The following is a 55,664-nucleotide window of genomic DNA, read 5'->3' as shown; positions in this document are numbered from 1 at the left end:
TCCAGTGCTGCAAACAGCAGACGGCCTGTCTGACCTTCGCCGACCGCGCCGCCAACACGGTCCACCTGTCCGCGTGCGGTGACGGGCATGCCCTGCGCATCCAGCGTCACCTGCACGGGCAAACCCGTCACGCGACCGGTTTCGTCCAGCAGGCGCGCGTATTGATCGGTCGACACGCGAAAGGACACATCCAGCAAATCAGGATCCAGCAACGTCGCCACCTGTTCGTTCGCCGTCGCCCGCGCGCCCGGCGTGATCGTCACATCCGCCAGAACACCAGCAAAGGGTGCAGTCACCGTCGTATCCACCAGCGTCCGTTCGGCCTCGGCAAGGTCGATCTCGGCCCGATCCAGCGCGGTCCGAGAGGCATCGATGCGCGCTTCGGCATTGGCCAGCGCCTGCCTGCGGGTCAAAACCGTGCTTTGTGCGCTGGATAATGCGAGGTCGCCCTCTTCGACAGCTTGCTGTGTGCCGATCCCCCGCGTGGCCAGATCGCGCGCGCGGTCCAGCGCCGTCTGGCGCAAAGCAGCCTGACGCTCGGCTGCGACCAATTCATCCTGTGCCAATGTCAGGCCCCGATCCGCGTCGCGCACCTCGGCCTCGGCGTCGCGCAATCCGGCGGCAACCCGGTCGCGGGCCGCCTGTGCCGTCGCCGGGTCGATCCGCAGCAAAACGTCGCCGGCGGCAACCCGGCCCCCATCGACCAGAGCATCGGAAACCTCCAGCACGGTTCCGCCGGCGGCGGCCCGCACCTGCAGGCTGCGCCGGCTGCGCAATTCGCCAAAGGTCCGCAGTTCCGGCGCGATGGTGCCTGCGGTCACCTGCGTGACGTTCACGGCAAAGACACGTTCGCGCTGAGGGAAACTGCGCGGCTCTTCGTTCATGCGTGCAACGATGGCGCCCCGCACCGTGTTGCCGGCCACCACGAGCAGGGCGAGGGTTGCCGCCAGCAGGAACAGACCCGTCAGACTCCGCCTCAGAAAACGCATGCACTATCCCTTTGCTTCAGTGTCCAAACTTAGACCAGTTTGGCCCCAAGGCCAGCGACATGACGTCACAAGGCCGTGCTGATCACTTGCGCCGTTGATGTTCGTCCAACCGAGGCATGATTTCCACGAAATTGCAGGGCCGGTGACGGTAATCCAGCTGTTTGCACAGAATTTCATCCCAGGCATCGCGGCACGCACCGGGCGAGCCGGGCAAGGCGAACAGATAGGTGCCCTGCGCCACGCCCCCAGTGGCGCGCGACTGCACGGCCGATGTTCCGATCTTGGCCATGCTGACATGGGTGAACACCGTGCCAAAGGCGTCGATTTCCTTTTCATAGACGTCGCGATGTGCCTCGACCGTGACATCGCGCCCGGTCAGTCCGGTCCCCCCGGTGGAAATGATGACATCAATACCCGCATCGGCGCACCAGTCGCGCAACTGATCTGCAATCGCGGCCCGGTCATCCCGCAGAATGGTTCGTGCAACCAACATGTGCCCCGCTTGGGTCAGTCTCTCCACCAATGTATCCCCGGACCGATCATCCTGCGGTCGGCGCGTGTCGCTGACGGTCAGCACGGCAATCCGAACGGGAATGAAATCGCGGGTTTCGTCGATGCGGCTCATGCAGGGTCCTTCAGTCTGGATTTCAGCGCAAGCAGATCGGCCCATGCCTCACGCTTGGCGATCGTGTTGCGCAACAGATAGGCGGGGTGGAACATGGGCAAGGCCGGACGACCCAGCACCTCGGCCCAGGCCCCACGCAAACGTGTGATCCCCTGCCGCCCCAGCAAGGCACCGCAGGGCGTATTGCCCATCAGCACAATCAGGTCAGGGTTCGCCAGCGCGATATGCCGTTCCAGGAACGGCACCATCATCGCGACATCTTCAGCCCCCGGCGTGGCATTGCCCGGCGGCCGCCACGGCAGCACGTTGGTGATATAGACAGCGCGGTCTGCATCCGTGGCCCCGCGATCCAGTCCAATCGCCGCCAGCATCCGGTCCAACAGCTGGCCCGCCTCACCGACAAAGGGCCGCCCCTCGCGGTCCTCGTGCCGTCCCGGTGCCTCGCCGACAATCATCACCCGTGCACCCGCATGTCCGTCCGCAAAGACAAAATTGCGCGCGCCCCGCTTCAGCTCGCACAACTCGAACGCCTGTTGCGCTGCGGCCAGTGCCGGCAGATCCGCCGCGGCCTCTGCCGCATCTCGCGCCAGCGCGACGGGGTCCAGATCCGCGACCCTTGCCACCGGTGGTGGCCCCTTGGGTGCCGGTGCGGGCTGGCGCTTGGGTGGTTTCACCTCCAGCGCATAGCGGTCGACCGGCACGTCGCCGACGGCATCCACAGCCCCCAGCTCGACCTGCCAATCCAGCAGCGCCAGATCCGACCAATATGTATCCACCGATTCCATCTGCGCGATCATAGGCCGCCTGCCGACGAATGGGCAGACCCCCAGCCGCGCAATCGCTGTTTTCGAAATATCCCGGGGGAGTCCGGCACGGACGGGGGCTGGCCCCCCTGCCCGGCCCGCACTATAACGCCGCCATCACACCCGGAGGATCCCGATGACATTCCGCGCCCGTCACCTGCTTGGCATCGAACACCTTCACCCGACCGAGATCACGACGCTACTCGACCTTGCCGACACCTACGCCGAGGCGAACCGCGCCGGCACCGCGCCGCGCGACAGACTGGCGGGTCTGACCCAGATCAACATGTTCTTTGAAAACTCGACCCGCACGCAGGCCAGTTTCGAGATGGCCGGGAAAAAGCTGGGCGCCGACGTGATGAACATGTCGATGCAGACCTCCAGCGTCAAAAAGGGTGAAACCCTGATCGACACGGCCCTGACCCTGAACGCCATGCATCCCGACCTGCTGGTGGTGCGCCACCCGTCTTCGGGGGCGGTGGACCTGCTGGCGCAAAAGGTGAACTGCGCCGTTCTGAACGCAGGTGACGGACGGCACGAACATCCCACCCAGGCGCTGCTGGACGCGTTGACGATCCGCAGGGCCAAGGGACGGCTGCACCGTTTGTCCATCGCGATTTGCGGCGATATCGCGCACAGCCGCGTCGCCCGGTCCAACATCATGCTGCTGGGCAAGATGGAAAACCGAATCCGCCTGATTGCCCCGCCCACGCTGATGCCCACGGGCATAGCTGATTTCGGGGCCGAGGTGTTCACCGACATGCGCAAGGGCCTGGAGGGGGTCGACGTGGTGATGATGCTCCGCCTGCAAAAGGAACGGATGGACGGTGGCTTTATTCCGTCCGAACGCGAATATTTCCACCGCTACGGGCTGGATGCGGAAAAACTGAGCCACGCCAAGCCCGATGCCATCGTCATGCACCCCGGCCCGATGAACCGTGGTGTGGAAATCGACGGCACGATTGCCGACGACATCAACCGCAGCGTGATCCAGACGCAGGTGGAAATGGGCGTCGCCGTGCGCATGGCCGCGATGGACCTGCTGGCGCAGAACCTGCGCGCCGCACGGGCTGCCTGACGCACAGGGCTGGCCACCGGGGGCCCAAGCGTCTAGCCTACCCCCATGAAACATGTGCCAAAACAAACCACCGATGATGCTTTGATCCAGGAATTCTTGAACAAGGGCGGCAAGGTCAGCAAGGGTAAAACCAAACCGCTGCCAGCCGAACTGGGCCTGAGCAACAACACCTGGAACAACAAACCCACGCGCGAGGAACGCGCGGCCCGCGACAAAAAATAATGTCGCGCCACGCCAAAGGCGGAACCGGGGCCGCCCCCTGCGGTTAGCCCTCGACCACCGCAACACGCAGGCAGCCATGACACTGACAATTCCCGACGACGACCACGGCCAGATTCGCATTTTCGCGGTCACTCCGCCTGCCGACCCCGCCCTGCTCGAGGCGGACCCCGCCGCCATTGCAAAGGCACTTGGAACGGATGCGCTGAACCTCGATTTCGTGGACGTCGTCGATACCCGCAACCTGGCCGGGCTGTCGCTGCTGGACTACCTGCATCAGGGCTATGACGTGCCGTCCGATCTGGCCGATGACGCGGCGCTGCGCGATATATCGGGTCCGGTCATTCTGGTGATGTCACGCGCATCATGGGGACAAAAGGTCACACTCGTTCCTGCACCCGGCGTCCGCCATGTCACGACCTTGGGTGAACCCGCGCGCTTGCGCCCGCCCGTATCGCCGATTGCCAGCGCCGGTGCCACGGGTGCGATCCCACCGGGCAAGGGTCCGCCGTCCAACGCCGCGATGTCAGGCCGTGTTGCGACGCTGGCGCTGCTGGTGCTGTTCGCGCTGGTGGCGGTGATGATCTGGGTCGCCAGCTGACGGACGGACCTATCTGCGGACACCAGCAAAGATTGACCCTATCCATCCCGGTCCCTAAACCTGCGGCGAACAGACAGGACCGGCCCGCATGACCCTGACCCATTTCACCAACGCAACGCTGATCGATCCTGTCGCCCTGACAGAGGAAACCGGCAGCCTGACAATTCGTGACGGGCTGATCATCGCCATCGACGGTGCCGCCCCCAAGGACGCGCAGGTCATCGACGCAGGCGGTGCCTGCCTTGCCCCCGGCATCATCGACATCGGGGTCAAGGTTTCGGAACCGGGCGAACGTCACAAGGAATCCTTTCGCTCTGCCGGACGGGCGGCTGCGGCTGGTGGTGTCACCACGATCGTCACCCGCCCCGACACCCTGCCCGCCATCGACACGCCGGAAACACTGGAATTCGTCGCACGTCGTGCTGCCGCTGACGCGCAGGTCCACGTCCTGCCCATGGCCGCCCTCACCAAGGGCCGCATGGGCCAGGAAATGACCGAAATCGGCCTGCTGCTGGACGGTGGTGCGGTCGCGTTTTCCGACTGCGACCGTGTCGTCACGAATACCAAGGTCTATGCCCGTGCCCTGACCTATGCGGCCAGCCTCGATGCGCTTGTCGTCGGTCACGTGCAGGATCCGGTGCTGTCGGACGGGGCCTCTGTTACCGCGGGCAAATTCGCCTCGCTGCGGGGATTGTCAGGCGTGTCGCCCATGGCCGAACGCATGGCGCTGGACCGCGATATCGCATTGCTGGAAATGACCGGCGCGAAATACCACGCCGACCAGATCACCACCGCCCGCGCCCTGCCCGCGCTGGAACGGGCCAAACGCAACGGTCTGGACATCACGGCAGGCGTCAGCATCCACCACCTGACGCTGAACGAACTCGACGTGGCCGACTATCGGACGTTCTTCAAACTCAAACCACCCCTACGGTCCGAGGACGATCGCCGCGCCGTGATCGCCGCAGTGGCCGAGGGGCTGATCGACATCATCAGTTCCATGCACACCCCGCAGGACGAGGAATCCAAACGCCTGCCGTTCGAGGACGCCGCATCCGGTGCCGTTGGTCTGGAAACCCTGCTGCCCGCAGCCCTACGCCTGGTGCACGAGGATCAGATCAGCCTGCCGCGCCTGTTCCGCGCCATGTCGTTGAACCCTGCGCGCCGTCTGGGACTGGCCGCAGGCCGTCTGCGCATCGGCGCACCCGCTGACCTGATCCTGTTCGACCCACATATGCCGTTCCAGCTGGACCGCAGCACGCTGCTGTCGAAATCGAAAAACACACCTTTTGACGGCGCGCGCCTGCAGGGCCGCGTGCTGGGCACATGGGTCGACGGCACCCGCATATTCGGAGGCATCGATGCCTGAATTCGTCAGCCCAACCGGCGTTCTGATCCTCTGGGCCGTGATCGGCTATCTGCTGGGGTCGATCCCCACTGGCGTGATCGCCGCCCGCCTGATGGGTCTGGGCAATCTGCGCGACATCGGGTCCGGCAATATCGGGGCCACCAACGTGTTGCGCACCGGCAATAAAAAGGCCGCCGCGATCACCCTGATCGGTGACGCACTCAAAGGCGTCGTCGCCGTGATTCTCGCGCGCGCGTTCGCAGGTCCCGACGCCGTGCAGCTGGCTGCGCTGATGGCCTTTGTCGGGCATTGCTATCCCGTCTGGCTGAGGTTCAAGGGCGGAAAGGGTGTGGCAACATTCCTCGGCCTGATCCTCATCCTTGCGCCCATCGCGGGTGTCATCGCCTGCGCCGTTTGGGCTGGCACCGCCAAATTGGCCAAGATTTCGTCCCTCGCAGCACTTGTGGCCGCTGCCGTCACGCCGCTGGTTTTGCTGGCTCTGGGTGCTGGACAGTTCCTTGTCCTCGCCTTTGTGCTCGCTGCACTGATTTTCTGGCGGCACCGCGCGAACATCGCGCGCCTGCGCGACGGTACCGAACCGCGCATCGGGTCAAAGGGCTAGATCGCGCCCAGCCCTGCCTGAATACCCTGCGCCACACGCGTGCCCCTATCGCCGCAAGACGACGCGCAACAGCATCAACGGCCAGCCAAAGAGGCTGCGCAACGGCAAAACCCGCAGCGCGATCGCCAGCGGCAACACCAGCGCAAGTCCGACCAACGCACCGCCCGCCGCCGCGATCCCGGCCCCCGGCGGCAAGCCGATGAACACCGGCCCCGCGAGGATGACCGGAAACGCCGCGCGTCTGATGAATGAGCCAAAGATCATGCACCGACCCTGACATAAAAAACGGCGCCGAACATCTGCCCGACGCCGCTGACTTTGGTTTTCAGACGTGCTGTGTCAGCCGCGCCATGCGCGAAATTGCGTCAATATGCGTAGGCGCTGTAAATCGGGTCCAGCTTTTCGTTCCACGGCCCGTGGTATTGCGCCAACAGTTCGTCAGCAGGAACCATGCCTGTTTCCACGCTGTCCTTGAGCGCGTTGAGGAAATGGGTCTCGTCCGGGATCAAGCCGCCGCTGCCGGGGCGCGCGCGTGCCTTCAGGCCCGCCTCTGCAATCGCCACACATTCGCGCGCAAGGCTGTGCATGTCGATCCCGTCGACTTTTGCCTGCAACCCGTCGACAGATGCGGCAACCCGCAGCGCCTCGCGCTGTTCAGCGGTCCAGTCCTTGCACAGGTCCCACGCGGCATCGAGTGCCGTCTGGTCATACATCAGGCCAACCCAAAACGCGGGCAGCGCACACAGGCGTCGCCAAGGGCCGCCGTCCGCACCGCGCATCTCGATGAATTGCTTGACCCGCGCCTCGGGGAACACAGTTGTCAAATGGTCTGCCCAGTCGGACAACAACGGCTTTTCCCCCGGCAACGCAGGCAGTTCGCCGCGCAGAAAATCGCGGAACGACTGGCCCAGCGCGTCGATATATTTGCCGTCGCGGTAGACGAAATACATCGGTACATCCAGCACCCACTGCACCCAGGCCTCGAACCCGAAACCGTCGTCAAAGATGAATGGCAGGGTGCCCGTGCGGCTGTCGTCCAGCCCACGCCAGACCCGGCTGCGCCAGGATTTGTGACCGTTCGGCTGCCCCTCGAAGAACGGCGAATTGGCAAACAGTGCCGTCGCAACCGGCTGAAGCGCCACAGCCGTGCGCATCTTTTGCACCATGTCGGCCTCGGTGCTGAAATCCAGGTTCACCTGCACAGTGCAGGTCCGCCGCATCATCTGTTTGCCGTGGGTGCCGACCTTGTCCATGTAGGCGTCCATCAGCTTGTAGCGGCCCTTGGGCATCAGCGGCATCTGGGCGTGCGTCCATTCCGGTGCCGCGCCAAGCCCGATGAATCCCGCTCCGATCTCGTCCGCGATTTCCTTGACCTGCGCAAGGTGGTCGTTCACCTCGTCACAGGTCTGGTGGATCGTCTCCAGCGGTGCGCCCGACAGTTCCAGCTGCCCGCCGGGTTCAAGCGAGATGTTCGCGCCATCCTTGGTCAGGCCGATGATGTGACCGCCCTCTTCGACACGGTCCCAGCCAAAGCGCCCCTCAAGGCCCTCCAGCATCGCCTTGATCCCGCAGTCCCCGTCGTAGGGCAGCGGCATATGCGTCGCCGTGTCATAGCCGAATTTCTCGTGCTCGGTCCCGATGCGCCAGGCGTCCTTGGGCTTGCAGCCCTTTTCCAGCATCTCGGCGAGTTGATTGTGGTTTTCGATGGGCCCGCTACCGGATTGAGGAATAGACATGTCGGGCGCCTTCGCTTGGAACAATTTGGTCACTAATTGGAGTGACCCACACCCTTCGTCAATGCAAGAGAGGACGGCGCGCCTGCCAAACGACAACACGCGCATCCGGTGTGCGTGCCAGCACATCCAGCATCGCCTGCGTTTTGATCCCCGGCAGGGCGGCAAAGACGTCGAACAACTGCTCTGACCCATCCGCATTCACGGGGATTTCAAGCCGCTGTCCACCTGCGCCCGTCAGGATCCAGTGCGGGGCCGGCAATGCCTGCGGCTCAAGTTCCAGCCGGATCAGGTCAGCCACATCCATGGCCCCACCGGTCAGTGGCCCCATGTAGACCAAACGCCCCTCGTCCAGTGCGACAATGCCGGGCCCCTGCCCGTCTTGACGAAACCGCGCACGCTGCACGCCCGCCACGGCCAGCGCCGCCCCGATCAGAACCAATGCCCAACCCAACCAGCGGACCACACCGAAACTCTGCGCCCACCACAGCCCCAAAAGAGAGAGCCCCAGTGCCAGAAACACTTCACGCCAGCGCCAGAGCGCAGCACGGGCCTGCGGCCTAATGAACTGTGCCATGGCCCGGCCCTCCACGTTGCGGCCCGTCAAACAAAAACAGGGTCCAATCCCCGACGACTGTAAATCCGATGCTCCGGTAGGCCCGCACGGCGGCAGGACCAGAGGCAAACAGCGTCGCCCGTCGCACGCCGCCGTCGCGCAGGCGGGCAAGGTCCATCGCCACGGCGCGCCGCGCATGGCCCCGGCCGCGCAGCGCTGGCGGCACGTAGACGCCACCGACCTGCACCATGTCCGCGACTTTGGCGTTTACGCCGGTCAACGCGACAGGTGAATCATCCACACACAGCACATGGTGCGACCGTGCCGCGATATACCTGTTGATGCTGATCTCGGCCTGTGCCTGCGCACGGACCGGGTCAACGTTCAGGGCCTCGACGGTGTAGGCCGCGATCCAACCCGTCAGTCGCGTCTGATCCACTTCCGCTAACGGCACAATCTGACCCGGCCCCGGCGGCACGACCAGCGACGCGAGATCCAGCAAGAACTGTGGCACATCCCGGTCAAGCGTCGCAGCAACGCCCGATAGACCTGCCGCCGCCAGCAGCGCGCGCGCCACCCGTCGTTCGCCGATCACACCGACCAGATCACGATCCACGATGGCTGCCGCCGCCGGATCGCCAAAGGGCAACACCATGCCTGACCGCGTCACACCGACCACGGATGCCCCGTCCCACCACAGCGACATCGCCAGATCATCCACCCCGTCCAGTCCGAACCGGGCGAGGTTGGACAACGGAAACATCGCCAGATGCGCGCGCGCAGCCATGACGCCAGTGATCGCCCCCACCGCATCGGGCGTCACGCGGCGCAAGGTGCCACCTCGCCATTCTTCTGGTCAAAAATATCCCCGGGGGAGGTGCACCGCACCGGGGGCAGCGCCCCCACCCGAATTTTCGTGAAAATTCGGACACCCCTCATGTCCAGTCGCCCAGCGTAGATTGCCACAGCGTCAGGGCCGCGACTGCCGCGGTATCGGCCCGCAGGATGCGCGGGCCGAGGCTTATGGCATGGGCCTGTGACATCGCCCGCAGCAGGTCCCGTTCACGCGCGGAAAAACCACCCTCAGGTCCGATAAAGATCGCCCAGGCCCCAGCGGTCAGCGACGTCAGGTCCAGCGCCTCACCGACGAGCTCTTCGTCACAGAACAAAATCTGCCTGTCATCCCAGCCGCCCAGAAGCGTGTCCAGTTTCACCTGATCATCGACGGGCGGCACAAACAGACCGCCGCATTGCTCTGCGGCCTCGACCGCATGGGACTGCAATTTGTCCGCGCGCATGCGTTCGTTCGTGAAATCGGTCTGTACCGGCACCAGCCGCGCCACCCCCAGTTCGACCGCTTTCTCGACCATGAAATCGGTGCGCGCCTTCTTGATCGGGGCGAAAACCAGCCACAGGTCCGGCGGCAGTCGCATCGCCTGTGTCTGCTCCAGACAGGTCAGCACGCCGCCGCGCTTGTTGCCCTGGGACACCTGCGCATCCCATTCCCCGTCGCGCCCGTTGATCAGGCTCAGCACGGCACCCGGCTCCAATCGCATGACCGCGAACAGGTAATTGGCCTGCGCGCGGTCCAGCGGGACCGGTTGCCCTTTGGACAGGGGGTGATCTACATACAGTCGAACTTTGGACGCCATAGGTGGATACATATGACCCAGCCGTCGACAACGCCAGAGGCTGAAGCCGTCGCCGATTCTGCTGGCAACTGGGTCGATACCCGCGCACCACAGGCGTGGCGTCCCTACCTGCGGCTGTCCCGTTTCGACCGGCCCATCGGGACATGGCTGCTGCTGTTGCCCTGCTGGTGGGCCATTCTTCTCGCCAGCCTCTACACTGACAGTTTCACGCGGTTCGATGTCTGGCTGTTCACCGCCAGCGCCATCGGTGCGGCGCTGATGCGCGGTGCGGGCTGCACCTGGAACGACATCACCGACCGCCATATCGACGGCAGCGTGGCGCGCACGCGGTCACGGCCGATCCCGTCGGGGCAGGTATCGGTCAAGGGCGCGCTGGCCTGGATGATCGCACAGGCCCTGGTGTCATTCGCCATCCTGCTGACGTTTCCACCGATCGCCATTCTCGTGGGGCTGGCGTCATTGGTGCCGGTCGCCATCTACCCCTTTGCCAAGCGTTTCACCTGGTGGCCGCAGGTGTTTCTGGGCCTTGCGTTCAACTGGGGCGCGCTGCTGCTTTGGACGGCGCATGCGGGCGCACTGCATTGGCCGGCCGTGGTGCTCTATGTCGCGGGGATCGCATGGACCCTGTTCTACGACACGATCTATGCCCACCAGGACGCCGAGGACGACGCCCTGATCGGGGTGAAATCCACCGCCCGCCTGTTCGGCGACCGCACCCCCGCGTGGTTACGCGGTTTTCTGGTCGCAACCGTGATCGGCGTGCTGTTCGCAACCCTGGGCGCTGTGGCGCAGCAATCGTTCCTCGTTCTGGTCGTGGCCATCGGCGGCCCCTGGGCCATGGGCTGGCATCTGGCCTGGCAACTGGCCCGGTTCGATGCGTCAGATGACGCGGGCCTGCTGCGTCTGTTCCGATCGAACCGGGACGCTGGCCTGCTGCCCTTGCCGTTTTTCGCCGTCGCCCTGCTGCTTTGATTGCGCCCATGACAGTCAGCGCCTAAACCCGTCGATACGACAACAGACAGGATTCTGGCCACATGCGGCTATCCCACATCTTTCTGCGCGCCGGTGTCTTCGTTCTTGCCGCGGGGGTCTGCGTTCTGGCAGCCCGCGCCACGGTCGCCGTGGTCGAGGACGTCTCGGTGATGTCGGTCCAAGAAAATCTGGTCGACGCGGAAATGCCCTGGGCGTCGGTCATCGGTGACGGACTTCAGGTCATCATCGAGGGCAACGCCCCGTCAGAGGCAGCACGGTTTCGCGCAATGTCATCCGCCGGACGTGTCGTGGATGCCAGCCGTGTCATCGACAACATGACGGTGACCGATTCCGACGCGATGGCCGCACCAGACTTTGCGGTGGAAATCCTGCGCAACGATCAGGGCGTGTCGCTGATCGGCCTGATCCCCACAGCCTCGGACCGCGAGGCCCTGACCGCACGGATCGAACGGATCGCCGATGGCGCGGATGTCACCGATTTTCTGGAAACGGCAAATTATCCGGTCCCGCCCGAGTGGCGTGCCGCGATGAACTATGCCCTGCTGGCCCTGGACCTGCTGCCGCGTTCAAAAATCTCGGTCACTGCGGAACGAGTCGAGATCAAGGCCATCGCCGACAGCGCGACCGAAAAGGCGCGACTGGAATCCGCACTGGCGCGAAATGCGCCGCAGACTGTCGCCCGTACCGTGACCATCACTGCACCGCGCCCGGTCATTTCACCCTATACCGTGCGGTTCACCAAGGATGCGGACGGCACCCGATTTGATGCCTGTGCTGCCGACAGCGTCGAATCCGAGGACCGGATCATCGCTGCGGCCAGCGCCTTGGGCTTTGACGCCAACTCGCCTTGCGTGCAGGCACTGGGCGCGCCGACCTCGCAATGGGGCGATGCGGTGGTCACGGCCATTGCCGCACTGACCGATCTTGACGGCGGCACCGTCACCCTGTCCGACACGGCCGTCACGCTGCAAGGGCTCGAGACCACGGACCAGGCCGCATTTGAACGCGCTGCAGGAGAGCTGGAAAACGCCCTGCCCGACGTGTTCGAGCTGACCACCGATTTGCCACGCCCGGCCGAGGTCACCGTCGAAGGTCCGCCGACATTCAGCGCGACACGCAGCCCGGAGGGTGCCGTGCAACTGCGTGGCCGGATCGAGAACGATCTGGCGAACGTGACCGCTGAAAACTACGCCGCTGCCAAATTCGGTGCCGCGAATGTCACGATGGGCACCCGCATCACCGAAGGTTTGCCAGCGGATTGGTCCGTGCGCGTTCTGGCAGGTCTGGAATCTCTGGCACAGCTGACCAATGGCGCGGTGACCGTCACGCCCGAAACAGTGCGTGTGTCGGGCAACACCGGCAACGCAAACGCGGCTGCAACCATCACGACGCTGCTGATCGACAAACTGGGCCCCACCGCAGAGGCCGATCTGGACATCACCTACGTCGAGGCGCTGGACCCCGTTGCGGGCCTGCCCACGCCGGACGAATGCATCGCCCAGATCGCCGTGGTGACCGAGAACCGCAAGATCCTGTTCGACCCCGGTTCCGCATCGCTGACCGGGCCATCGCAGGACATCATGGATGACATCGCCGAAATCCTGCAAAACTGTCTGGATATCGAATTGCGGATCACAGGCTATACCGACAGCCAGGGCGGCGAAGAGATGAACCAGCAGTTGTCACAACAGCGCGCCGAGGCCGTGTTGGACGCACTGCGGCTGCGGCGCGTGCCGATCGGATCTTTCGTCGCCGAGGGTCTTGGCGAAGCCAACCCGATTGCCGATAACGACACCGCCGATGGCCGCGAGGCGAATCGACGGATCGAATTTTCGCTGATCCAACCCGAATCCACCGTCGAAGAACCCTCGACGCTCGAACAGATGGAACAGGACGCCGACGCCACCGACGCCGACCAGTAATCGCAGGAAGCCCACTTGAACCGCATTGAATTCATCGTCGCAACCGCCATCATTCTGTTCATCGCATTTGCGCTTGGGTGGTTTGCCAACTGGCTGGTCACCCGTGCCACCCGCGTGACCAAGGCCGAAATCGGTGAACTGGACCGCATGGCCCAGGCCCTGCACGAGGCCGAGGAAACCCGCGATCAGGCGATCACCTACCTGCAACAGCGCGAAGCTGAAATCACCAACCAGCTGTCCCAGACCGAGGCCGAACTGCGCGCCGCCATGGACGGCCTGCGCGACGCCCGCCGCGAGGCCGAAGAACTGCGCAGCCAGCTGCGCGGCTAGGCGCAGCCCCCGCAACCACACCCGGCTTTGCGTCATTTGGGCCGATGCAGCGGTGCTGACTGCGGCCAGGTGCCGCAGCATTGCAAAACCCCTGAAAAACAAGCGCTTTGACTGCCTGAATTTATGCGTTTCAAATGAAACCCTGCGGCCTGTTTTCCCGTGTGTCCAAGCGACCAGAACGTGGTCGACAACAACAGGGAGAATGACATGAACCTCAAACCACTTCTGATCGGTGCAATGATTGCCGGATTGCCTGCCGCCGTTACGGCACAGGACGTAACGGGGGCCTATTTCGGCATCGCCGCCGGTGGGTCCGACATCGACGTCAATTCAGGCGCTCTTGATGGAGACGGCCCCTCTGTGGGTATCTACGCAGGCTATAACTTTGCCGCGAACGGGGTCATCTACGGCGGTGAATTCGACTTTGATTCCAACCAGTACGAAGTCCCCGCAGCCGGTGCGACCGTCGACTACGCGACCCGCCTCAAGGCACGTGTCGGTGTGCCCGTGGGACCGGGTGTCGCCTATGGTGTCGGCGGTTTCATCCTCGCCACATCCGATCAGCTCGATGATGGCCGTGGTTACCTCTACGGTGTGGCCTACGACATGCCCTTTGGCGATTCCTACCATGTGGGTGCTGAAATCCTGCAGCATGAATTCGACGATGACGTCCTCGAAGTAGGTGTGACCACTTTCAAGGTCCGCGTCGGCTTCAACTTCTGATTGACGCCTGCCGGGAACGAGACGTTCCGGCAGACCCCTGCTCGACAAAAGACCGCGGCCCCTCGGGGCTGCGGTCATCATTTCATCGGGGCTCACCCGGCACGGTCACCGTGCCGGGCTATTTGTGTCGTCAGCCGACCAGCGCGCCGTCATCACGCTTGACCACAACGATGGCAGACCGGGGCAGCGATCCTTCGCCGTCCGGGAAATTGCCGCCCGGATGCTGGACACCGACGAACATCGACCGCTTGTCTGCCGACCATGTCAGGCCCGTGACCTCGGACCCCTTGGGGCCGGTCAGGAACCGGCGGATCTCGCCCGTCACCGGATCACCCACCAGCATCTGGTTGTTACCCATGCCGGCAAAGTCGCCCTCGTTGTCGTCGTCGCCGTCGGTCTGGATCCACATCATGCCCGTCGTGTCGAACATCATCCCGTCGGGCGAATTGAACATGTTCCCGGCGTTGATGTTGGCCGTTCCGGCATAGGGGCCTTCGGTGTGAACCGACGGGTTGCCCGCCATCACGTACAGATCCCAGTCAAAGGTGGATGCGGCATGGTCGTCGCCATGCGGACGCCAGCGCACGATCTGACCATAGTTGTTGACCTCGCGCGGGTTGGGCGCGTTCACGGTCATCGGTTCCCCGGCGGCATTGATGTGGATCGCACCCGCGTCGTCGGTGGCACCGCGGCGCGAATTGTTGGTCAGGCAGCAATAGCCTTCGATCGCGGTGGGGTTGACGGCGATCCACTCGGGCCGGTCCATCGTGGTGGCACTGACCGCAGTGCCCGCCATACGGGTAAAAATTGCGATCTTGGCCTCGGACATGCCGGTGTCCTCTGTCGTCAGCGCCAGCCAGATACCGGTGCCGTCGTTATTGAACTTGGCCACATGCAGCTGACCCTCGCTCAGCAGGGTCGAGGTATCGCCACCGGGAACATAGACGTCGCGGCTGACCCATTTGTACATGTATTCGCCACGCTCGTCGTCACCCATGTACACGACGACCCGACCATCGGGTGCCAGCGCATAGGCGGCGTTTTCGTGTTTGAAACGGCCCAGTGCGGTATGTTTCACCGGCGTCGCATTTGGGTTCCAGGGGTCGATTTCCACGACATAGCCCGCGCGATGCGGCTCGTTCGGATTCTGCGACAGATCGAAACGCGCGTCGAAACCGTGATAGTTGTAGCGACCGGGATCGACCTCGGTCGACACGCCGTAGCGTTCGAACCCGTTGGCATGGACCTCGTCCAGCGACAGCTCTGCGGTGGTGCCAAAGTAGCCGTTGAAGTTTTCTTCGCAGGTCAGATAGGTGCCCCAGGGGGTGCGACCCGAACCACAGTTGTTGAACGTGCCCAGCGATTGCGTGCCGGTCGGATCGGCCGCCGTCTTGAGCAGGTCATGACCTGCGGCGGGTCCGTCGATCGCCATCGGGGTGCGGTGGTGGATGCGGCGGTTGTAGGGGCTGTCGACCACGACCTGCCAGCCGTCATCGCCTTCGGTCACTTCCATCACGGTCACGCCCTGGAAATTCTGAAGTCGGATCACGTCATCGGCAGAGGCAGGCTGACCCTCTTGTTCGGCAGGCAGGTTGATGCCGCCGTTCACATATTCGGAATTCACGACCAGCAGTTCGGTGCCACCCTTGTGGAACAACTCCATGCCGTCGGTATTTTCGCCGAACACGCGGTCAGACCCTTCGGTTGGAATACCGGTTGCGGGGTCGAATGCGGGCGCGTCGCTGAACAGGGCATCACCCCAGCGCACCAGAACGTCCCATGTGTAGCCGGCGGGCACATGCACCGTGCCATCGGTCTGCGGGGCCAGCTGATCAAAGGCAAAGCGCGACGCCTGCTGCGCCATCGCAGAAGTGCCGTTCAGTAGCCCGGTGCCCATCACGGCTGCACCGGATCCGAACGCCAGCACGCCACCCAGAAAACCGCGACGTGAAATTGCACGTTCGACCACGCGGTCAAAATCCTGAACTTCGTCGCGCGGAAATTTCAGCTCGTCTTCGTCGTCGAATGACAGCTCGTCGTAATTGATCTGATCCATGTCCCGTCCTGTCTTTGCTGAAAACCATCTCCCTCGCCTGAACGCGAGGTGTGATTCTGACGCTAGGGAATGCACGTAACAGATGAATGTCATGGCACGGGTGAGTGCCACGGATGCGACCAGTGCCTGCGATACCGCAACGTTATCGCCCATTGGTGGAACATTCGCCAATGGCTGCGCATTGGGACAGTGAATGCCGCGGCAACCGTCCGCGGCTTTGTGCATTTGTTTCCTAGAAAGGATACTCCATGAAAATTCTGATGGTTCTGACCTCGCACGATCAACTGGGCGACACCGGCAAGAAAACCGGCTTCTGGCTCGAGGAATTTGCAGCACCCTACTACGTGTTCAAGGACGCCGGTGCCGACATCACGCTGGCATCGCCCAAGGGTGGCCAGCCGCCGCTGGACCCCGGTTCGGATACCGAGGATGCGCAGACCCCCGCGACCGACCGGTTCAAAAAGGACGACGACGCGCAAAAGGTTCTGGCCAACACGCATGTGCTGTCCACGATCGACGCCAGCGGATACGACGCCGTCTTCTACCCGGGCGGCCACGGGCCGTTGTGGGATCTGAGCCAGGATGCCGACAGCATCAAGCTGATCGAAACCGTTGTTGCGTCAGACCGCCCGCTGGGTGCCGTCTGCCACGCCCCCGCCGTGTTCCAGAACACCAAGGGCGCCGACGGCAAGCCGCTGGTCTCGGGTCGCAAGGTGACGGGTTTCACCAACACCGAAGAAGAGGCCGTGGGCCTGACCGATGTGGTGCCGTTTCTGGTCGAGGACATGCTCAAGGCGAACGGCGGTCACTATGAAAAGGCTGACGATTGGGCGTCCTTTGTTGTGACCGACGGCAAACTGGTCACGGGTCAGAACCCGGCTTCGTCTGAAGAAGCCGCCAAGGAACTGCTCAAACTGGTCTGAATGAAAAAGCCGGGGCGCATTCGCGCCCTGGCTCTCGGATATGCGGCTGGCGGCCTGCGGGCCGCCAGCCGTTTCATGGATCAGAACGTATAGGTGACGGACGCCTGCACCCGGTCCACATCATAGGACTGGCCACCAAAGGTCTCGCGCGAGCCGTAGAAATACTCGATCCCGACGCTGGTATTTTCCACGATGTCATAGTTCGCATTCACGTGGATCGTTTCCAGCTTTTCGGTGCTGTCAGCCGTCGCACCCGTATCGTTTTCACGCACACCATACATCGCCCGCAGCGTCAGCTTGTCTCCGACGGCCTGCGTGAGTGAAATGTAGGCGGCCTGCATTTCGATGGCATCACCGTTGGAATCCAGATCCTCGCCCAGGAAAACCATATAAGAATTGATACCCTCGCCGATGGTATAGGCGGCATCAATCGTCGTGTTCCCAAAGGTCGCCGTCCCGGACAGGTTGACGCCGTAGGTATCGACCTCGCCGCCCGCGCCGTCATTGATTTCGCCGGTCAGGACAGAGGCACGCAACAGCAGCGGGTCCGTGTCATAGGCCAGTGCCGCGATGAATACCGGGCTGTCGCTGTCACCGTTCGATTCTTCGATCGCGGCCTCTGCCACGAAATTTCCACCAAACTCCGCCGTATAGCGCAACTGGGTCTGACGGGCGAAGGGGATCGCGGCGAGGCCCTGGAAGTCCAGTGTCGCCGGATAGGACGAGAGCGGCATGAAGGTCGTCCAGTACTTGCCGACCCGAATACCGCCCAGCGTTGCTGTCGCATGGCGCAAACGAAAGGTTTCACCCTCGCCGTAGAAATCACCTTCGACCTGTGTGCCCAGCTCGCCCATCGGGGTCTGGGTCGTGGTGCGGAAACCCAACCGGGTCTGACGTGCCGTCGCGTTAAAGAAATCGCCTTCTTCGCTGGCCGCGCCGATGGCGTTCAGCCCAAAGGTGGTGTTCCCCAACTCGTACCCAAAATCATAGATGAAGTCGGCCTTGATGTAGCCATAGAGGTCAAGTTCCATCCCGCTTCCGAAACTCAGGGGGGCCGTACGCGGTGCTGCCTCCAGTTCGGCGACTCGTGCCTCGAGTGCGGCAACGCGGTCAGTATGGGCCTCTGCGTGGGCGGCGGTCGCACCGACCGACGCAAGTGCAATGATCAGTCTGGTCTTCATAGCCGTCGTCTCCATCTCTTATTTGCAATTTTGGGTGTGCAGTAACACCTAGACCACGATCATGTGAGGTCGAGGAACCAAGATCTAAGATATTGATATCAAACACACATGAATGGTGGTCAGCCCCAAACCGCAGGCCAGAGCGTCTGCGGCCAGCCCTGCCCGGTTCAGTCGCGCGGGGCCGCCGCGCGCTTGAGCCGATCATTGATTGCGCGACCCAGCCCGTGGTCCGGCACCGGTGCCACGGCGATCGCGCTGGCCTCCATCGCGTCCAGACGGTGCAGGCAGTCGAACAATCGCGCAGCGGCCTCTTGCAAATCGCCGCTTGCGGATAGGGTCAGATCGCCCGCGATCGCCCCGAACCCCAACAGGGTCTCCCCCGGCAAGGCCTGCACCGCGTTCAGCCGCACCCGGCCACGCGGCGCATAATGGCTGGCTAATTGCCCGGGTGCTGTCGGTGCTGCTGCGTCATCTTCCCCAGCAGCCAGCGCACGGCCCAGCGCCGCCTCGATCGCCTCTGTCGGCACACCACCGGCGCGCAACAAGCGCGGTGTTTCCGCCACGCTGACAATCGTTGACTCCAGCCCCACGCCGCAGGCCCCACCGTCCACGACCGCCGCGATCCGCCCGGCGAGTCCTGCCAGCACATGCGCTGCCGTCGTCGGTGAAATCCGGCCCGATGGATTGGCAGACGGTGCCGCCACCGGCCCGCCAAAGGCACGCAATACCCCCTGCGCCACGGGATGATCGGGCACCCGCACCGCCAGCGTATCCAGTCCGGCCGTCACCAGTGACGAAATACCGGCATCCGCCCGCATCCGCCCGACCAGCGTCAACGCCCCCGGCCAGAACGCCTGCGCCAGAACCTGCCCATCTGCACCGAGGTCAATCAAGCCGGCGGCATCGGCCAGACTGGCGACATGGACGATCAACGGATTGAAACTGGGCCGCCCCTTGGCGGCATAGATCCCCGCAACAGCATCGGCATTGCGTGCATCCGCGCCCAGCCCGTAGACGGTCTCGGTCGGAAAGGCGACGCAGGCCCCTTGGGTCAGCAGCGCAGCCGCCCGCGACAGACCTGCTGCATCCGGTCGCAGGTGTTCTGACGTGGCGTTTGCGTTGCGCGGTTGCATGCTTTGGCTACCTTCGGGCAAAGTTCGCACCGACATACCGATCACGTTGGCCGCTGCCAAGCGTGACCGATTAGCAAAGAGGCCGTAATCTGATGCCATATCGCGCACCCGCCGCCGACTACCAGTTCATCCTCGATCACGTTGCGGGCTTTGCCGAGGTCACCGCGACCGACCGCTTTGCCGAGGCGACACCCGATGTCACCAGTGCAATCCTGTCAGAGGCCGCCAAGATGTGCGACGACATCCTTGCCCCGCTGCAACGCGCCGGTGATCTGCACCCCGCGCGTCTGGAAAACGGTGTGGTGCGCACCTCGCCGGGCTATGCCGACGGCTACAAGGCCATCGCCGAGGGCGGCTGGATCGGCATGAGCGCCTCCGAAGCCTACGGCGGCATGGGCCTGCCCTTTGCCCTGTCGATCGCCGTCAACGACCTGATGTCGGGCGCGTGCCTGTCCTTGCAGCTCAAGCCGCTGATGGCCCAAGGCCAGATCGAGGCGCTGGAACACCACGCATCCGACGCGATCAAGGATCTGTACCTGCCCAAACTCATCAGTGGCGAATGGTCCGGCACCATGAACCTGACCGAACCGCAGGCCGGGTCCGACGTCGGTGCCCTGTCAACCAAGGCCGAACCCAACGGCGACGGCACCTACGCGATCACGGGACAGAAAATTTACATCAGCTGGGGGGACAATGATTTCACCCAGAATGTCTGCCACCTTGTGCTGGCCCGCCTGCCCGACAGCGTGCCGGGCACCAAGGGGATCAGCCTGTTCCTTGTCCCGAAATACATCCCCGATGCCGACGGCAACCCCGGTAAACAGAACGACCTACGCGTCGTGTCGTTGGAACATAAAATGGGCCTGCATGGCTCGCCCACTGCCGTGATGGAATATTCCGGTGCGACCGGCTGGATGGTCGGCCCCGAAAACGGCGGCATGGCCGCGATGTTCACCATGATGAACAACGCCCGCGTCGGCGTCAGCACCCAGGGCATCGGTGCGGCCGAGGGTGCCTATCAGCACGCGCTGGCCTATGCGCTGGACCGCAAACAGGGCCGCGTCGGTGGCACCGGCACCATCGTCGAACATGCCGACGTGCGCCGGATGCTGGCCGAAATGAAGTCCGAGGTCTTTGCCGCGCGGTCGATTTCCGCGATGTGCGCTGTGGCCCTCGACATGACGACCGCAACGGGTGACGCCACCCACCGCGCCCGCGCGGCCCTGCTGACGCCGATTGCAAAATCGTTCGGGTCGGATACGGGCATCAAGGTCGCCTCGATGGGGATTCAGGTCCACGGCGGCATGGGCGTGATCGAGGAAACGGGTGCCGCGCAATACGTCCGCGACGTGCGCGTCACCGCCATCTACGAAGGCACCAACGGCATTCAGGCGATGGACCTCGTGGGGCGCAAGATGATGGACGGCGGCGAGGCCGCACAGGCCCTGCTGGACGAAATCCAGTCCGGTGCCGATGCGGCCAAGGGCACCTTTCCCGATCTGGCAGAGGCCGTCTGGCAGGCCGCCGCCGATATGTCAGAGGCGACGGATTGGCTGGTCTCGCGGACCGATATGCAGGACCGTTTTGCGGGGGCCGTGCCGTATCAATCCGCCTTTGCCCGCGTGCTGGGGGCCCATGCCCACCTGCGGGCCGCAATGCAGGACGACCCCGCGCGTCAGCGTCTGGCAAGGTTCTACATCACCCGCCTGCTGCCAGAGGTAACGGGACTGCTGGCCCATGTGCGCACCGGTGCCTCGGACCTGATGGCCGTCACACCCGAGGATCTGGCCGTCGCTTGACCCGCATGACGGCGGGTTGCCTTTGCGACCCGCCGCAAAGCCTGCCACAAGGTCAGGCATGAAGATTGCAACACCCTTTCCCGACCCACCCGCACCCGGCACCGCCATCACGGTGGCCCCCGGCATCCTGTGGATGCGACTGCCGCTGCCGATGGCGCTGGATCACGTCAATGTCTATGCGCTGGACGACGGGGATGGCTGGACGATCGTCGATACCGGGTTCGACACGCGCAAGACCCGCGCGATCTGGCAGGATCTTCTGGATGGACCGCTGGCAGGCAAACCCGTCACCCGTGTTCTGGTCACCCACCACCACCCCGATCACATCGGGCTGGCTGGTTGGTTCATGGCCCAGGGCGCGGAACTGCTGACCACGCGCACGGCCTATCTTCAGGCGCGGATGCTGATTTTGGACGAACAATCCGAACCCCTGCCGGAACAGATCGCATTCTGGACGCGCGCCGGGATGGATGGCCCCACGCTGGCCAGGCGCAGCGCTGAACGTCCCTTCAATTTTGCCGATTGCGTACATGCCCTGCCGCTGGGTTTTACCCGCCTGATCGAAGGCGGCACCCTGACCGCAGCAGGCCGCACCTGGGACATCCGCATGGGTGACGGCCATGCGCCGGAACACGCGACCCTGTGGTCGCGCGACGGCGACGTCGTGCTGGGTGGCGATCAACTGCTGTTGTCGATCAGCCCGAACCTTGGCGTTTATCCCACAGAACCCGACGCGGACCCCGTTGCCGACTGGATCGAATCCTGTAACCGGTTCCTGCCGCATGCCCTCCCGGATCAACTGATCCTCGGCGGACACAAACTGCCCTATACGGGCCTGCCGTTGCGTCTGCGGCAGATGATCGACAATCACCACAACGCTCTGGCGCGGTTGGCCGCCTACCTCGACGCCCCCCGCACGGCGGCCCAATGCTTTCCCGTTCTGTTCAAACGCACCATCGACGCAGGCACCTACGGGCTCGCGTTGGTGGAATCGGTTGCCCATCTGAATCATCTGCATCAGGCCGGGCGCGCGACACGTGAACTGGCCGATGACGGCGCGTGGTATTTCACGGCAGCACCTGACGGCATTGCGACCGAATAGACCATCCGCAGGGCGTGACAGCCCCGCCCGAATGGGCTATTTCAGCGCCAAAGCACACCCAGGGGACACAGACATGTCAGACCACAAGCACGGCGAAATGGACACCACCGAACACGAAAAGACCTTTGATTGGTTCATGTGGTTCATTTCGCGCGGAGCCGTCGCGATCATCGTCCTGCTGATCTTCCTCGCGCTCGTCAACGGCTGATGCTGACCCGGCGTCTTGTCCTGCTTGGCGGGGCTGCCGCGCTTGCAAGCTGTTCCGCACCGCAGACATCATCACCGCCCGACCTGATCGCCCAGCGCCAGTTCGCAGGCCCCGGTCCGCGCGTGCTGACGCTGTACACGATGCGCAGCATTTCCAACGACAGCGGCGCGCATACCGCGCTGCTGATCGACGCACCAAGCCAGCGGATCATGTTCGACCCCGCCGGATCGTTCCGCCACAGTTTTGTCGCGGAACGCAACGACGTGCTCTTTGGCATGACTCCCGAGGTCGAGGCCTATTACGTCTCGTACCACGCGCGACAGACGTTCTATGTCATCGCCCAGACGATCCCCGTCAGTGATGCCGTGGCCGAACGGGCCGCGACCCTCGCGCTGACGAACGGCCCCGTGCCGCAGGCCTTCTGTGCGCGTGCCACATCCGGCATCCTGCGCGCCTTGCCAGGGTTTGAGCGGCTGCCAAGCACGTTCTCGCCCAACCGGCTGTCGGATGCGTTCGGCGCACTGCCGGGTGTCACGACACGCGAATGGCGCGAAAACGATCCCGACAACAAGGCGCTGGCGCTGGCCGAAATCGAAATGCAGATGCGCTAGAACGCGCCCGTCAGCCACAGCCCCAGATACAGTGTCGCAAACCCTGCCAACACGGCGGGTATCACGCTGCGCGTCCACAACCCCACCGCCAGCGCCACCGCAGCGGCGCACAGACGCGCGGGTTCCGGTGCGCCCTCCGTTGCCGCAGGCCACACCACCAAGGGTGCCACCAGCCCCGGCAGCACCGCAACAGGCGTATACCGCAGCAGGCGCAACACCAGCGGCGGCATCGGCCGCGTTCCGATCAGCCCCAGAAACGAGAACCGGATCAGAAACGTCCCCACGCCCAGCGCCAGGATCACCGTCCAGATCACTGCATCAGTCATGCCCGCCTCCCCTCGACAATCACACCTGCCGCCATCGCACAGGCAGCCGCGATCAACAGCCCCGTGCCCGACGGCAACCCGACCAGCGCCAACCCCACGACAACCGACACCAGTGCCGCCGCCACATGCGCCAGCGTCCGCAGCATCGGCCCCACCATCGCGATAAATGTGATCGGCAGCGCGAAATCCAGCGCCGCCGCATCCGGGATGCGCGCCCCCAAGAGCGCACCCGCCAGCGTCGCCAGCACCCAGGTCGGCGCGATCGGCGTCGCCACACCAAAGAAAAACGCGACCCGGTCACGCAGGCGCATCATACCATCGGCCTCGTAGCGCGCGACAGCAGCGACATAGCTCTGATCGAACAGCAGATAGGACACGCAGGCGCGTTTCCACAGCGGGGCCTCACCCAGATAGGGCACCAGCGACGCGCTGTACATCGCCATGCGCAGGTTGACCGCCAGCGCCGCCAGCAAGGTCAGCGCAACGCCCGCATTGTCCACGATCATCTGCAACGCGGCAAATTGCGACGCACCGGCGATCACCAGCACGCTGAACCCCATGGCCTGCCCGATGCTCAACCCCGCCTCGACGGCCGACACGCCGAACAGGGCAGCAAAAGGCACGGCAACCAGCAAAAACGGCATCCCGTCGCGGACACCTTGCAGATAGGCTGATTTCCCGGTGGCAAGGGCCATGGTTTCCCCCTAAGTTTCAGTCCTCACCCGGTTACGCCTGACCCACAGGAACTGCAATTGACCAATCTCATCCCCCCCGGCATCCGGATCGCTCCCGCGCCGGATGACCCGCGCCTGACCCGCAGCGTCACAGGCACCGATCACACGGGTGCGCCCGTCGACCTCGCCGTGGTCGAGGAACGCCCCCTCACGATCTACCTCAACGCACGTGAAATCGTCACCGCGATGACGATCGGCGATCATCCCGAATATCTCGCCTTGGGGTTTCTGCTCAATCAGGGCATGCTGAAACGCAGCGATCAGGTGACCCGCGTGGACTACGACGAAGAGGTCGAAACCGTCGTCGTCCGCACCGCGCAGCAAACCAACCACGAGGACAAACTCGCCCGCAAGACCCGGACATCCGGTTGCGCCGTCGGCACCGTATTCGGCGACATGATGGAAGGTCTGGACGGCCTGACCCTGCCGGATACGCCTGTCCGGACATCGCACCTCTACGCGCTGTCGCACCAGATCAACCGCACGCCCAGCCTGTATCTTGCGGCAGGTGCAATCCACGGCACCGTCCTGTGCCGTGATGCCCAGCCGCTGATCTACATGGAGGACGTGGGCCGCCACAATGCCGTCGACAAGATCGCTGGCTGGATGTTTTCCGAAACCGAAACACCGGGCGACAAGATCCTCTACACGACAGGCCGCCTGACCTCCGAAATGGTGATCAAGACCGCGCTGATGGGCATCCCGACACTGGTGTCCCGGTCGGGCTTTACCGCCTGGGGTGTGGAAATTGCCCGACAGGTCGGCCTGACCCTGATCGGTCGCATGAAAGGGCAGCGCTTCGTCTGTCTGTCAGGCGAACATCGCCTGATCCGCGACGCCGACCCCGCAGCGCAGGCTGACGAGCCGCGCAAATCGGCCCGCAAGGGCAGTGCCTGACATGTGTGACATATTCGACAGACCTGGCCGCATGGCGGTCTTCTTCTGGTCGCAAATATCCCGGGGTCCGGGGCAGCGCCCCGGGAACACACACCCTGTTCAGGCGCAAACCGAACAGCAATGCGATACGGGTCGGCGGGCGGTGCGCCTTTCGCGTCAGCGAAACAGCGGCGCGGGCCGACCATGAGGGCACCACTTGGCATCATCCTTGCAGGCGGTCAGGCCACCCGCATGGGCGGCGGGGACAAGGGGCTCTTGCGCCTCCACACCAGCCGCATCATCGACCACGTCATCGCACGACTGGACCCGCAATGCGACGGGCTGGCGCTGAACGCCAACGGCGATCCGGCACGCTTTGCACCTCTTGGTCTGACCGTGATCGCGGATAGCATCGCAGATCACCCCGGACCGCTGGCAGGCGTGCTGGCGGGCCTCGACCATGCGGCTACGACCGGCCACAGCCACATCGTCACCGCCGCCGCCGACACGCCGTTCCTGCCCTGCGATCTGGTCCCGCAACTCCAGCTGGCGGGCGGCGCGGCAGGCCTGGCGCTGGCCGCGTCACCGGGCGGGCGGCAGCCGACTTTTGGCCTCTGGCCCGTCAGCTTGCGCAACGCGCTGCGACAGGCCCTGCACGACGGCACCCGCAAGGTCGTCCAGTTCACCCGCGCCCATGATGCCGGCACGGCGGAATTTCCCGACGATGCTGCGTTTTTCAACGTGAACACCCCTGACGATCTTGCCACTGCACAGGCCATGTTATGAAAATCTACGGCATCACCGGCTGGAAAAACGCAGGCAAGACCGGACTGATGGAACGCCTCGTCGCCGAAATCACCGCGCGCGGTTTTACCGTGTCCACGATCAAACACGCCCACCACAGCGTCGATGTCGATCAACCCGGCAAGGACAGCTACCGCCACCGTCAGGCGGGCGCGCAGCAGGTGGTGCTCGCCTCCGCCAACCGCTGGGCGCTCATGACCGAGTTGCGTGGCGCGGATGAACCGCCTCTCGCGGATCTGCTGGCGCAACTCGCCCCCGTCGATCTGGTCCTGATCGAAGGCTACAAACGCGACACGCACCCCAAGGTCGAGGCCTTTCGCGCTGTCACCGAAAATCAACTGATTGCCACCACCGACCCCACCATCCGCGCAGTCGCTACCGACAGCCCGCTCAATATCGACCGCCCGTTGCTGGACCTGAACGATACGGCCGCCATCGCCGATTTTATCCTGACAGAGGTGGGACTGGCATGACCCATGATCCCCGCTTTGACACGGTCATCGCCGTGGATTGGTCCAGCGGCAACGACCGCGGCCCGCGTCCGACCGCCGATGCCATCTGGACCTGTATCGCCCGCGCCGGTCAGGCACAGACCCCAGTCTATCACCGCAACCGCGCCTTGGCAGAGGCTTATCTGATCGACACGCTCGCCGATGAACTGGCCGCTGGCCGGCGCACGCTCGCGGCCTTTGATCTGTGTTTCGCCTATCCCAGCGGCTTTGCGCAGGCACTGACGGGCCACGCTGACCCCCTCGCCCTGTGGGACTGGTTCGCAGCGCGCGTGCAGGACGCACCCAAATCCAACAACCGATTTGCCCTCGCAGGCCAGATCAACGCGCGATTCCCCGGCACTGGCCCGTTCTGGTTCAATGGTCTGAAATCCGACATCCCGGATCTGCCCCGGACCAAGGCGGACTACGGCGACCATGGCCTGCCCGAATTTCGCGGTGCCGACATGGCGGCAAAAGGTGCGCAATCCCCGTTCAAACTGGGCGGTGTCGGCGCCGTGGGTGGTCAGGTCATCATGGGCCTGCCGACCCTGTCACGCCTCCGGGCGCGCTTTGGTGCGGATATCGCCGTCTGGCCGTTCCAACCCGCCGACCGCGCGATCACACTGGCCGAAACCTACTTTTCGCTCCTGCCCGCAGCCCTCGCGGCAGAGGCACACGACATCAAGGACGCCGCCCAGACCGCCCTTTTCGCGCGCAGCTTTTCGGCCCTGCCGCCCGCGCAGATGGCCCGCTGCCTCGACGTGCCGGCAAGTGACGAAGGCTGGGTGCTGGGCGTCGGATCAGAGGACATCCTCGCCGCTGCGCAACTGACCCCGCCGCCCCTGCGCAACGATTGTTTCGCCATGCCACAAGGCGCGCATTGGACGCCGGTGGACACAGCCCTGGCCCACCTGCGCGGCCGGCTCAGCCCGGTCACGGCAACACAGACGATCCCGCTGGCAAAGGCCGCCGGACGCATCCTTGCCGCCCCCGTGGCAGCCACCCGCAGCCATCCTCCTCATGCCAATGCCGCCGTAGACGGCTACGCCTTTGCCGGACCGCTGCCCGCTGGCCCCCACACCTTGCCGCTGCACCCGGGTCGCGCCGCCGCTGGCGTACCATTCGACGGCACGGTGCCGCCCGGTCACGCACTGCGCATCCTGACCGGCGCGAATATCCCGGACGGCACCGATACCGTGGTGCTGCAAGAGGACGTCAATACCAATGCCACCCACATTGCCCTGCATGGCCCGCTGAAACAGCGCGCCAATGCCCGCCGCGCGGGCGAGGACATGTTGGCCGGCGACGCCGTCCTGCCTGCGGGCCGCCGCCTGACCGCCGCCGATCTTGCCACCCTCGCCGCCTGCGGTACGGGTCAGGTCAGCGTCCGCGCGGCCCTGCGCGTGGGCGTCCTGTCCACAGGTGACGAATTGCGCGACCCCGGCACGCCCGCGACCGACGGGCAGATCTATGACGCCAACCGCGCCATGCTGCTGGCCGATGTTGCGGGGTGGGGTCACACGCCCGTCGATCTTGACCGCGCGCCCGATGACCGCGACAAACTCCGCACCATCCTGACCGGGGCCGCCACCCGTTGCGACGCGATCCTGACATCCGGCGGGGCATCGGCGGGCGACGAGGATCACGTGTCTGCACTTCTTGCGACCACCGGCAGCTTTGCCCTGTGGCGCATCGCCGTGAAACCGGGCCGGCCGCTGGCGATGGGGCTCTGGGACGACACGCCCGTGTTTGGACTGCCTGGCAACCCCGTCGCCGCCCAGGTCTGCGCGCTGATCTTTGCCCACCCTGCACTTGCCGTGCTCGCCGGGGCCGACTGGCCCGCGCGCCAATCCTTCACCGTGCCCGCAGCCTTTGCGAAATCCAAGAAGCCCGGCCGCCGCGAATACCTGCGCGCCCGCATCACGGACGGTGCGGCAGAGGTTTTCCCGTCCGAAGGGTCAGGCCGTGTTTCGGGTCTATCATGGGCGACCGGGCTCGTTGAACTGCCGGACGATGCCGCCGACATCACGCCGGGCACGCCCGTGACCTACCTGCCCTTCACGGGCTTCGCATGATCATCCGCGCAGGCCTTCCCGCATCCGACCGCGACGCGGCGGCGACCCTCTACTGGCAGGCCTTCGGCCAGAAACTGGCCCGCGTCATGGGCCCCGACGCCAAAGCTCTGCGCTACATCATCCGCGTGATGCGCACCGACCACGTCATCGCCGCCCATGCAAACGACGGCACACTCCTGGGCGTCGTCGGGTTCAAATCACACGATGGCGCATTCGTCGACGGCACGTTCCACGACCTGCGCGCCATCTATGGCCGGGCCGGTGCCCTCTGGCGCGCAGCACTGCTGTCACTGCTGGAACGCGACATCGACAACGCCCGCTTTTTGCTGGACGGCCTCTGCGTCGCTCCCACCGCGCGGGGGCAAGGCATCGGCACCGCCCTGCTGGACGCCATCTGCACAGAGGCCCGCACACGCGGCTATGCCAAGGTGCGCCTGGATGTCATCGACACGAACCCCCGCGCCCGCGCACTCTATACGCGCTACGGTTTCAGGGCCACGAACACCCAGACCATCGGCCCGCTCAGCTACATCTTTGGTTTCACCAGCAGCACCACGATGGTCAAAACCCTCTGACCGCACCCATCGCTGTTTTCAAAATATCCCGGGGGAGGTGCGACAGCACCGGGGGCAGCGCCCCCCTGACCACACCATCCGCCCTTTCCCTTTGCAGCGTTTCAGCGTAACAGCCCAACGTCATTCAAGGAGCAGACCATGGGCTACAGAATCGCCATCGTCGGGGCCACGGGCAACGTGGGCCACGAAATGCTGAACATCCTCGCCGAACGGGCGTTCCCCGTTGACGAGATCGTCGCACTTGCCAGCCGCCGTTCGCTCGGCACCGAAGTCAGCTTTGGTGAGAAAACTCTGAAAACCAAGGACCTCGATGCCTTCGATTTCACCGGCTGGGACATGGCCCTGTTTGCCGTGGGGTCCGAGGCGACCGCGAAATATGCACCCATTGCCGCCAAGGCCGGCTGCGTCGTCATCGATAACTCCTCGCTCTACCGTTACGACAGCCAGATCCCGCTGATCGTTCCCGAGGTGAACCCCGAGGCGATCCACGACTACAAGAACAAGATGATCATCGCGAACCCCAACTGCTCGACCGCGCAGATGGTTGTCGCGCTCAAGCCGCTGCACGATCGCGCCCGGATCAAACGCGTCGTCGTCAGCACCTACCAGTCCGTGTCCGGCGCGGGCAAGGAAGGCATGGATGCGCTGTGGGACCAGACCAAGGCGGTCTACAACCCCACCGACAACACCGGCGTGACCAAGTTCACCAAACAGATCGCGTTCAACGTCATCCCCCATATCGACGTGTTCATGGAAGACGGGTCCACCAAGGAAGAGTGGAAAATGGTCGTCGAAACCAAAAAGATCGTCGACCCCAAGATCAAGGTCACGGCAACCTGCGTGCGCGTGCCCGTGTTCGTCGGCCATTCGGAATCGATCAACATCGAATTCGAGGATTTCCTTGACGAAGAAGAGGCCCGCGACATCCTGCGCGAGGCACCCGGCGTCATGGTGATCGACAAGCGCGAGGACGGTGGCTACGTCACGCCAATCGAATGTGTCGGCGATTTCGCAACCTTCATCAGCCGCATCCGTCAGGACAGCACGATCGACAACGGCATCAACCTGTGGTGCGTGTCCGATAACCTGCGCAAGGGTGCGGCCCTGAATGCGGTGCAGATCGCAGAACTTCTGGGCCGCGAGTGCCTGAAGAAAGGCTGATCAGACCCGTTATCTGACCGTTTCACGGGCGGGCCGAAAGGTCCGCCCGTTTGCTTTTGCAGGGGGGATCACGCGATTTGACGCAGATCAACGATCGGTCCCGCCGGCTCTGAAAACCGCCAGCAATCCCGCCCAGCACGCTTGGCCTGATAGAGCGCGGCATCCGCATCCGACATCAGCACCGCGCGGTCGAACGGGTCAGCGGCGGATGACACGGCCAACCCGATACTGATCGTGACCCGGTTCACGCCGTCCAGCCGGCCCGGATGCGGGTCGGCCATGCCGCGGATTTCGCGGATGATTTCGGTGGCAAGTGCCTTGGACCCGCTGGATGTCGCGCCCCGCATCACCACGGCAAATTCCTCGCCGCCGATACGGGCGATCTGCACATCGGGTCCCAATGCAACCGCTGACAGGGTTGCCGCGACCCGGCGCAGGCAACCGTCGCCTGCCGGATGTCCCATCGTGTCGTTGTACAGCTTGAAATGATCGATATCGATCATCATCAAGCCGACAGCATCGTGGCCAGCCACCCAGTCGGACATCATCCATTCGAAACTGCGGCGGTTGGGAATCCCTGTCAGCGCATCGGTCAGCGACAGCATGGTCATGCGGCGTTCGGAATTTTCAGCGGCTCGCGCCCGATCCGCAGCCCTGTAGGCACGCATGTAATCCTCGCAACGTCGCCGTTCGCTGTGATGGTTTGCATGCAGGCAGAACACCGCGGCAAGGATCATCTGCAACGTCAGCGGCCAGATCAGCGTGGTCGCGATGGCCGGGTTGGTCCAGATCACGGCCAGCGTCAGACCCAGCACGACCGCCGTATAGATGATCGCATGCCGAAAACGCAGGGTAATCAGGGTCGTGGCGAAAACGATCATCAGGATCATCTCGTTTGTCAGCAACAACGCCCATTGCGACCGGGACCACCACAACACAAAGACCGGCACCAGATAGGCATTGATCATGCCGACCAGCAGGATGCGTTCCCGCCAGATCGCATTCACCCGCTGCAGGACCATCATCATGGCAAAGGACAACGGTGTCACCACAGCAAGCCGCATGACCAGCCCATGCCAGAAGACGTCGCCGGCCAGCACATATGCGGTCAGGTTGTAGGCATTGTACATGACCAGACCAAACACGACCATCCGGTTGACGAGCCGCAGTCGGACCGCCTCATGCTCTGCCTCATAGGCGGCATCAATATCCTGGGCGAACCGCAGCAGGATGTCATATCCTGCATCAGTTCCGTTCCAACCGCGCAACAAGGTGGGCCACCGCATCATCCGTGCAGCGTGCCGCCAAGAGATTAACAAATGCTTTAGATCGACGCCCCAACCGTACGACGTCGTGCCTGTCTGACCGCTAGATCGGATGGAATGCGCCACTGGGGGGGTCGTAAACCTCGAGCGAGCCATTGCCGATGTGGTTCCAGACGCCGTGCAAGGTCAGCTCACCCGACTCGACGGCTGCCCGCACGAATGGAAAGCTCATCAGGTTTTCAAGGCTGATCAGCACGCCTTCCTTTTCCAGCGCGCGTTTGCGCGTCGCATCATCCCCCTGCGGCAAGCGGTCGTATCCGGGCCGCAGAATATCCATCCACCGCCCGACGAAACTGGTTTTCTCCTCCAGCGCGGGGGCATGGCCCTCGCACATCTCGTAACAGCCTTCGACACCGCCACAACCTGAATGACCCATCACGACCAGATGCGACACATGCAGTGACGTAACCGCGTATTCCACGGCCGCAGAGGTGCCGTGATGTTCACCATCCGAAACAAAGGCCGGCACCAGATTGGCGATATTGCGGTGAATAAAGAATTCGCCCTGATCCGCCCCGAACATCGCGGTGACATGCACCCGGCTGTCGCAGCAGGAGATGATCATCGCGCGCGGGCGCTGCCCTTCGTCGGCCAGACGCCGATACCAGCCCTTGTTCTGTGAATATGTGGTCGCCTGCCAGCCGTGAAACCGTGTGATCAGGTATTCGGGAAGAGGTCTTGCGAAGTCCATGATCGCGCTTTCCGTAATTTTTATCCCTGAAACCTATCGCGCATTTTAGGGGAATTCGAGGCATTAAAATCAGCTTGTTCAACGAATTGGGAACCCTGTTGCGCGCAGGTTGGGCCAAACCCCAGCCCTGAGAAACACCTAAAATGACCCAAGTGACCGTTCTCGAATGCCTTCTGGATTGCGCCATCGACCATGGCCTTTTGCAGGACCTCTATGCCCGGCAGGGGGCTGCCCGCGCAGACCGCACCATCGCCACCTCGCTCGAGGATCTGGCCACCCGCCTGGGAATCATGCGCGACGGGCGTGACCATGGGGGTTTTGACGACCTGCCCGGTCAGGCCAGACGCATGTCGACAATCGCCGCCCGGATCGGCCTGATCGAGGTCGCGACAGCCGCAGGCCATGTGGCGGACAGCGCCAGACAGCGCGACGGCATCGCGGTCGAGGCGACGATGGCTCGCCTTGAACGCAGTTTCGATTTGGCCATCGGCCAAGTCTGGATGCTGCGCGGGGGTTAGGCACTGGGCCTTGTCGCGGCTGACCAGACGGTTAGGTTGGATTTGATCCCAAACCATAGGCCCCCCATGTCCGCGACCTTTGCCAGCCCCGACAGCTCTGCCGTGCCTCTCCACATCATCGAACAGGACGCCCAGGACACCATCCCGGACAGCGCCCGCACCTGGGCCGATGCGGCGGGTTTCACCGGCGCTGCCGGTGCCACACTGGCTGTGCCGGGGCCCGAGGGGGGCATCGCCATGGCCCTCGTCGGTGCCGGGTCCGAGGCCAGCCGCAAGCGCAGCCGTTTTGATGTCGGATCGGCGGCCCGCAGTTTGCCCGCCGGCACCTATGCGATCCAGACCGATCTGCCCCCCGCCCGGATGCAAGAGGCCGCATTGGGCTGGTTGCTCGCCTCTTATGACTTTGACCGCTACCGCAAACCGGCCAAGCCACCCGCCCAACTGATCGCGCCCGCCGGCATCGACGCCGCCCGGATCGAGGCGATTGCCGCGGGCGAGTTCCTGACACGCGACCTGATCAACACCCCCGCATCCGAGATGGGCCCGGACGAGCTTGAACAACAGGCGCGCGACCTCGCGCGTCAGCACGGCGCCGATATCACCGTCACCACAGGCGATGACTTGCTGGCGGCGAATTTCCCGATGATCCATACCGTCGGCCGCGCCAGCACCCGCGCACCGCGCCTGATTGACCTGCGTTGGGGAAACACGGGTCCGACCCTGACACTGGTTGGCAAGGGCGTGTGTTTCGACACCGGCGGCCTGAACATCAAACCCGCAGGGTCCATGGGCCTGATGAAAAAGGACATGGGCGGGGCCGCCACCACCCTGGGCGTTGCGCATATGATCATGGCACTGGGGCTGAACATTCGTCTGCGCCTGCTGATCCCGGCCGTGGAAAACAGTATTTCTGGCAATGCCTTTCGCCCGCAGGACATCCTGACCAGCCGCAAGGGGCTGACGGTGGAAATCAACAATACCGACGCAGAGGGACGGCTGGTGCTGGCCGACGCGCTGGCGCTCGCATCCGAGGAATCCCCCGATCTGATCGTATCGATGGCCACTCTGACCGGGGCCGCGCGGGTCGCCGTCGGGCCAGACCTGTCACCGTTTTTCACGGATGACGACGCGCATGCCGATGCGCTGACCGTTTCCGCCCGTGCCGTGGCAGACCCCGTCTGGCGTCTGCCGTTCCACGACCCCTACGAGACGATGATCGAACCCGGTATTGCCGATCTGGACAACGCGCCCGCAGGCGGCATGGCCGGGGCCACCACCGCAGCCCTGTTCCTGCGCCGTTTCGTCGACGCGCCTTACATTCATTTCGACATCTACGGCTGGAATCCGAGCGCGAAACCCGCCCGCCCCAAGGGCGGTGTCGGGATGGGTGCGCGCGCGCTGCTGGACGCCCTGCCGAAACTGTTGAACCTGTGACCGATCGCAGGCTTTGGCCCGCCAACGACCGGGTTGCCCTGCGCAGCCTCGGTCTGACCGACCGCGTTGCGGTTGACGGCACGCCAGCACGTTTATCGCGTTCGGTGACGGACCTGTGCCGCAGTCCCGGCGGCGCACGGGAACGGCAGCTGCTACTGGGTGAAAACGTCACGACGCTGGAATTTCAGAATGGTTGGGCCTTCGTCCAGACGGAAAACGGCTATTGCGGATATGTCGCCGCCGACCGGCTGGACAATATCCATTGGCCGACCCACCGGGTCAGCACATTCGGAACCCATGCCTACACGTCAGAGACCATGAAATCCGAACCCACCATGGCCCTGCCGTTCGGCGCACGCCTGCGCGTGATCGACGAACGGCCCAAATTCTTTGAGACTCCACAGGGGTTTGTCCCGAAAAAGCACCTGCGCCCGCTGGATCGTCCCTTTGCCGATCCGGTCAACGTGGCACAGCTGCATTTCAACGTCCCCTACCTGTGGGGCGGCAATTCCACGCGCGGCATCGACTGTTCCGGGTTGATCCATGCAGCCTTGACCGCCTGCGACATCCCCTGCCCCGGTGACGCCGACCTGCAAGAGGCAGCCCTTGGCGATGCGCTGTCCCCCGACGCCCCGTTGCAGCGCGGCGACCTGATATTCTGGCCGGGCCACGTGGGCATGATGGTCGATGAACAGGTGATGATCCATGCCAACGCCCACGCCATGGCCTGCGTCTATGAACCCATCGACAACGCGATCCTGCGCATCAAAACCCAGGGCGACGGTGACGTCTCCTCTCGCCGCCGCCTGACCGAACGGGCCGGTTAACATACTGTTAAATATGACATAATATGTTTCGCATGCGAAACATGTCGAAACCGTGATATAATATCAGTCGACAATGCGGATCAGCTTGCGTTCCAGCACGCTCAATACCTGGCGCAGGTCGTGACCGCGTTTCAGGACCTGCCCATCCATGCCAACGACGGCATATTGGCCTTGCTTCAACCGCAGTTTGGGACGCTTTTCGATCCGGTAAACGGGGTTTTCAGCGGTTCTGCGAAACACCGAAAACACGGCAACGTCACGCAAGGCGCTGATCCCGTAATCGCGCCATTCGCCCGCCGCGACGAACCGGCCATAGACCGTCAGGATCGGGGCCATTTCAGTGCGATGAAACGACACGCGATCATCGCGGTAGGGTTTGAACGGGATCGGGCTTTGATCTGTCATTCACCCAAGATCATGGCAATGCTGCAATAAATCAACCCTGCCTTGATGCTGACACGAAATCACGCGGGATTCATCACGGTCTGTCCGTCTTTGCGCCCAGCTTTGATGTCAACGAACTGGTATCGAAGGACTGCCCCGGCACCGCGCCATGAGCCCCCACCCAGTGCGTGGTGTCGGTGGCAGGCTTCGATACGGATCAGCCGCAGGTGATCTGCGTAATCGTCCCGTCACCACCCACGATGAAATTGATCCGGTCCGGCTGATAGTCCTGTGCCGTGATCCCGCCGGGGCGGATGACCTGCACGGGCCCCAGGATCAGAACCGTTTCCAGCACCGTGGCGTCCTTGCCCACCAGGCTGCCGTAACGCCGCCCGCCGCAGGAATTGTCGACGCCCATCGGTACGGGGTTGTCGACGGCTGTCTGCGCCTGGGGTGCCACGCCGCGCGGTGATCCTCCGCAGGCCATCAAAGCCAGCAACGGCAGCGTCCAGATTATCCGCATGTCACCCTCATGATCGTACCGACGATGTCGGTTTCAAAATTGACCCGGCTTTCGACATAATCCATCGTCACCATCTGGTTGGGACCGATGACACGGTGGTTCAGATCCGCCGGCAGGGTCACTGCCGCGATGTTCTGGCCCAGCAGGCCCGCGTAACCCGCGGCACCGCATCCATCGTCCGAAGGGACCGGCGCAGGTCCGGTGACGCAGGCCGCGAGCAGCGGCAAAAGAAGCAATATTTTCATGAGCCCCACCCTGACAAGCTAAGTCGGTCTTTGACAAGTGGGCGCGGGTTGAATTCCGGCCGCAATTCGCAGACCATTGCCGCAAATCAACAAAGGACCGATCATATGCGTACCCGTGCCGCCGTCGCCCTCAAGGCAGGTCAGCCTCTCGAAATCATGGAGGTCAACCTCGAAGGCCCCAAGGCCGGTGAGGTTCTGGTCGAGATCAAGGCCACTGGCCTGTGCCACACCGATGAATTCACCCGGTCGGGTGACGACCCCGAAGGCGCGTTTCCCGCGATCCTCGGGCACGAAGGTGCAGGCGTCGTGGTCGAGGTCGGCCCCGGCGTCACCAGCCTGGAGGTCGGCGATCACGTGATCCCCCTCTACACGCCGGAATGTCGCGAGTGTGATTACTGCCTGAACCCGAAAACCAACCTTTGCCAGTCGATCCGCAGCACGCAGGGCCAGGGGTTGATGCCCGACGGGACCAGCCGTTTCTCGATGCTGGATGGGACGCCGATCCTGCATTACATGGGCTGCTCGACCTTTGCCAATCACACGGTCCTCCCGGAAATCGCGCTGGCCAAGGTGCGCAAGGACGCGCCCTTCGACAAGATCTGCTACATCGGCTGCGGTGTGACCACGGGCATCGGTGCGGTGATCAACACGGCCAAGGTGGAAATCGGATCGACTGCCGTTGTCTTTGGCCTGGGCGGGATCGGGTTGAACGTCATTCAGGGCCTGCGTCTGGCGGGGGCCAGTCAGATCGTCGGCGTCGACCTGAACCCCGAGAAAAAGAAGATGGCCGACCATTTCGGCATGACGCATTTCGTGAACCCCAAAGAGGTCAAGGGCGATCTGGTCGGGCACCTGGTCGAACTGACGTGCGGCGGCGCGGATTACACCTTTGACGCGACGGGCAACGTGGGCGTGATGCGCACCGCACTGGAATGCGCGCACAAGGGCTGGGGCGAGAGCATCATCATCGGCGTGGCCCCCGCAGGTGCCGAGATCAGCACGCGCCCGTTCCAACTGGTCACGGGCCGCAGTTGGCGCGGGACGGCGTTCGGCGGGGCGCGGGGCCGCACGGATGTGCCCAAGATCGTGGATTGGTACATGGACGGCAAGATCGAGATCGACCCGATGATCACCCACACGATGCCGCTGGACGACATCAACAAGGGGTTTGATCTGATGCACAGCGGCGAAAGCATCCGCGGCGTCGTCATCTACTGACGACAGCTTTGGGTTAAGAAGATGTGAAAAGCCCGGTCGGTGTGACCGGGCTTTTTTTGTGGGCGGTGGTTGGACGGATTGCGGTACTTCGCTCCAGAGACAGCTGTAATTTCACCAATGACCCCAAGTTAACCTACGCGGCTCCAAAAATTAACCAACAAGGTTGAAACCGCAAGCAGCACACCACATATTGTGTAGTGAACCCTCAGGAGACCAACAATGACCACAGAAATCGGGAAGGAGCTGCGGAAGCTGAGAATTGATCAAGATGAACGCCTCTACGACATGTCTCATCGGCTTGAGAAGTCGTCGGCATTTATCTCCGCAGTCGAGCGCGGCTCCAAAAGTCCGCCCTTGGGCTTTGAAGAGCTTGTCATCGCCGCATACCAGCTTGCTAGCGATGCAGCCGATGCCATGCGCCGGGCCGCAGACCGGTCGCGGAAGGCATTCACAATTGAGGCCCAGACGCCGCTGGAGCGCGATGCCGCCGGGCTGATGGCCCGGCGAATGAGTTCCAAGATGGATGCGCTGTCCCCTGACGAGTTGGAGAAGATACTCGCCATCCTCCGCAAGGGAGAATGTGACTAATGGGTGACATGTACGATTTCAGGGCTCCGGCTATGAGCTGGGCGCAGGTGGACGCTGCCGCTGACAGCGTTAGAAATAGCTTCCGGCTTGAGGAAGTGGCCTATTTTCCAGTTGTTGATGTTGTCGAAAAACTGCTGGCCAATCGGTTTGAGGAGATCAGCTTTGAAATCTGCACTCACGCAGAGATGGACGGCGCTGAGGGGCTGACCTGCCCCAGGGGGCAGTTCATTCGCATTCGCGAGGATGTGTATGAGGAGGCCTGCACGGGTGGGGTGCGCGCCCGGTTCACAGTCTCCCACGAGTTGGGCCACCTCCTCCTTCACACCGATGCCGACAAGCCGCTCGCGCGCGCGATGTCGCACGAGCAGCTCAAGCCTTATCGGTCAGCCGAGAAGCAGGCAAACCGCTTTGCAAGCACGCTCTTGATGCCTAGCCGCCACATCTCGTTCCTCGACAGCGCAGAGGACCTAATAGAGCGTTTCGGCGTGTCTCGACCCGCCGCTAGCTATCGCCTCGATGACCTTGCGAAGAGGGGGTGGCGCTAACGAAAGAAGGCTCAGGTTGGCACCCGAGCCTCCTCGCAGATTTCTTCATCGTGCACCAGGGGCTTGACGATGCAGAGCCTCCCAGTAGCGCAAATCAGTCTCCTAAGCAGGACTGCACTTAGCGCATTATGGGTCAAAAGGCAAGATACGCCCCGAAGTGGAGAGTGCAATGACCAAGCGTCACACACCCCCTCCGCCCGGATACAGGTACGTATTTCGCCCTTGGCGGACGTGCCCGAAGACCGGCACCCGGCTCTACGCGAAAGCGTTTGGGCTGCGGGCGTGGCCTATTCTGATCCCAGAATAGACACCCCACCAAGATCAACGGGAGGCGCGATGAACGCGCTTCCCACCCTAAATGCACTAATGAAAGCAGGACAAATGAAATCGAAATCGTTCAAAGTTGGCCGCAGTGCTAAGACTGGCCGCTTCACCACAATCAAGAAGGCAACGCAGCGTAAGTCGACCCACGTGGTAGAGACCATCAAGAAGAAATAATCCTTTTCGGTTGGGAGCGTCGTGCCCTGTGGCAGCGTTTGCTGGGCACGACAATTCTCAACAGTGCAACTCTATAGAACCCGTAGACTTGTCGCCACAGGCTGATGTGTTGATTTAGTGTAAGCATTACTTGAGCCGAGCCGACGCTGTGGCAAAAGCCGGAGTCTCCAGATTGCGCTATCGAAGCGTTGAAGTTGAAAAGCACCCGGTCACGCCGCAAAGGTCGGTTATGGGCCGTTGGCGACTGATACACCTTTTCGCCTCACCCCCAAACCAAAATCGCCCCCGGCCAGTCTGGCCGAGGGCGTCTTTGCATCCGATGGACGGTCCGGGAAAGTCCGTCTGTCGGAGGTTACATGCCTTTGGAGGCCGCAAACCCGGTGAACCCGCCCATGCCGAGGTCGGCGAGGTTGGTCAGGGCACCCGAGGTCAGGTCCACGAGGTAGAGGCCTGCGGTCTCGGACCCTTCGGTTTGCAGCACGGCATAAGCCATGTCGTCGCCCTCGGTCGCGGACACGATGTCAAAGCCGCCCATGGCGGTGACGTCAACGGCCTCTCCGTCCAGGGTCAGTGCGCCGACGGTTGCCAGCTCACCCGCGTTGTTGGCCAGTGTGACCAGCGCGTCGGTGCCTGCGTCGATGGCGTATTGTGCTGTCGACTCTGCCGTCGCGCCGGGGATCGCGTTTGTGTAGGCGTTCGCAAAGATGGCGGGCGTCGTGCCGGCGTTTGCGTCACTGTCCAGGTAGAACGCATCGGTAAAGCGCAGGACGGAATTCGCACGCTCGTCCGCGTCACCGAAACCTTCGGGGAAATAGACGAGGTTCGCACCGTCCTCACCCACCAGGCGCACGGCGTCGATCTGGTTGTTGAAGTCGAATGCAACCGCACCTTCGCCGATCATGGCGTCGTCCGCGAATGTGGCACCCAGATCGGTCAGCGCGCCGGTGGTGGCGTCGATGTCATAGATCGTGCCGTCTGCGAAACCCAGCAGCTGGCCCGTAACCGGGCGGTAGGCGATGGCGCGCAGCGGTGTGTCCAGCGCAAAGGTCTGCACCTCTCCGGGGGCTGCGATATCGGCCATGGTGACGAGCGTCGCGCCGTCCTCGGCCAGGGCATAGCCCATTGTGCCGGCGTGGGCCGCGGCAAAGGCCGGACCTGCGAGTGTTGCGGCTGCGATTGTGGCGATGGCTGTCGTTTTCATTGTCATGGTGTTCTTCCCAAAGTTTATGCCGACGGTTGTGCCGGCGATTGGAGAAACCACGTCAGGGTGCCGGAAAGAGTTTCAGAGAGTGCGGGAATTTTTCTGTTTCAATGCGTTTTGCGGATGGCTGGCGGGTTTTGCGCGCCTGCGCTAAGTCTGGGGTGAAACACGAGGATGACCCAATGCCCGACAAACGCCCGCTGCTGGCCGTGCTGATCGATGCCGACAACACCAGCCCCAAACATGCCGCCGCGATATTCGAGGAGGTGGCGCGCTTTGGCGAGGCATCGGTGCGGCGGATCTACGGGGATTTTGCCAGTAACCAGCTGGCCGGATGGAACCGGGTGTTGCTGGAACACGGGCTGAACCCGCAGCAGTCGCCGGCCTATACCACCGGCAAGAATTCCAGCGATATCGCACTGGTGATCGATGCCATGGATCTGTTGCACACCGACCGGTTCCAGGGATTCGTTCTGGTCAGTTCCGACAGTGATTTCACGTCGCTGGCCGCGCGGATCCGCGAACAGGGGGTGGATGTTTACGGGATCGGGCAAAAGAAGACGCCGGATGCGTTCCGGCGCGCGTGCAAGCGGTTCATCTTTGTCGAGAACCTGGGCGATACGGCAGAGACCACCCCGACCCCCAGCGACGGCCCAAAGGGGGAAACAAAAGAGGCCCCGCAGGACGTGATCCCGCTGGTGTTGGCTGCGATGCGGTCGATCGATCCGGATGCGGATTGGTACACGCTGGGGCAGCTGGGCCAATATCTGGTCAGCGCGACACCCGAATTCGATCCCCGCACTTATGGCAGCGCAAAGCTGTCCGACCTGTTGCGCAAATCGGGCCGGTTCGAGGTGGCACAGCGACAGGGCAACCACCTGGAGGTGCGCCGGCTGGACTGAGGGCTTGTGCAGGCGCGGATTTCGGCTATTTTAGAATTATTCTAAACAAGGAGCCGTCATGATACCCGGTTTCAACCAGCGCCGCCGTTTTGCCGATCTGACCGAACAGGAAGTGCTGGCGCTTGCCATCTCCTCTGAGGAGGATGACGGGCGGATCTACCGCAGCTACGCCGAGATGCTGCGCGCCGATTATCCGGCCAGCGCGGCCGTGTTCGACGGAATGGCAGCCGAAGAGGATGGACATCGCAGGCGGCTGATTGATCTGCACCGCGACCGGTTCGGCGAGGTGATCCCCCTGATCCGGCGCGAACATGTATCCGGGTTCTACGCGCGCCGCCCGGTGTGGCTGACGGCCAATCTGCCACTGGAAACGATCCGTGCGCAGGCCAGCCAGATGGAACGGGATGCCGCACGGTTTTACACGCACGCGGCGCAGGCAACGACGGATGCGGCGACGCGGCGGCTGCTGGGAGATCTGGCCGCCGCAGAGAGTGGCCATATCGAAACCGCCGACCAACTGACACGCGACAATCTGGGTGCCACGGCACTGAGCGAGGAAGACGCCGCAGCCCACCGGCAATTCGTGCTGACATGGGTGCAGCCGGGACTTGCCGGCCTGATGGACGGATCGGTCAGCACGCTGGCCCCGATCTTTGCCACCGCCTTTGCGACGCAGGATACGCATACGACATTCCTGGTTGGACTTGCCGCGAGTATCGGTGCCGGTATTTCCATGGGCTTTACCGAGGCTGCGTCTGACGATGGCCAGATTTCGGGGCGGGGATCACCGCTGAAGCGTGGAATCGCGGCGGGCGTCATGACGACTGTGGGCGGACTGGGTCACGCCCTGCCCTATCTGATCCCGGATTTCTGGACGGCCACGATCATCGCGATGATCGTTGTGTTTGTCGAACTCTGGGCGATAGCCTGGATCCAGAACCGCTATATGCAGACGCCGTTCCTGCGCGCGGCGTTCCAGGTGGTTCTGGGCGGCGCGCTGGTGTTCGGTGCGGGTGCGTTGATCGGGGCGGGATAGCCGATTTTTCGCGAAAAATCGGGCGGTTCCGCATTTTCGCGAAAATGCGGGGGCGCTGTGCGCCCTGTGAGTATTTTCGGCAAGATGATGCTGAGCGGCTTTCAACTTGGCCCGGCGCGGGGCAAGGTTTGCGGATGGACATGACACCCGACACCCTGCGCGATGCCGCGCCCCGCAGCCTTTGCACCGATTGCGGGGTCAGTCGGATGGCCGATCCCGGCGCCTGCGGGGCAGCCTGCCAGTTCATCGCACCCGATTATCCACGCCTGGAACGGCAGGTTCACGGGCGTGATGCGGCACATTCGGGGGACGAGGCGTTTTTTGGGGTGACGCAGGCGATGTATCGTGCCGCAATGGTGCATCCGCGAGATGGGGCGCAATGGACCGGGATTACCACCTCACTGGCGGCTGATCTGTTGCGGCGCGGCATAGTGGACGCGGTGCTGGCCTGTGTCCCGGACGCAGAGGATCGCTGGGCACCGGTGCCCGCAATCCTGACCGAACCGGACGACTTGATACGCGCGCGCGGCATGCGCATGGGCTATGCGCCGCTGCTGGCCGCACTGGAGCCCGCGATTGCGGCAGGTCACAGGCGAATCGCGGTCGTCGGCATACCCTGTCAGGTCTATGCCCTGCGAGCGATCGAGGCGCGGCTGGGGCTGGGGCTGGAGAGGCTGTATGTCATCGGCACGCCCTGTTCGGACAACACGACAACCGCCAATTTCCATGATTTCCTGGGCAGGCTGACGGACCGGCCGGACGAGGTGACCTATCTGGAATTTCGCGCGGATTTCCATGTAGAGCTGCGGTTTCGTGACCACAGCCGTCGCTTGATCCCGTTTCTGAAGCTGCCGATTTCGGATCTGCCGGATGATTTTTTCCCGCTGACCTGCCGGACCTGCGTCGACTACACGAACCGTTTGGCGGATATCACCGTCGGCTACATGGCGGGTGAAGGCGAACAATGGCTGATCGTGCGCAACGCGCGTGGGGCAGAGATGCTGGCAGGTCTGGGGGATGCCGTGCAATTGGCGGCACCGGGGTCGCGGGGCAAGCGGCGCAGTTCCGTGGCGGGGTTCATCGCGAATACGCGGCTGGCTGCGGGCGGTTTGCCGCTGCGCCGGATGCCGGACTGGCTGCGCCCCGTCATGGGCTGGCTGATGCCACGCATCGGACCCAAGGGGCTAGAATTCGCCCGCGCGCGGCTCGAGATGAAGGCCGCAGAATCGATCCTGCATCTGCGACGGGCCGCACCGGCCAAGATGAAGAACATGATCCCCGGTCACGTCTGGCGGATCGCCGCCCCCTACGACCTGACACCCCAGGCGGGGGAACAAAAGGATGACGGCACGCCTTGATCCCGCAACACAGGAGAATGGCATGTCATCAAAATCCAAGGAAACGATCTGGGACGAGTGGTGCGATCTGGTCAATATGGCACCGCAAGAGCTGGAAGACTGGCTGAAGACAGACGAGAGCAAATCAGTCGGTGACAGCGATAGCGGCGAGAGCACCGGCCACGCATCCGGTCGTCGCATCGTCGAGATCAAACGTACCAACAAGGACGCGCTGACGGACGACCAGTGGGACCACATGGCCAAGGTCGTGGGCTACGTCAAACGTCACCTCTCACTGGGGGGGCCGGACAATAATGTCGCACATTCCGATTGGCGCTATAGCCTGATGAATTGGGGGCACGATCCGCTGGAAGACTAAGGCTCTGACAGCATGGCCGAAAGGACGCGTGGCAGCGCATCTGGCAAGTCCTCTGACACGAGGCCTGGACCCACGATGGCGGCACACTGCAAGTGAAGGTGCGCGCCGAGAGCCGCAGCACAGGCTGGCGCAAACCCACGTGCGAGCAAACCCGTGATGAACCCGGCCAGCACATCGCCAGCGCCAGCGGTCGCCAGCCATGCGGCATGCGGGATCCCGTCAGAGCTGACGACGACACAGGTGCCGTCCGGCTGTGCAACCAGCGTGTCCGGACCTTTGAACAGGACGACACAGCCAAGGTCACGCGCAGCGGTCCGGGCCAGCGTCACCCGGCAATCGGTCCGGTCAAACGCGCCGGGGATCAGTCGGCGCAGTTCCCCGGCGTGGGGTGTGAGAACGACCCGATCCGAGGTGCGCGCCGAAAACGCCTGACGATCCTGGGCGATCATGGTGATCGCATCCGCATCAAGGCAAAGCGGAACGCTCTGCGACAGGACCACGTTGAGTTTCTCGCGCGCCGTGACCGACGTCCCGAAATTGGGACCAACGCAGATTGCATCAGGCGAAAGGACCGCCAATTGCCCTGCGAAACGTGGCGTTTGATCGTAGGTCTGCAGCATGATCGCGTTCAGTTGCGCGGCATGCGCATCGGCAGCATCCCGGTGTGCCAGCACAGTCACCAGCCCTGAACCGATCCGCAGCGCGGCGCGCGCTGCCAGCCGCGCGGCCCCACCCCGCAACGCAGGGCCAGCGCCGACGACCACGTGACCATAATCGAACTTGTGGCGATGGCCCGACTTTGCCAGCCGGTCGCGATGATCCGCCGTGATCCGGAATGTCTCAAGGTCAGGCAACCCTGCCGTCATCAATGGCCGCCGGTCATGCGTTGCAGCGTGTGATCCTTTTGGATGATCCCGTGCCAGACGATCGCCATGGCGATGTGCCCTGCGATGAGGGCAAGCAGCAGCCAACCCATTTCACCGTGCCAATTGGCCGGGATTTGCATCCAGGCGATTTCAGTTTCGCGCGCCGGGAAAATCGGAATGCCGAAATAGCTGAAGCCACGTTCGCTGCCGGCCGATGCCAGCAGGCGCGTAAACGGCACCAGAAACATCAGCACATAGATCGCGACGTGACCAGCCACCGCAGCGGTGCCGACCGCACCGCTGTGCGGCGGACGGTTGGGTATGTTCAGCAGACCCCATATGCCGCGCAGCGCGACCAAGACAAAAAGCGTCGCACCAAGGTTGGTGTGATAGCTCCAGAGGGTTTCGCGCAGTGCATTTTCGCGTTCCAGCAGGGCGCGGGCCGCAGCCGAAGCGAATTGCGCCGCAAAGAGCAGGGCCATGCCCCAGTGCAGAACGCGGGAAATGACGCCGTAGCGGGTCGGTGTATCCTTGATCGTCGCCATCTTGGCCTCCTTGCTCTGGATCAAGGATAGTGGGCAAGGACCATTCGACAATGCACGATTTGGAACCGTCCGTCGTGTCGGCAAAAATCAGACGGCGGCCTTGCGGCTTTCTTCCAGATAGATTTCGCGCAGACGGGTCGCGACAGGCCCCGGGGTGCCGGTGCCGATCGCCGTGCCGTCCAGTTCCACCACGGGCATGACGAATGTACTGGCCGATGTGATGAATGCCTCGTCGGCCTCCAGCGCCTCTTGAATCGTGAAACTGCGTTCCTCGACCTTCATCTGGGCCTCGCGGGCGAAACGCAGGACAGCGGCACGGGTGATGCCATGCAGGATCTCGTTGCCCAGGTGGCGCGTGATGATCGTGTTACCCTTGACGATATAGGCGTTGTTGGACGTGCCTTCGGTGACGTGACCGTCCTCGACCATCCAGGCGTCATCCGCGCCCGCCGCCTTGGCCATCATCTTGCCCATGGACGGATACAGCAGTTGCACCGTCTTGATGTCGCGGCGCCCCCAGCGCTGGTCGGCAATGCTGATCACCTTCATGCCCGTTTGCGCCATCGGGCTGTCGGCCATGCCGGGTTTCGCCTGCGTGAACAGCACCAGTGTGGGCGGCGTATCGGCGGGCGGATAGGCAAAGTCGCGGTCGCCGGGATTGCCGCGCGTGATCTGCAGATAGATCATCCCGTCGGTGATCTCGTTGCGGCGCACCAGTTCGCGGTGCACCTCGAGCAGGTCATCCTTGGACGACGGATGGGCCATGTCCAGTTCATCCAGCGAGCGTTGCAGCCGCACCGCGTGACCGTCAAAATCGATCAGCTTGCCATCCAGCACGCTGGTCACCTCGTAAATCCCGTCGGACATCAGGAACCCGCGGTCAAAGATCGAAACCTTGGCCTCGTGTTCGGGCAGGTAATCGCCATTCAGATAAACGGTGCGGGTCATGGGCGGGCCTTTCGCTGGTGCCCGGTGGTTATCCAAAGAGTGAAGGGTCTTGTCCAGAGGGGGCGGTTGTCGCAGCCCGTTTCCTGCGGTTAACATCACCGTGTCAGGGGGAAAGATGAGCCGCACTTTACTTGCCCAGCACGGGACCGAATTTTGCCTTGCCGCAGCGGGGATTGCCGCCGCCGGCGTCGGGGCTGCGACGGTGCCCGCCGCCGTGTTGCTGACAATGGGCGCCGAAAAATGGTCACTGTCCGACAGGCGTACCCTGCACAAGGCCCGTGACCGGACAACAGCCGCGCTGTTTGCCGAAGGCGCGATTACCGATGCCGATGCAGAGGTGGTGTCTGAGTATCTGCGCGGCGGGCGCGGTGCGGTCGCGCTGGACGCGCACACCATGGTGACAGCTTTTGCCACCGATGATCCTGGCGCGGTGCTGGCACAGGCCGCGTTCGGCAGTGCATTGGCGGCGGAAACGGACGGCGTGCGCCTAGCCCTGCGGCTAACGTTGGTGTCAGCAGCACGGGTGCTGCGCGACGGCAATTCTGCGCAGGCCTTTACGGCAGAGGGAGTCAGCGCGCTGCTGCGCAGTCAGGGTGTTTTGCTGGCGCAAGGCGCTGCAATCAAATCCGACACGGCGGCCCTGCGCGAAGAGACCGCCGGGATGAAGGCGATGATCGCGCAACTGACGGCAGAGGTGCGCGGCGACGCAGGCCTGTCTTACGACATCAAACGCATGGCGCAGAATGAAAAACTGCTGATCGCAATGGCGAAACGCTATGCCGAAGGCTCACCACAGGATTTCGACGGTGCCCTGCGCGGCCTAGAACGCGCGTTGGAGGTGGCGGCAAACAGCCCTGCCCCGTCGAACCTGCCGTCAGAGGTCGACGCCATCGTGGCAGAGGCGGACCGCCTGTCAGACGCGGGCGAACTGGACGCGGCCCTTGCCCATATGCAAAACGCCCTCGCCGACAGCGCCGACCGCATCTTGCGCGAGGAACAGGCCCGCGCGCAACTGGTTAACAACGCGATTGCCAAGGCGACGCTGGCCCGCAACGCCGGTGTTCTCGCCGACCTACTGGTCGCGCGGATCACGGCAGAGGGCGGCGCGCAGGTCGAGCAGTTTAACGCGATGTGGACAGAGTGGATCGTCTGGTACGAACGCGGCCGCGACCGGGGGCTGTCATTCGACCTCGAAGTCGGGATTGCCCTCGCACAGCGCCGCCTCACTCTCGCACAGAATGCAGACCAGCGTGGTGCCGCGGGCAATGAGCTCGGCATTGCGCTCGCAATACTCGGCGAACGCGCCAGCGACAACGACCTGTTGGAACAGGCCGTCACCGCCTTCCGCGCTGCGCTGACAGAGTACACCCAAGACCGTGTGCCGCTGGACTGGGCCATGACGCAAAACAACCTTGGCAATGCGCTGCGAAACCTTGGCACCCGCGCTATGGACACCGACCTGCTGGAACGGGCCGTCACCGCCTACCGCGCCGCCCTGACGGAACAGACCCAAGACCGCGTGCCGCTGGACTGGGCCGGAACGCAAAACAACCTTGGCAATGCGTTGCTTATTCTCGGCAGCCGCGCCAGCGACACCGACCTGCCGGAACAGGCCGTCACCGCCTACCGCGCCGCACTAACGGAATACACCCAAGACCGCGTGCCGCTGGACTGGGCCATGACGCAAAACAACTTTGGCAATGCGCTCGCAACCCTCGGCAGCCGCGCCAGCGACGCCGACCTGCTGAAACAGGCCGTCACCGCCTACCGCGCCGCACTGACGGAGCGGACCCAAAACCGCATGCCACTGGACTGGGCTATTACGCAGCAAAATCTGGCGAATGCATTAAAAGCTTGGGCCGGGCTGACCGACGGCAGCGCGGCGATAGACCATCTGAAAACGGCATTGTCCCACGTTGACGAGGCCTTGACCGTCTTTTCAGCAGAACACACGCCCTACAACCACAACAAAGCCACCCGCCTGCGCGACCACATCCTCGCCAAGCTGCACCCCTAGCCCCACAGCCCCGCGTCCGGCGCATGCACGCCGTCGGCGTCGAATACCAGCGGCACCGGGCGGTCCTCGGCCAGCAGCAGCGGACCGTCGAGGTCGACGAACGCCGCACCCGGCGTCAGCAGCGTCGCGGGGGCCATGGCCAGCGACGACCCGACCATGCAGCCGACCATCACGCTGAACCCCTGCGCCAGTGCCGCATCCTTCAGCGCCAGCGCCTCGGTCAGCCCGCCGGTCTTGTCCAGCTTGATGTTCACCATGTCGTATTTGCCTGCCAGCCCCGCCAGCGACGCGCGGTCGTGGCAGCTCTCATCGGCGCAAACGGGCAAGGGGCGCGCGATTTCGCCCAGCATGTCGTCGGCCCCGGCGGGCAGCGGCTGTTCCACCATTGCCACGCCAAGGCGCAGCAGATGCGGTGCGAGGTCGGCATAGACCTCTGCCGTCCACCCCTCGTTCGCGTCGATGATGATCCGCGCGTCGGGCGCGCCACGGCGTACCGCCTCCAGCCGTGGCATGTCGTCGGGGGTGCCCAGCTTGATCTTCAGCAGCGGGCGGTGTGCATTCTTGGCGGCCTGCGCCTGCATCGCATCGGGCGTATCCAGCGACAGCGTATAGGCGGTGACGGCAGGCGCGGGTGCGGCCTGCCCGATCAGGTCCCAGACCCGCACGCCCGCCTGTTTCGCCGCCTGATCCCACAGCGCACAATCCACCGCGTTCCGCGCGGCCCCGGCGGGCAAGGCGTCCTGCAGGTCCGCGCGGCTGATCCCCTCGGGCAATCCCGCAATCTGCGCGGTGACACTGTCCAGCTTCTCGTCATACCGCGCGTAGGGCACGCATTCACCCCAGCCGTCGCCCGCGCGCACGGTCAGCACCTGTGCCTCGGTCCGTGACCCGCGCGAGATCGTAAAGACCTGCGCCAACCGGAAGGTATCCCGCGAGACCTCAAGCATCATCTTGCCCCAAATACTCCTGCCGGAGGCATGGGATTTGCGCAGCAAATTCCATCACAGCGCCAGCAACGCGTCGACCAGACGATCGGCACCCTGACGGAACGGATCGACAGTCGGCAGGCCCAATTCACGTTCGACACCGGCCAGATAATCCTCGAACACATCGTCGCCCAGCCCGGAGGTATTCACCGAAATACCCACCACCTGACAGGCAGGATTCGCCATGCGCGCAATCTGCAACGCCAGATCGCGCAGGTCCGACAGTTGCGGCACTGCATAGTCCGGCAGCCCGCGCATGTGGGGTCGGGTGGGTTCGTGGCACAGCACCAGCGCGTCGGGCTGGCCACCGTGGACCAGCGCCATCGTCACACCGGAATAGCTGATATGGAACAGGCTGCCCTGCCCTTCGATATGGTCCCAGTGATCGGGGTCGTTATCTGGCGTCAGCCATTCGACCGCACCGGCCATGAAATCGGCGACCACGGCATCCAGCGGCACACCTTCGCCCGTGATCAGGATTCCGGTCTGACCGGTGGCGCGGAACGACGATTTCAGGCCGCGCGCCTTCATCTCGGCATCCATGGCGAGGCCGGTGTACATCTTGCCCACCGAACAATCCGTGCCTACGGCAAGGCAGCGCTTGCCGCTACGTTTTACGCCGTTGGCGATCGGGTAGGCGACGGTTGGCACGCGCACATCATGCAAGGTGCGGCCGTGCGCTGTTGCAGCGGCGACCAGATCGGCGTCGTCGCGCAGCAGGTTATGCAGGCCGGACGCCAGATCATAGCCAGCGGCAAGCGCGTCGAGCAGGACCGATTTCCACAATGGAGAAATCTTGCCGCCCCGGTTGGCCACGCCGATCACCAGCGTCTGCGCGCCGGCGGCGCGACCCTCGGTCAGTGTCATGTCGGGCAGTTTCATGTCGGCCTGACAGCCGTCCAGGCGCAACTGACCCAACGCGTATTGCGGGCGCCAGTCACGGATACCCTGTGCGACCTTGGCCGCCAGCGGGTCGGGCGCATCGCCCAGAAACAAGAGGTATGGCGTGTTGATCATGATGATATCCTGTGGAGGTTGGTCTCTGTCTGACACAGTGCTTGCGGCTTGAAAAACAAAAAACCCGGGCGCGAACGCCCGGGTCAGGAATGCAAGGGTTAGAGGGGAGGATTAACCCTTTGCGAAATCCGGGTAGGCTTCCATGCCCAGCTCGGAGGTGTCGAGACCGTTGATCTCTGCCTCTTCGCTGACGCGGATGCCGGTCACGGCCTTGAGGATGAACCAGACGATGCCGGCGACCACGAATGTGAACACACCGTAGGCAATGATGCCCGTGATCTGTGCGCCCCAGTTGCCGGTGTAGAAGGCAACTGCCAGCGTACCCCAGATACCTGCGAACAGGTGAACGGGGATGGCACCGACGACGTCGTCGATCTTCAGCTTGTCCAGCAGCGGCACGGTGAACACGACGATTGCGCCACCCACAGCACCCGTCAGCAGCGAGCCGAACAGGGACGGTGCAAGGGGTTCGGCCGTGATCGACACCAGACCGGCAAGACAGCCGTTCAGGACCATGGTCAGGTCGACCTTCTTGTACAGGACCTGCGTCAGGATCAGCGCGGTGACGGCACCAGCCGATGCGGCCATGTTGGTGTTGGCAAAGATACGACCCACGTCGGTGATGTCGCCCACGGTGCCAGCAGCCAGCTGCGAACCACCGTTAAAGCCGAACCAACCCAGCCACAGGATGAACGTACCCAGTGTTGCGAGTGCGAGGTTGGAACCGGGCATCGGAACAGTGCGGCCGTCCTTGTACTTGCCGATACGCGGACCCAGGATCAGCGCGCCAGCCAATGCAGCCCAACCACCGACAGAGTGCACGATCGTGGAACCTGCAAAGTCGGAGAAGCCCATTTCGGACAGCCAGCCGCCACCCCACTGCCAGGAACCCGAGATCGGGTACATGAAGCCGGTCAGCACGATCACGAAAATCAGGAAGGGCCACAGTTTGATCCGTTCGGCCAGGGCACCGGACACGATGGATGCGGTGGCGGCAACGAACATCAGCTGAAAGAAGAAGTCGGATGCGACAGATGCGTAATCCAGCGATGCGTCGGCAGCGGCCAGACCAACGGGTTCCAGAACCGTCGGCACAAAGTTGAACGCAAAGTAGCCGTTGAATTCACCCGGATACATCAGGTTGAAACCGACCAGCCAGTACATGATGGCCGCGATGGAAAACAGCGCGATATTCTTGGTCAGCTGCATCGTCACGTTCTTGGACCGCACGAGGCCAGCCTCGAGCATGGCAAAACCTGCTGCCATCCAGAATACCAGAAAGCCGCCCACGAGGAACAGCAATGTGGTCATGATATAGGGGCCGATTTCGTCGAACGACGGCGCGGCGGCGGCTTCTTCGGCGACCTCTTGAGCGAAGGCAACCGCGGGCAGGAATGCCAGTGCGGCCCCGCCCCAAAGTGCTTTGTGAAGTGTGGTTTTCATTTCGGAAAATGTCCCTTTACTGAAGGCCGCTTTACAGCGCGTCGTCGTTCAACTCGCCGGTCCGGACGCGCAGCGCGCCTTCGACGTCGAGGGTGAAAATCTTGCCGTCACCGATCTTGTCGGTCTTGGCGGTGGTTGCGATGGTGCTGACCACCTGTTCGGCCATGTTGTCAGGCACGACGATCTCGAGCTTGACCTTGGGCACGAAGTTCACGGCGTATTCCGCGCCGCGGTAGATTTCGGTGTGACCCGACTGCGAGCCGAAGCCCTTGATCTCGGAGACCATCATGCCGCGCACGCCGATGGTGGTCAGCGCCTCGCGGACCTCCTCCAGCTTGAACGGTTTGATCGTTGCAATGATGAGTTTCACTTAATCGCCCTCATGTAATGGGGCAGGCCACGCAGGGGCCCGCGGTTAGGATGGGACGATCAAGGACTCGCGGTTGCGTGATAGCCAAGTTTTCAAAGGGTAAATAAAACGGCGCTACAGAGCATGCGTTATAGTTTTTGCACAAATTTGTATCTTTGCCCGTTTTTTGTGCACCTCAAAAATATGCGATGCTGGCGGGACAACCGGGTTGCGGACCGCTATGGTAAGCAAAACCAAGAAATGCTGATCGCAGGCCCATGAGCAAGAATCGCAAGACATCGCGCCCTTTGGTGGCGGAACGCCGGGCGGCAAAGCCCAAGCCCGCAAAGCGCAATGCAACCCCGCGCCCCCGCAAGAAACGCGGTCTGGTGGGCTGGTTGCTATTTCCATTAACCTGGACGCTGCGCCTGATCTGGCGGCTGACGATGCGACTGGGCGTTGTCACTGCCATCGGTATCGCACTCGCCGTCCTGTTCTTTGCGGCACAAATGCCCCCGATCGAGGACATGGTGGATGGCCGCACGCGCGGGTCGGTGACCCTGCTGGACCGCAATGGCGACGTGTTCGCCTGGCGCGGCGATCAATACGGCGGGATGGTCACCGCAGAAGAAGTGTCGCCCTACCTGCACGATGCCGTGGTCGCGACCGAGGACCGCCGGTTCTATCGTCATTTCGGGATCAGCCCGCGCGGCGTGGCCAGTGCCGTGCGCATCAACCTGCGCGAGGGACGCGGGCCGCTGTCGGGCAACGGCGGGTCCACGATCACGCAGCAGACCGCAAAGCTGTTATGTCTGGGCGTGCCGTTCGACCCCGACACTTGGGACAGCGAGCGCGCGTACGAGGCAGACTGCCGCCGCACGACGATCTGGCGCAAGGTCAAGGAGGCGATCTATGCCATGGGCATGGAGGTCCGCTATTCCAAAGAGGAAATCCTGTCGATCTACATCAACCGCGCCTATCTGGGCGAAGGCGCGCGCGGGTTCGAGGCCGCAGCACAGCGCTATTTCGGCAAATCCGCACGCAGCGTCGATCCGGCAGAGGCCGCGATGTTGGCCGGACTGCTCAAGGCACCGTCATCCTATGCGCCGACCAACAACATGGGCCGCGCCGTGGACCGCGCGGCGGTCGTCGTCGGCCTGATGGAGGATCAAGGCTATATCACATCCGCGCAGGCGGATGAGGCGCTGGCCAATCCAGCGCAGCTGTCGCAGGCGGCACAGGCCCGTGCGGGCGGATATTTCGCCGATTGGGTCATGGGACAGGGGCCGGATTTCTTCACTCGCAACACGACTGAGGACGTGGTGATCCGCACCACGCTGGACCAGGACATCCAGACGGCTGCGGAAACCGCACTGCTGTCGGTGTTCGACACCAAACTGTCAGAAGGGTCAGAAGTCGAGGCAGCCGTGGTCGTCATGTCGGCGGATGGTGCCGTGCGCGCTATGGTCGGTGGACGCGATGTGCGCGCGCAAAGTGCGTTCAACCGCGCGACACAGGCCCGCCGTCAGACCGGATCGGCGTTCAAACCGTTCATCTATGCAACGGCGCTGGACCTTGGGTTTTCGCCCAATGACCTGATCGACGACGTGCCGTTGACCATCACGATCCCCGGATCGGGGCCGTGGCAGCCCGAAAACTATGACCGCCAGTTCAAGGGTCCGGTGACACTGTCACAGGCCCTGTACGAAAGCCGGAACATCCCCGCCGTCGTCCTGTCCGAAGAGGTCGGCCGCGAGCTGGTCAGCCAGGTTGCCGAAGGATTCGGGATCGACAGCGAATTGGCCGCGGGGCCTGCGCTGGCGCTGGGTGTATCCGAAAGCACCCTGATCGAGATGTCGGGGGCCTATGCGGGCATCCTGAACGGCGGGTCGGCGGTGGAACCCTACGGGTTGCTGGACCTGCGGTTGCAGGGGGACGATGCCCCGTTGATGGACAACGTGGGCACGGGCATGCAGGAACGGGTGATCCAAGAACGCGCGGCGCGACAGCTGACCTACATGATGAATCAGGTCGTCGTGCGCGGCACGGGCACGCGCGCGCAGATCGACGGCTGGGAACTGGCCGGCAAATCCGGCACGACGAACAGCCAGCGCGACGCCTGGTTCATCGGGTTCAACGCGGATTACGTCGTGGGCGTCTGGATGGGGTTCGATGACAACAGCCCCATGCGGGGCGTCACGGGCGGCGGCATTCCCGCGGACATTTTCCGCGACACGATGCGGCGTGTGGTCGCCGGGCAGCAGCCAAAGCCGCTGCCCATGGACATCCCCGGCCCGGCCCGCAATGGCACCCTGTCCAATTCGGGGATCGCGGCGGATAGCCAGATCCTGAACGTGTTGGACAATATCCTGGGCGGGCTGGGCGGCAATTAACCCAGCGGCTGCAAATGCTGTTCCAGCTGCGCGCGCAAATGCTCGTGCTGGCTGGGCAGCTTGAGCGCCTCGCCAAGGTTTGCCGTGTCCTCGTCGCGGTCAAAGCCGGGTTCATTCGTGGCGATTTCGAACAGGACGCCGCCGGGGGTGCGGAAATAGATCGCCCAGAAATAGTCCCGGTCGATCACAGGCGTGACGGCATAGCCCGTGTCGATCAGTTTCTGACGGACCGCGACCTGTGCTGCGCGATCCTCGACCGCGAATGCGATGTGGTGGACCGATCCGGCCCCGGCCCGCGCCTCTTGCACACCCGAGGCCTGCACCAGATCAATGGTATCGGCGGGATTGTCGCCCGCGATGACATAGCGGGTCACACCGTCGCGGGTGTCCAGTTTTTCATAGCCCATGTAGGTCAGCAGTTCGACCATGGCACCCGTGTCGGCCAACCGCATGGACGCACCCCGGAATCCGCGGATCGCATGGTCGGATCCGACGCCGTTCCCGGTCCAGGGGGTCCGGGGATCATCCGCCGCCTCTGACAGGGCGAATGCCTCGCCGTCGTCACTGCGAAAGGTCAAGCGGTTTTCGCCAAACTGCGTGTCACGCGCCAGGTTTTCGGCACGCCCCGCCAACCGATCGGCCCAGAAATCGAGCGATCCCGCGGGCACGGCGAACACGGTTTCACCGACCTCGCCCACGCCCGGGGTGCCGCGCGCGGCGCGCTGAAACGGGAAATGGGTCATGACCGTGCCGGGGGTGCCGACCTCGTCGCCATAATACAGATGATAGACATCCGGCGCGTCGAAATTGACCGTCTTTTTCACGCGGCGCAGGCCCAGCGCGTCCGTAAAGAACGCGTTGTTGCGCGCGGCGTCAGACGCGATGGACGTGACGTGGTGCAGGCCTTTGATCTGGGTCAGCATGGTCGTGCTCCTGTGCTAGGTTGCAAGATAGGTAGCCTGCGATTGCGCATCCGCACAGGTCGATGGGCCCTCAGAAATTGTGCAGGGATGCACAGACGGATCAGGCCCGCGCGGCCGAGAGGCGGTCCATCGTATCAAGGTAGCTGCGCGTCCAATGGGCGACGTCCTTGCGGAACACACCCCGCGCCAGCGCCTGATGCCGGTCGATCCGTTCCTCCAGCGGCATGGCCAGTGCCTGCCGCAGCGCCCGTGCCATTTCCCCGATGTCATAGGGGTT

The 55,664-nt window shown here is 63.4% G+C and carries 60 protein-coding genes (2 of these 60 only partly in view); 32 read left to right on the top strand and 28 right to left on the bottom strand.

Annotated elements, in window-relative coordinates; all coding sequences use genetic code 11:
- The 3 genes from BMX27_RS11135 to BMX27_RS11125 form a co-directional block, all read right to left on the bottom strand.
- Positions 1-989, bottom strand: partial view of an efflux RND transporter periplasmic adaptor subunit gene (locus tag BMX27_RS11135; RefSeq protein ID WP_090159894.1) — the 5' portion only. It extends 463 nt beyond the left edge of the window; 989 of the gene's 1,452 nt are visible here — the first part of the coding sequence; the start codon lies at positions 987-989; its stop codon lies beyond the left edge, outside the window.
- Positions 990-1,071: 82 nt separating this feature from the next.
- On the bottom strand, positions 1,072-1,614 hold the full coding sequence (gene moaB / locus BMX27_RS11130) for a molybdenum cofactor biosynthesis protein B (protein ID WP_090159893.1): 543 nt from the start codon (positions 1,612-1,614) through the stop codon (positions 1,072-1,074).
- Entirely contained in the window at positions 1,611-2,399 is a 789-nt protein-coding gene (locus BMX27_RS11125; protein WP_090160017.1) for a uracil-DNA glycosylase, read from the bottom strand. The genes moaB and BMX27_RS11125 overlap by 4 nt, the downstream gene beginning before the upstream one ends.
- Positions 2,400-2,553: 154 nt before the next feature.
- Here BMX27_RS11125 and BMX27_RS11120 point away from each other — a divergent pair, with 154 nt between their 5' ends.
- From BMX27_RS11120 to plsY, 5 genes are all read left to right on the top strand, one after another.
- Positions 2,554-3,495: an aspartate carbamoyltransferase catalytic subunit gene (locus tag BMX27_RS11120; protein ID WP_090159892.1), complete on the top strand. Its 942-nt coding sequence runs from the start codon at positions 2,554-2,556 to the stop codon at positions 3,493-3,495.
- A 54-nt stretch (positions 3,496-3,549) separates the two neighbouring features.
- A complete protein-coding gene (locus BMX27_RS16870; RefSeq protein ID WP_177172698.1) occupies positions 3,550-3,717 on the top strand; it encodes a hypothetical protein in 168 nt (55 codons plus the stop codon).
- 76 nt (positions 3,718-3,793) lie between these two features.
- On the top strand, positions 3,794-4,315 hold the full coding sequence (locus tag BMX27_RS11115; RefSeq protein WP_090159891.1) for a hypothetical protein: 522 nt from the start codon (positions 3,794-3,796) through the stop codon (positions 4,313-4,315).
- Between the two features lie 88 nt (positions 4,316-4,403).
- Positions 4,404-5,684 (top strand): dihydroorotase, encoded by a 1,281-nt coding sequence (pyrC, locus tag BMX27_RS11110; RefSeq protein WP_090159890.1) that lies wholly within the window; start codon positions 4,404-4,406, stop codon positions 5,682-5,684.
- Positions 5,677-6,285 (top strand): glycerol-3-phosphate 1-O-acyltransferase PlsY, encoded by a 609-nt coding sequence (gene plsY / locus BMX27_RS11105; protein ID WP_090159889.1) that lies wholly within the window; start codon positions 5,677-5,679, stop codon positions 6,283-6,285. The genes pyrC and plsY overlap by 8 nt, the downstream gene beginning before the upstream one ends.
- A 45-nt stretch (positions 6,286-6,330) precedes the next feature.
- Here the strand turns inward: plsY and BMX27_RS11100 are convergent, their stop codons facing one another.
- From BMX27_RS11100 to BMX27_RS11080, 5 genes are all read right to left on the bottom strand, one after another.
- Positions 6,331-6,549, bottom strand: a complete 219-nt coding sequence (locus tag BMX27_RS11100; RefSeq protein ID WP_056035223.1) for a hypothetical protein — start codon at positions 6,547-6,549, stop codon at positions 6,331-6,333.
- A 101-nt stretch (positions 6,550-6,650) separates the two neighbouring features.
- Positions 6,651-8,021, bottom strand: a complete 1,371-nt coding sequence (locus BMX27_RS11095) for a glutamate--cysteine ligase (RefSeq protein ID WP_090159888.1) — start codon at positions 8,019-8,021, stop codon at positions 6,651-6,653.
- 58 nt (positions 8,022-8,079) lie between these two features.
- Complete coding sequence (locus tag BMX27_RS11090; RefSeq protein ID WP_090159887.1) at positions 8,080-8,595, bottom strand: hypothetical protein; 516 nt, start codon at positions 8,593-8,595, stop codon at positions 8,080-8,082.
- On the bottom strand, positions 8,579-9,397 hold the full coding sequence (locus BMX27_RS11085; protein ID WP_256212486.1) for a GNAT family N-acetyltransferase: 819 nt from the start codon (positions 9,395-9,397) through the stop codon (positions 8,579-8,581). Before BMX27_RS11085 ends, BMX27_RS11090 begins: the two co-directional genes overlap by 17 nt.
- Positions 9,398-9,509: 112 nt before the next feature.
- Complete coding sequence (locus BMX27_RS11080) at positions 9,510-10,226, bottom strand: 16S rRNA (uracil(1498)-N(3))-methyltransferase (protein WP_090159885.1); 717 nt, start codon at positions 10,224-10,226, stop codon at positions 9,510-9,512.
- A 12-nt stretch (positions 10,227-10,238) separates the two neighbouring features.
- On the opposite strand from BMX27_RS11080, the gene ubiA reads away from it, so the two are divergent.
- From ubiA to BMX27_RS11060, 4 genes are all read left to right on the top strand, one after another.
- Positions 10,239-11,198: a 4-hydroxybenzoate octaprenyltransferase gene (gene ubiA / locus BMX27_RS11075; protein WP_090159884.1), complete on the top strand. Its 960-nt coding sequence runs from the start codon at positions 10,239-10,241 to the stop codon at positions 11,196-11,198.
- A gap of 62 nt (positions 11,199-11,260) precedes the next feature.
- On the top strand, positions 11,261-13,141 hold the full coding sequence (locus tag BMX27_RS11070) for an OmpA family protein (protein WP_090159883.1): 1,881 nt from the start codon (positions 11,261-11,263) through the stop codon (positions 13,139-13,141).
- 15 nt (positions 13,142-13,156) lie between these two features.
- Positions 13,157-13,471, top strand: coding sequence for a hypothetical protein (locus BMX27_RS11065; protein ID WP_056035239.1), 315 nt, complete (start codon positions 13,157-13,159; stop codon positions 13,469-13,471).
- Between the two features lie 207 nt (positions 13,472-13,678).
- On the top strand, positions 13,679-14,194 hold the full coding sequence (locus BMX27_RS11060) for an outer membrane beta-barrel protein (protein ID WP_090159882.1): 516 nt from the start codon (positions 13,679-13,681) through the stop codon (positions 14,192-14,194).
- Between the two features lie 130 nt (positions 14,195-14,324).
- On the opposite strand, the gene BMX27_RS11055 is transcribed toward BMX27_RS11060, so the two are convergent.
- Positions 14,325-16,250 carry a PhoX family protein gene (locus BMX27_RS11055; protein ID WP_090159881.1) on the bottom strand — a complete coding sequence of 642 codons (1,926 nt, stop codon included), beginning with the start codon at positions 16,248-16,250 and terminating at the stop codon, positions 14,325-14,327.
- A gap of 248 nt (positions 16,251-16,498) precedes the next feature.
- Here BMX27_RS11055 and BMX27_RS11050 point away from each other — a divergent pair, with 248 nt between their 5' ends.
- Complete coding sequence (locus BMX27_RS11050) at positions 16,499-17,173, top strand: type 1 glutamine amidotransferase domain-containing protein (protein WP_090159880.1); 675 nt, start codon at positions 16,499-16,501, stop codon at positions 17,171-17,173.
- An 80-nt stretch (positions 17,174-17,253) separates the two neighbouring features.
- On the opposite strand, the gene BMX27_RS11045 is transcribed toward BMX27_RS11050, so the two are convergent.
- A complete protein-coding gene (locus BMX27_RS11045) occupies positions 17,254-18,354 on the bottom strand; it encodes a DcaP family trimeric outer membrane transporter (RefSeq protein ID WP_090159879.1) in 1,101 nt (366 codons plus the stop codon).
- 167 nt (positions 18,355-18,521) lie between these two features.
- Positions 18,522-19,487, bottom strand: coding sequence for an L-threonylcarbamoyladenylate synthase (locus BMX27_RS11040; protein ID WP_090159878.1), 966 nt, complete (start codon positions 19,485-19,487; stop codon positions 18,522-18,524).
- Positions 19,488-19,579: 92 nt separating this feature from the next.
- Here BMX27_RS11040 and BMX27_RS11035 point away from each other — a divergent pair, with 92 nt between their 5' ends.
- The 4 genes from BMX27_RS11035 to BMX27_RS11020 all read left to right on the top strand — a co-directional run bounded on the left by BMX27_RS11035 (position 19,580) and on the right by BMX27_RS11020 (position 23,207).
- On the top strand, positions 19,580-21,286 hold the full coding sequence (locus tag BMX27_RS11035) for an acyl-CoA dehydrogenase (RefSeq protein WP_090159877.1): 1,707 nt from the start codon (positions 19,580-19,582) through the stop codon (positions 21,284-21,286).
- A 58-nt stretch (positions 21,287-21,344) separates the two neighbouring features.
- Positions 21,345-22,388: an MBL fold metallo-hydrolase gene (locus BMX27_RS11030; protein ID WP_090159876.1), complete on the top strand. Its 1,044-nt coding sequence runs from the start codon at positions 21,345-21,347 to the stop codon at positions 22,386-22,388.
- Between the two features lie 73 nt (positions 22,389-22,461).
- Positions 22,462-22,596 carry an aa3-type cytochrome c oxidase subunit IV gene (locus BMX27_RS11025; RefSeq protein WP_090160015.1) on the top strand — a complete coding sequence of 45 codons (135 nt, stop codon included), beginning with the start codon at positions 22,462-22,464 and terminating at the stop codon, positions 22,594-22,596.
- Positions 22,596-23,207, top strand: coding sequence for a hypothetical protein (locus BMX27_RS11020; RefSeq protein ID WP_256212478.1), 612 nt, complete (start codon positions 22,596-22,598; stop codon positions 23,205-23,207). Before BMX27_RS11025 ends, BMX27_RS11020 begins: the two co-directional genes overlap by 1 nt.
- Here the strand turns inward: BMX27_RS11020 and BMX27_RS11015 are convergent.
- Both BMX27_RS11015 and BMX27_RS11010 read right to left on the bottom strand, forming a co-directional pair.
- Positions 23,204-23,533, bottom strand: coding sequence for an AzlD domain-containing protein (locus tag BMX27_RS11015; protein ID WP_090159875.1), 330 nt, complete (start codon positions 23,531-23,533; stop codon positions 23,204-23,206). The genes BMX27_RS11020 and BMX27_RS11015 overlap by 4 nt on opposite strands.
- Positions 23,530-24,228 (bottom strand): AzlC family ABC transporter permease, encoded by a 699-nt coding sequence (locus BMX27_RS11010; protein WP_090159874.1) that lies wholly within the window; start codon positions 24,226-24,228, stop codon positions 23,530-23,532. Before BMX27_RS11010 ends, BMX27_RS11015 begins: the two co-directional genes overlap by 4 nt.
- 57 nt (positions 24,229-24,285) lie before the next feature.
- Here BMX27_RS11010 and BMX27_RS11005 point away from each other — a divergent pair, with 57 nt between their 5' ends.
- The 6 genes from BMX27_RS11005 to BMX27_RS10980 all read left to right on the top strand — a co-directional run bounded on the left by BMX27_RS11005 (position 24,286) and on the right by BMX27_RS10980 (position 30,249).
- Positions 24,286-25,164: a formate dehydrogenase accessory sulfurtransferase FdhD gene (locus BMX27_RS11005; protein WP_090159873.1), complete on the top strand. Its 879-nt coding sequence runs from the start codon at positions 24,286-24,288 to the stop codon at positions 25,162-25,164.
- 183 nt (positions 25,165-25,347) lie between these two features.
- Entirely contained in the window at positions 25,348-25,929 is a 582-nt protein-coding gene (gene mobA, locus BMX27_RS11000) for a molybdenum cofactor guanylyltransferase MobA (protein ID WP_090159872.1), read from the top strand.
- Positions 25,926-26,420, top strand: coding sequence for a molybdopterin-guanine dinucleotide biosynthesis protein B (mobB, locus tag BMX27_RS10995; protein WP_090159871.1), 495 nt, complete (start codon positions 25,926-25,928; stop codon positions 26,418-26,420). Before mobA ends, mobB begins: the two co-directional genes overlap by 4 nt.
- The gene (glp, locus tag BMX27_RS10990) at positions 26,417-28,513 is read left to right on the top strand and encodes a molybdenum cofactor synthesis domain-containing protein (protein ID WP_090159870.1); all 2,097 of its coding nucleotides are present in this window, start codon (positions 26,417-26,419) and stop codon (positions 28,511-28,513) included. The genes mobB and glp overlap by 4 nt, the downstream gene beginning before the upstream one ends.
- Complete coding sequence (locus BMX27_RS10985) at positions 28,510-29,088, top strand: GNAT family N-acetyltransferase (protein WP_090159869.1); 579 nt, start codon at positions 28,510-28,512, stop codon at positions 29,086-29,088. Before glp ends, BMX27_RS10985 begins: the two co-directional genes overlap by 4 nt.
- A gap of 138 nt (positions 29,089-29,226) precedes the next feature.
- A complete protein-coding gene (locus tag BMX27_RS10980) occupies positions 29,227-30,249 on the top strand; it encodes an aspartate-semialdehyde dehydrogenase (protein WP_056035283.1) in 1,023 nt (340 codons plus the stop codon).
- Between the two features lie 68 nt (positions 30,250-30,317).
- Here the strand turns inward: BMX27_RS10980 and BMX27_RS10975 are convergent, their stop codons facing one another.
- Positions 30,318-31,538 carry a GGDEF domain-containing protein gene (locus tag BMX27_RS10975; protein ID WP_177172708.1) on the bottom strand — a complete coding sequence of 407 codons (1,221 nt, stop codon included), beginning with the start codon at positions 31,536-31,538 and terminating at the stop codon, positions 30,318-30,320.
- A 79-nt stretch (positions 31,539-31,617) separates the two neighbouring features.
- Positions 31,618-32,265 (bottom strand): carbonic anhydrase, encoded by a 648-nt coding sequence (locus BMX27_RS10970; RefSeq protein WP_090159867.1) that lies wholly within the window; start codon positions 32,263-32,265, stop codon positions 31,618-31,620.
- 143 nt (positions 32,266-32,408) lie between these two features.
- Here BMX27_RS10970 and BMX27_RS10965 point away from each other — a divergent pair, with 143 nt between their 5' ends.
- The 3 genes from BMX27_RS10965 to BMX27_RS10955 all read left to right on the top strand — a co-directional run bounded on the left by BMX27_RS10965 (position 32,409) and on the right by BMX27_RS10955 (position 35,044).
- A complete protein-coding gene (locus BMX27_RS10965) occupies positions 32,409-32,783 on the top strand; it encodes a hypothetical protein (RefSeq protein WP_143056812.1) in 375 nt (124 codons plus the stop codon).
- A 66-nt stretch (positions 32,784-32,849) separates the two neighbouring features.
- Positions 32,850-34,217, top strand: coding sequence for a leucyl aminopeptidase family protein (locus BMX27_RS10960; RefSeq protein ID WP_090159865.1), 1,368 nt, complete (start codon positions 32,850-32,852; stop codon positions 34,215-34,217).
- Positions 34,214-35,044, top strand: coding sequence for a C40 family peptidase (locus BMX27_RS10955; protein WP_090159864.1), 831 nt, complete (start codon positions 34,214-34,216; stop codon positions 35,042-35,044). The genes BMX27_RS10960 and BMX27_RS10955 overlap by 4 nt, the downstream gene beginning before the upstream one ends.
- Positions 35,045-35,107: 63 nt before the next feature.
- On the opposite strand, the gene BMX27_RS10950 is transcribed toward BMX27_RS10955, so the two are convergent.
- The 3 genes from BMX27_RS10950 to BMX27_RS10940 form a co-directional block, all read right to left on the bottom strand.
- The gene (locus BMX27_RS10950) at positions 35,108-35,449 is read right to left on the bottom strand and encodes a DUF2794 domain-containing protein (protein ID WP_056035299.1); all 342 of its coding nucleotides are present in this window, start codon (positions 35,447-35,449) and stop codon (positions 35,108-35,110) included.
- A gap of 196 nt (positions 35,450-35,645) precedes the next feature.
- Positions 35,646-35,951, bottom strand: a complete 306-nt coding sequence (locus BMX27_RS10945) for an I78 family peptidase inhibitor (RefSeq protein ID WP_256212477.1) — start codon at positions 35,949-35,951, stop codon at positions 35,646-35,648.
- Positions 35,942-36,196, bottom strand: coding sequence for an I78 family peptidase inhibitor (locus BMX27_RS10940; RefSeq protein WP_056035306.1), 255 nt, complete (start codon positions 36,194-36,196; stop codon positions 35,942-35,944). The genes BMX27_RS10945 and BMX27_RS10940 overlap by 10 nt, the downstream gene beginning before the upstream one ends.
- 105 nt (positions 36,197-36,301) lie before the next feature.
- Here BMX27_RS10940 and BMX27_RS10935 point away from each other — a divergent pair, with 105 nt between their 5' ends.
- The 3 genes from BMX27_RS10935 to BMX27_RS10925 all read left to right on the top strand — a co-directional run bounded on the left by BMX27_RS10935 (position 36,302) and on the right by BMX27_RS10925 (position 38,547).
- Entirely contained in the window at positions 36,302-37,414 is a 1,113-nt protein-coding gene (locus BMX27_RS10935; protein WP_090159863.1) for an S-(hydroxymethyl)glutathione dehydrogenase/class III alcohol dehydrogenase, read from the top strand.
- 219 nt (positions 37,415-37,633) lie between these two features.
- Entirely contained in the window at positions 37,634-38,002 is a 369-nt protein-coding gene (locus BMX27_RS10930) for a transcriptional regulator (RefSeq protein ID WP_090159862.1), read from the top strand.
- A 32-nt stretch (positions 38,003-38,034) separates the two neighbouring features.
- Positions 38,035-38,547 carry an ImmA/IrrE family metallo-endopeptidase gene (locus tag BMX27_RS10925; protein WP_177172707.1) on the top strand — a complete coding sequence of 171 codons (513 nt, stop codon included), beginning with the start codon at positions 38,035-38,037 and terminating at the stop codon, positions 38,545-38,547.
- Positions 38,548-39,397: 850 nt separating this feature from the next.
- Here BMX27_RS10925 and BMX27_RS10920 read toward each other — a convergent pair.
- Positions 39,398-40,252, bottom strand: a complete 855-nt coding sequence (locus BMX27_RS10920; RefSeq protein WP_371260123.1) for a DUF4394 domain-containing protein — start codon at positions 40,250-40,252, stop codon at positions 39,398-39,400.
- 176 nt (positions 40,253-40,428) lie between these two features.
- On the opposite strand from BMX27_RS10920, the gene BMX27_RS10915 reads away from it, so the two are divergent.
- The 4 genes from BMX27_RS10915 (at position 40,429) to BMX27_RS10900 (ending at position 43,900) form a co-directional block, all read left to right on the top strand.
- Entirely contained in the window at positions 40,429-41,148 is a 720-nt protein-coding gene (locus BMX27_RS10915; protein WP_056035744.1) for an NYN domain-containing protein, read from the top strand.
- Between the two features lie 58 nt (positions 41,149-41,206).
- The gene (gene mbfA / locus BMX27_RS10910) at positions 41,207-42,184 is read left to right on the top strand and encodes an iron exporter MbfA (RefSeq protein WP_090159859.1); all 978 of its coding nucleotides are present in this window, start codon (positions 41,207-41,209) and stop codon (positions 42,182-42,184) included.
- Positions 42,185-42,318: 134 nt separating this feature from the next.
- A complete protein-coding gene (locus BMX27_RS10905) occupies positions 42,319-43,542 on the top strand; it encodes a Coenzyme F420 hydrogenase/dehydrogenase, beta subunit C-terminal domain (RefSeq protein WP_090159858.1) in 1,224 nt (407 codons plus the stop codon).
- A gap of 22 nt (positions 43,543-43,564) precedes the next feature.
- Positions 43,565-43,900, top strand: coding sequence for a DUF3140 domain-containing protein (locus tag BMX27_RS10900; protein ID WP_090159857.1), 336 nt, complete (start codon positions 43,565-43,567; stop codon positions 43,898-43,900).
- Here the strand turns inward: BMX27_RS10900 and BMX27_RS10895 are convergent.
- From BMX27_RS10895 to BMX27_RS10885, 3 genes are all read right to left on the bottom strand, one after another.
- Positions 43,897-44,766, bottom strand: a complete 870-nt coding sequence (locus BMX27_RS10895; RefSeq protein ID WP_090159856.1) for an NAD(P)H-hydrate dehydratase — start codon at positions 44,764-44,766, stop codon at positions 43,897-43,899. The genes BMX27_RS10900 and BMX27_RS10895 overlap by 4 nt on opposite strands.
- Positions 44,766-45,311: a cytochrome b gene (locus BMX27_RS10890; protein WP_090159855.1), complete on the bottom strand. Its 546-nt coding sequence runs from the start codon at positions 45,309-45,311 to the stop codon at positions 44,766-44,768. Before BMX27_RS10890 ends, BMX27_RS10895 begins: the two co-directional genes overlap by 1 nt.
- Before the next feature lie 87 nt (positions 45,312-45,398).
- Positions 45,399-46,259, bottom strand: coding sequence for a D-amino-acid transaminase (locus BMX27_RS10885; protein ID WP_090159854.1), 861 nt, complete (start codon positions 46,257-46,259; stop codon positions 45,399-45,401).
- A gap of 115 nt (positions 46,260-46,374) precedes the next feature.
- On the opposite strand from BMX27_RS10885, the gene BMX27_RS10880 reads away from it, so the two are divergent.
- Positions 46,375-48,276, top strand: a complete 1,902-nt coding sequence (locus tag BMX27_RS10880) for a tetratricopeptide repeat protein (protein ID WP_090159853.1) — start codon at positions 46,375-46,377, stop codon at positions 48,274-48,276.
- Here the strand turns inward: BMX27_RS10880 and dgcA are convergent.
- The 4 genes from dgcA to BMX27_RS10860 all read right to left on the bottom strand — a co-directional run bounded on the left by dgcA (position 48,273) and on the right by BMX27_RS10860 (position 52,092).
- The gene (dgcA, locus tag BMX27_RS10875) at positions 48,273-49,226 is read right to left on the bottom strand and encodes an N-acetyl-D-Glu racemase DgcA (protein ID WP_090159852.1); all 954 of its coding nucleotides are present in this window, start codon (positions 49,224-49,226) and stop codon (positions 48,273-48,275) included. The two genes, BMX27_RS10880 and dgcA, sit on opposite strands and share 4 nt — an antisense overlap.
- A gap of 51 nt (positions 49,227-49,277) precedes the next feature.
- Positions 49,278-50,279: an N-acetyltransferase DgcN gene (dgcN, locus tag BMX27_RS10870; RefSeq protein ID WP_090159851.1), complete on the bottom strand. Its 1,002-nt coding sequence runs from the start codon at positions 50,277-50,279 to the stop codon at positions 49,278-49,280.
- Positions 50,280-50,390: 111 nt separating this feature from the next.
- Positions 50,391-51,722 (bottom strand): ammonium transporter, encoded by a 1,332-nt coding sequence (locus BMX27_RS10865; RefSeq protein ID WP_090159850.1) that lies wholly within the window; start codon positions 51,720-51,722, stop codon positions 50,391-50,393.
- Between the two features lie 31 nt (positions 51,723-51,753).
- Positions 51,754-52,092, bottom strand: coding sequence for a P-II family nitrogen regulator (locus tag BMX27_RS10860; RefSeq protein ID WP_056035349.1), 339 nt, complete (start codon positions 52,090-52,092; stop codon positions 51,754-51,756).
- Between the two features lie 257 nt (positions 52,093-52,349).
- Here BMX27_RS10860 and BMX27_RS10855 point away from each other — a divergent pair, with 257 nt between their 5' ends.
- Positions 52,350-54,464: a transglycosylase domain-containing protein gene (locus BMX27_RS10855; protein WP_090159849.1), complete on the top strand. Its 2,115-nt coding sequence runs from the start codon at positions 52,350-52,352 to the stop codon at positions 54,462-54,464.
- Here BMX27_RS10855 and BMX27_RS10850 read toward each other — a convergent pair.
- Together BMX27_RS10850 and BMX27_RS10845 are read right to left on the bottom strand one after the other, a co-directional pair.
- Entirely contained in the window at positions 54,461-55,387 is a 927-nt protein-coding gene (locus BMX27_RS10850; RefSeq protein WP_090159848.1) for a VOC family protein, read from the bottom strand. The genes BMX27_RS10855 and BMX27_RS10850 overlap by 4 nt on opposite strands.
- 100 nt (positions 55,388-55,487) lie before the next feature.
- Positions 55,488-55,664, bottom strand: partial view of an alpha,alpha-trehalose-phosphate synthase (UDP-forming) gene (locus BMX27_RS10845; RefSeq protein WP_090159847.1) — the end only. Its footprint extends 1,191 nt past the window's final position; the window shows 177 of its 1,368 coding nt (coding positions 1,192-1,368); the start codon falls outside the window, past its right edge; it ends in the stop codon at positions 55,488-55,490.

This window comes from Loktanella sp. DSM 29012 (genome assembly GCF_900110705.1).
Taxonomy (GTDB): domain Bacteria; phylum Pseudomonadota; class Alphaproteobacteria; order Rhodobacterales; family Rhodobacteraceae; genus Loktanella; species Loktanella gaetbuli.
Note: the sequence above shows the minus strand (reverse complement) of the source record. Positions and strands in the feature narration are given on the sequence as shown.

Bases quoted from the DNA above. Each gene is read 5' to 3' on its own strand.
- BMX27_RS11010 (WP_090159874.1), bottom strand. From the start codon at position 24,228: ATGGCCCTTGCCACCGGGAAATCAGCCTATCTGCAAGGTGTCCGCGAC.
- ubiA (WP_090159884.1), top strand. From the start codon at position 10,239: ATGACCCAGCCGTCGACAACGCCAGAGGCTGAAGCCGTCGCCGATTCT.
- BMX27_RS10940 (WP_056035306.1), bottom strand. From the start codon at position 36,196: ATGAAAATATTGCTTCTTTTGCCGCTGCTCGCGGCCTGCGTCACCGGA.
- BMX27_RS10905 (WP_090159858.1), top strand. From the start codon at position 42,319: ATGGACATGACACCCGACACCCTGCGCGATGCCGCGCCCCGCAGCCTT.
- BMX27_RS11050 (WP_090159880.1), top strand. From the start codon at position 16,499: ATGAAAATTCTGATGGTTCTGACCTCGCACGATCAACTGGGCGACACC.
- BMX27_RS10970 (WP_090159867.1), bottom strand. From the start codon at position 32,265: ATGGACTTCGCAAGACCTCTTCCCGAATACCTGATCACACGGTTTCAC.
- mobA (WP_090159872.1), top strand. From the start codon at position 25,348: ATGAGGGCACCACTTGGCATCATCCTTGCAGGCGGTCAGGCCACCCGC.
- plsY (WP_090159889.1), top strand. From the start codon at position 5,677: ATGCCTGAATTCGTCAGCCCAACCGGCGTTCTGATCCTCTGGGCCGTG.
- BMX27_RS11015 (WP_090159875.1), bottom strand. From the start codon at position 23,533: ATGACTGATGCAGTGATCTGGACGGTGATCCTGGCGCTGGGCGTGGGG.
- BMX27_RS10855 (WP_090159849.1), top strand. From the start codon at position 52,350: ATGAGCAAGAATCGCAAGACATCGCGCCCTTTGGTGGCGGAACGCCGG.
- BMX27_RS11030 (WP_090159876.1), top strand. From the start codon at position 21,345: ATGAAGATTGCAACACCCTTTCCCGACCCACCCGCACCCGGCACCGCC.
- BMX27_RS11090 (WP_090159887.1), bottom strand. From the start codon at position 8,595: ATGGCACAGTTCATTAGGCCGCAGGCCCGTGCTGCGCTCTGGCGCTGG.
- BMX27_RS10965 (WP_143056812.1), top strand. From the start codon at position 32,409: ATGACCCAAGTGACCGTTCTCGAATGCCTTCTGGATTGCGCCATCGAC.
- BMX27_RS11025 (WP_090160015.1), top strand. From the start codon at position 22,462: ATGTCAGACCACAAGCACGGCGAAATGGACACCACCGAACACGAAAAG.
- pyrC (WP_090159890.1), top strand. From the start codon at position 4,404: ATGACCCTGACCCATTTCACCAACGCAACGCTGATCGATCCTGTCGCC.
- BMX27_RS10945 (WP_256212477.1), bottom strand. From the start codon at position 35,951: ATGCGGATAATCTGGACGCTGCCGTTGCTGGCTTTGATGGCCTGCGGA.
- BMX27_RS10890 (WP_090159855.1), bottom strand. From the start codon at position 45,311: ATGGCGACGATCAAGGATACACCGACCCGCTACGGCGTCATTTCCCGC.
- BMX27_RS11100 (WP_056035223.1), bottom strand. From the start codon at position 6,549: ATGATCTTTGGCTCATTCATCAGACGCGCGGCGTTTCCGGTCATCCTC.
- BMX27_RS10975 (WP_177172708.1), bottom strand. From the start codon at position 31,538: ATGATGCGGTGGCCCACCTTGTTGCGCGGTTGGAACGGAACTGATGCA.
- BMX27_RS10960 (WP_090159865.1), top strand. From the start codon at position 32,850: ATGTCCGCGACCTTTGCCAGCCCCGACAGCTCTGCCGTGCCTCTCCAC.
- BMX27_RS11095 (WP_090159888.1), bottom strand. From the start codon at position 8,021: ATGTCTATTCCTCAATCCGGTAGCGGGCCCATCGAAAACCACAATCAA.
- BMX27_RS11035 (WP_090159877.1), top strand. From the start codon at position 19,580: ATGCCATATCGCGCACCCGCCGCCGACTACCAGTTCATCCTCGATCAC.
- BMX27_RS10985 (WP_090159869.1), top strand. From the start codon at position 28,510: ATGATCATCCGCGCAGGCCTTCCCGCATCCGACCGCGACGCGGCGGCG.
- BMX27_RS11125 (WP_090160017.1), bottom strand. From the start codon at position 2,399: ATGGAATCGGTGGATACATATTGGTCGGATCTGGCGCTGCTGGATTGG.
- BMX27_RS10950 (WP_056035299.1), bottom strand. From the start codon at position 35,449: ATGACAGATCAAAGCCCGATCCCGTTCAAACCCTACCGCGATGATCGC.
- dgcA (WP_090159852.1), bottom strand. From the start codon at position 49,226: ATGATGCTTGAGGTCTCGCGGGATACCTTCCGGTTGGCGCAGGTCTTT.
- BMX27_RS11120 (WP_090159892.1), top strand. From the start codon at position 2,554: ATGACATTCCGCGCCCGTCACCTGCTTGGCATCGAACACCTTCACCCG.
- BMX27_RS10925 (WP_177172707.1), top strand. From the start codon at position 38,035: ATGAGCTGGGCGCAGGTGGACGCTGCCGCTGACAGCGTTAGAAATAGC.
- BMX27_RS11020 (WP_256212478.1), top strand. From the start codon at position 22,596: ATGCTGACCCGGCGTCTTGTCCTGCTTGGCGGGGCTGCCGCGCTTGCA.
- BMX27_RS10900 (WP_090159857.1), top strand. From the start codon at position 43,565: ATGTCATCAAAATCCAAGGAAACGATCTGGGACGAGTGGTGCGATCTG.
- BMX27_RS10930 (WP_090159862.1), top strand. From the start codon at position 37,634: ATGACCACAGAAATCGGGAAGGAGCTGCGGAAGCTGAGAATTGATCAA.
- BMX27_RS11115 (WP_090159891.1), top strand. From the start codon at position 3,794: ATGACACTGACAATTCCCGACGACGACCACGGCCAGATTCGCATTTTC.
- BMX27_RS10895 (WP_090159856.1), bottom strand. From the start codon at position 44,766: ATGACGGCAGGGTTGCCTGACCTTGAGACATTCCGGATCACGGCGGAT.
- BMX27_RS10885 (WP_090159854.1), bottom strand. From the start codon at position 46,259: ATGACCCGCACCGTTTATCTGAATGGCGATTACCTGCCCGAACACGAG.
- mobB (WP_090159871.1), top strand. From the start codon at position 25,926: ATGAAAATCTACGGCATCACCGGCTGGAAAAACGCAGGCAAGACCGGA.
- BMX27_RS10935 (WP_090159863.1), top strand. From the start codon at position 36,302: ATGCGTACCCGTGCCGCCGTCGCCCTCAAGGCAGGTCAGCCTCTCGAA.
- BMX27_RS10915 (WP_056035744.1), top strand. From the start codon at position 40,429: ATGCCCGACAAACGCCCGCTGCTGGCCGTGCTGATCGATGCCGACAAC.
- BMX27_RS10980 (WP_056035283.1), top strand. From the start codon at position 29,227: ATGGGCTACAGAATCGCCATCGTCGGGGCCACGGGCAACGTGGGCCAC.
- BMX27_RS10850 (WP_090159848.1), bottom strand. From the start codon at position 55,387: ATGCTGACCCAGATCAAAGGCCTGCACCACGTCACGTCCATCGCGTCT.
- BMX27_RS11045 (WP_090159879.1), bottom strand. From the start codon at position 18,354: ATGAAGACCAGACTGATCATTGCACTTGCGTCGGTCGGTGCGACCGCC.
- mbfA (WP_090159859.1), top strand. From the start codon at position 41,207: ATGATACCCGGTTTCAACCAGCGCCGCCGTTTTGCCGATCTGACCGAA.
- dgcN (WP_090159851.1), bottom strand. From the start codon at position 50,279: ATGATCAACACGCCATACCTCTTGTTTCTGGGCGATGCGCCCGACCCG.
- moaB (WP_090159893.1), bottom strand. From the start codon at position 1,614: ATGAGCCGCATCGACGAAACCCGCGATTTCATTCCCGTTCGGATTGCC.
- BMX27_RS11080 (WP_090159885.1), bottom strand. From the start codon at position 10,226: ATGGCGTCCAAAGTTCGACTGTATGTAGATCACCCCCTGTCCAAAGGG.
- BMX27_RS10880 (WP_090159853.1), top strand. From the start codon at position 46,375: ATGAGCCGCACTTTACTTGCCCAGCACGGGACCGAATTTTGCCTTGCC.
- BMX27_RS11055 (WP_090159881.1), bottom strand. From the start codon at position 16,250: ATGGATCAGATCAATTACGACGAGCTGTCATTCGACGACGAAGACGAG.
- BMX27_RS10920 (WP_371260123.1), bottom strand. From the start codon at position 40,252: ATGACAATGAAAACGACAGCCATCGCCACAATCGCAGCCGCAACACTC.
- BMX27_RS11060 (WP_090159882.1), top strand. From the start codon at position 13,679: ATGAACCTCAAACCACTTCTGATCGGTGCAATGATTGCCGGATTGCCT.
- BMX27_RS11040 (WP_090159878.1), bottom strand. From the start codon at position 19,487: ATGCAACCGCGCAACGCAAACGCCACGTCAGAACACCTGCGACCGGAT.
- BMX27_RS11070 (WP_090159883.1), top strand. From the start codon at position 11,261: ATGCGGCTATCCCACATCTTTCTGCGCGCCGGTGTCTTCGTTCTTGCC.
- BMX27_RS10865 (WP_090159850.1), bottom strand. From the start codon at position 51,722: ATGAAAACCACACTTCACAAAGCACTTTGGGGCGGGGCCGCACTGGCA.
- glp (WP_090159870.1), top strand. From the start codon at position 26,417: ATGACCCATGATCCCCGCTTTGACACGGTCATCGCCGTGGATTGGTCC.